Raw genomic sequence first — 55771 nt, 5'->3', positions numbered from 1 at the left:
GGATATCTACGTGCCGTGCGATCAATGTAAAGGCAAACGCTATAACCGCGAAACGCTGGAAATTAAGTACAAAGGCAAGACTATCCACGAAGTGTTGGATATGACGATTGAAGAAGCACGCGAGTTCTTCGATGCCGTTCCGGCGCTGGCGCGTAAGCTGCAAACACTAATGGACGTTGGCCTGACGTACATCCGACTGGGTCAGTCCGCTACCACACTCTCGGGCGGCGAGGCGCAGCGCGTGAAGCTGGCGCGCGAACTGTCAAAACGCGGTACTGGGCAAACGCTGTATATTCTCGATGAGCCGACCACCGGTCTGCATTTTGCGGATATTCAGCAACTGTTGGACGTGCTGCATCAGCTCCGGGATCAGGGCAACACCATCGTGGTGATTGAGCACAATCTGGACGTGATTAAGACCGCTGACTGGATTGTCGATCTCGGTCCGGAAGGTGGCAGCGGAGGCGGCGAAATTCTTGTCTCCGGCACACCAGAAACAGTCGCTGAGTGTGAAGCCTCACACACGGCACGTTTCCTCAAACCACTGTTGTAATTACGCAACACTTATCAGGCCCACAGAACAGGCGTAAAGCTTGTAGGCCTGATAAGGCGCTTGCGCCGCATCAGGCAACTGTTGTACCTGATGGCGCTACGCTTAACAAGACCGTTCAGGGCTGCGTCAGTATCCGCCGTTTATCAGCAGGCAGCGTGTTCACAGCCTGCTGATAAGAGGCGTCAACCAGATAATAAATCTGTGAATCCGGTAGCGAGCCGTCCAGATACACCGTACTCCAGTGCGCCTTATTGAGATGCCTGCTTGGCCGAACATCGCTATGCTGCTGGCGCAACAACTCTGCCAGTTCTGGGCTGGTTTTCAGAGACACCGCCGGGCGTTCTTCCACCTCTTTTACCATGGCAAAAAGCACATCTTCGACTTTGATTTGCGTGGCCTTCCAGTCACTGTGAACGCTCTGCTCCGCGCCCATTTTTGCCATGCAGTATTGCAGCAACTCCGAATTCGTCATCTTTATTCCCCTTACCAGCATATTGCCTAATGAGAACATCATTTATTCAGTGTGCAGCAAGTCCGCAAAAGGTAAAAGCCAGCAATGTAAATTTGTTTAAAAAAACAGCAATCCGCAGCCAGTGTCCTCAATATTCCGAGTTGACGATCACCTCTTCACCAAACGCACCGGCCTGTGGCAGCGGCTTATAAGTGGAGTTAGAGGCGCGCAAAATGCGAATACCACGAATGCCCACGTCGCGAGCGGCAGTGATGTCATTATCGGAGTCACCGTAAAACATGCGGATATTTTTATCCTGTAACCACTGCGTTTTGGTGTTCTGGCCCGGCTTATCGCCGGCAAAAATGACCGGATTCATATTGCCTGCCGGGATGTGAAAGTTATCAGACAACGTTTTCGACACCGTTTCAGTCTTCGTCTGGCTACGCCCGGTCACGAAAAAGATGCTGTCACCACGACGCACATGCATATCAATTAGCTGGCGCGCGACTTCTTTTGGAATACTGAACTCGTCCCAGCCGTTATTCATTTTTTCCCAGAAGGCCGGATTCTTCAGGTAATCCTCACTGTCCGGAGAATACGTTTTTTTACCGCGCCAGAAGCCTGGGCTGGAAAAGAGGACAGTGTCATCGATATCAAACCCGACCGCCATCGGCGGACGTCCGGTCAGGCTGTTTTCAATTTGTGCCACGGAGACCCAGTGAATGGGAGCCTGCTCAGCGAGCGTTGCAACATTGGTGCCTGGATTGAGCTGAGAGGGAGAAGAAACGAGTGCCTGGGCTGGCTGATTTAGCGTGAACAATAAACAAACGGCACTCAGTGCCAACGTAAACTTGCGCATATTTTTCCCTAAGTAGTCAGTTAGTTATCATTTTTTTATTAACAACTGGTCAAAAAACTATCTGACCTTACCCCTTAGGAGGAGGGAAAGGAAGGATTTTCTCTGGTTTTGCCCTGGAAAAGGAGCACGATCACACAGGAAAGCGAGCCTGATGGCACGACGCTTATCAGACCTACAAACGAAAATCCATATACCTTTGTAGGCCGGATAAGGCATTTACGCCACCATCCGGCAACATTCAAAGCCGGTTACATGACGGCGGCAAATGCCTTTGCCACGCGCTGCACGTTACCGTGATTCAACCCAGCTACGCACATGCGACCGCTGGCGATCAGGTACACACCGAACTCATCGCGCAGGCGATCAACCTGGGCTGCGCTAAGCCCGGTATAGCTGAACATACCGCGCTGTTGCAACAGGTAGTCAAAGTTACGGCCCGGGATCTCCGCATTCAATACGTTAACCAGCTCCTGACGCATCGCCAGAATGCGGGTACGCATCTCTTCGACTTCTACCAGCCAACTGGCTTTCAGCGCGTCATCACCCAGTACCGCGGCAACTACCTGCGCACCAAAGTTTGGCGGGCTGGAGTAGTTACGACGCACCGTCGCTTTTAGCTGCCCCAGAACGCGGCTGGCGGTATCACCATCTTCACATACGACAGACAGTCCGCCGACACGCTCGCCGTACAAGGAGAAAATCTTCGAGAATGAGTTACTGACCAGAGCGGGCAAACCGGCGCTGGCAATGGCGCGAATCGCATAGGCGTCGTCTTCTATTCCACCACCGAAGCCCTGGTAAGCAATGTCCAGGAACGGAATCAAATCGCGTGCTTTCAGGATCTCAATAACGCTATCCCACTGCGCAGGCGTTAAATCCGCGCCCGTCGGGTTATGGCAGCACGGATGCAGCAGCACGATGCTGCGCGCCGGTAAGGTATTCAGCGTTGCCAGCAGGTCGTTGAAACGCACGCCGTTAGTCGTGTCGTCATACCATGGGTAAGTGCTTACTTCGAATCCAGCCCCCTCAAAAATCGCGATATGGTTTTCCCAGGTCGGATCGCTGACCCATACGCCAGAATCAGGGAAATAGCGTTTCAGGAAGTCTGCGCCAACCTTTAACGCACCGGAGCCGCCCAGCGTCTGAATAGTTGCGACGCGCTGCTGCTGGAGAACCGGATGATCTGCGCCAAACAGCAGCGGCGCAATAGTATGACGATACGTGTTCAGACCTTCCATCGGCAGATACAGCGAAGCACCATGCGGTTTGGCATTAAGTCGAGCTTCCGCTTCCGCCACCGCTTTAAGCTGAGGAATAATTCCGTCTTCGTTGTAATACAGGCCGATGCTGAGGTTCACTTTGTCGCTACGTGAATCTTCTTTGAAGCGCTCCATGAGCGATAAAATCGGGTCGCCGGCGTAGGCGTCAACTTTTTGAAACACGTGTGGTTCTCCAGGTTTACAGGCAAGGGTTAAGAACACAATAAACCGGAAGCGGGAGAAGATCGAGGGGATGTTGAGGGTAATATTGCCGGAAGGCGGCGTAACCGCCTGTCCAGCACATCATTCTGCTAATCGATATACTTCATCGCCACCCTTGAGGTCAGGCGCGTAATAAGTTCGTAAGCACTTACTTTCGTCATTTCAGCAATGCGTTCAACGGGCAGTCCCTCACCCCACAGAATCACCGAATCGCCGGCTTTATCCTGCGCTTCGGGGCCTAAATCGACGCAGATCATATCCATCGCAACGCGACCGACGATCGGCACTTCACGGCCATTGACCAGTACCGGCGTCCCAGACGGCGCCGCGCGCGGATAACCATCACCATAGCCCATTGCCACCACGCCCAGACGCGTGTCGCGCTCGCTCAACCAGGTACCACCATAACCAACCGGCTCGCCCGCTTTGTGCTCACGCACCGCAATCAGGCTGGAGGTCAGCGACATCACCGGCTGGCAGCCAAAATCAGCACCGATGGAGTGGTTTTCCAGTGGCGACACACCATACAGAATCAGTCCCGGACGCGCCCAGTCGAAGTGAGACTGTGGCCACAGCAGAATACCGCCCGATGCGGCAATCGAACGCTGCCCAGGTTTGCCCTCGCAAAAGCTGTTGAAGATATCGAGCTGTTTTTCGGTCGCGCCGCATTCAGGTTCGTCTGCGCGCGCAAAATGGCTGACGATATTGACCGGCTGGCGCACATTTTCACATTGAGTTAGGCGCTGATAAAACGCCTCGGCCTGCTCAGGGCGTACGCCCAGGCGGTGCATACCGGTGTCGAGCTTCATCCAGACGGTAACGGGTTCAACCAGATTAGCGGCTTCCAGGGCTTCGAGCTGCTCCTGGTTATGGACGGCTGTATGCAGACGCTGCGCGGAAATAGTCGGCAGATCGGAGGCATCAAAAAATCCCTCCAGCAGCAGGATGGGCTGCGTGATCCCTCCCGCTCGCAACCGCAGGGCTTCTTCAAGACGAGCGACACCAAAAGCGTCCGCATCGGGGAGCGTTCGCGCGGTCTCTAACAGACCATGGCCGTAGGCGTTCGCTTTCACGACCGCAACCAGTTTACTGGCAGGAGCCAGTTCACGCAGACGTTGCAGGTTGTGTCGCAGAGCGCGGCGGTTAATGACTACAGTTGCCGCTTGCATTTGTATTCCTTAGAAATTACTCATCATCATATTGAGGACCGGCATAGTTGTCGAAGCGGGACCACTGTCCGTTAAACGTCAGGCGCACCGTACCGATCGGACCGTTACGCTGCTTACCAATAATAATTTCGGCGATGCCTTTTAAGTCACTGTTTTCGTGATAAACCTCATCACGATAGATAAACATGATTAAGTCGGCATCCTGTTCGATGGAGCCGGATTCACGCAGATCCGAGTTAACCGGACGCTTGTCGGCGCGTTGTTCCAGAGAGCGGTTAAGCTGCGACAGCGCCACCACCGGCACATGCAATTCTTTCGCTAACGCTTTCAGCGAGCGGGAGATTTCTGCAATTTCCAGCGTACGGTTGTCGGAGAGCGACGGCACGCGCATCAGCTGCAGGTAGTCGATCATGATAAGTCCGATACCGCCATGTTCACGGGCGATACGACGGGCACGCGAGCGCACTTCCGTTGGCGTCAGGCCGGAGGAGTCATCAATATAGATGTTTCGTTTCTCCAGCAAAATACCCATTGTTCCGGAAATTCGTGCCCAGTCCTCATCATCCAGTTGACCGGTACGGATTTTGGTTTGGTCTACGCGTGAGAGCGAGGCCAGGGAACGCATCATGATCTGTTCCGAGGGCATTTCAAGACTAAAGATAAGAACCGGCTTATCCTGCAACATCGCCGCATTTTCGACGAGGTTCATCGCAAATGTTGTTTTACCCATCGACGGACGCGCGGCGACGATAATTAAGTCTGACGGCTGCAAACCCGCCGTCTTTTTATTGAGGTCGTCATAACCGGTGTTCACCCCGGTGACGCCGTCGTGCGGCTGCTGGAACAGCTGCTCGATACGCGCGACGGTGGCGTCGAGCACATCAGTAATATTTTTCGGCCCTTCGTCTTTATTTGCGCGGCTTTCCGCGATTTTAAAGACACGGGATTCAGCAAGGTCCAACAGATCTTCACTGGAACGGCCTTGCGGATCAAACCCGGCTTCCGCGATTTCGTTCGCAACCGAAATCATGTCACGAACAACGGCACGTTCGCGGACGATATCCGCATAAGCGCTAATATTCGCCGCACTTGGCGTATTTTTAGATAACTCAGCCAGGTAAGCGAAACCGCCGACGCTATCCAGTTGTCCCTGAACCTCCAGCGACTCTGCCAGTGTGATCAGATCGATGGGTTTCCCCATCTCCTGCAGGCGATGCATTTCCGTAAAGATATGCCGGTGCGGCCGGGTATAAAAATCTTCCGCCACCACACGCTCGGCGACATCGTCCCAGCGTTCGTTATCCAGCATTAAACCGCCCAACACCGACTGTTCCGCTTCAATCGAGTGCGGCGGTACTTTCAGCCCGGCGACCTGGGGATCGCGCTCACGAGCATCAGTCTGTTGTTTGTTGAAGGGTTTATTTCCTGCCATAGTGAATGGAGTTACCGAGATAATGATTGGGTCGAAAGATTACCACATTTCTTTTGGAGGAAGCATGGCAACACGTATTGAATTTCACAAGCATGGTGGCCCTGATGTACTCAAGGCGGTGGAGTTTACACCCGTAGACCCGGCGGAAAACGAAATCCAGGTCGAGAACAAAGCTATTGGGATCAACTATATCGACACCTACATCCGCAGTGGTCTTTATCCGCCGCCATCTCTGCCCAGCGGCCTGGGTACCGAAGCTGCCGGCGTAGTCAGCAAAGTCGGCAGCAAAGTGACACACATTAAAGCTGGCGATCGCGTGGTGTACGCCCAGTCTGCCCTTGGTGCCTACAGCTCAGTGCATAACGTTCCGGCCGATAAAGCCGCCATCCTACCCAACGCTATCTCATTTGAACAAGCCGCAGCCTCATTCCTGAAAGGGTTAACCGTTTTTTATCTGCTGCGTAAAACCTATGAAATTCAGCCTGATGAGCCGTTTTTGTTCCATGCGGCTGCGGGCGGCGTCGGGATGATTGCCTGCCAGTGGGCAAAAGCATTGGGCGCGAAGCTGATTGGTACCGTCGGCAGTGCGCAAAAAGCGCAAATTGCGCTGCAGGCCGGCGCATGGCAGGTCATTAACTATCGTGAAGAAAGCATAGTTGAGCGAGTGAAAGAGATAACCGGCGGAAAAAAAGTACGGGTGGTGTATGACTCGGTGGGGAAAGATACCTGGGAAGCCTCGCTGGATTGTTTACAGCGCCGGGGACTAATGGTCAGCTTTGGTAATGCTTCCGGGCCGGTGACTGGCGTGAACTTAGGTATTCTGAACCAGAAAGGTTCGCTGTACGTGACCCGTCCTTCACTCCAGGGGTATATCACCAATCACCGCGAATTAACCGAAGCCAGCAATGAGCTATTCTCGCTAATTGCCAGCGGAGTAATCAAAGTGGATGTCGCGCCTGGTCAGACGTTCGCACTGCACGATGCACAGCGTGCTCATGAAGTACTGGAAAGCCGGGCAACGCAGGGATCGAGTTTGCTAATCCCATAATGCTTCGACTTCCCCTAAATAATTCAAATTGCAGGAAGGCGGCAATTGAATGAATCCCCAGGAGCTTACTGGAGTAAGTGACTGGGGTGAATGAAAGCAGCCAACACACCTGCGGTTTGAATTATGACGGGGAAGTAAAGAATTAGGGCTTCCCGTGGGAAGCCCTTTCTTTTTTTAGTTCGGCTGTATGTAGGGTACAGCTCGATGAATTCGTTAACCCGGCAATAGTGACAGATTTGATAATCAATTCCTATTTGGTTCTAAAGGCAATGTTGCAGGTTGTGACGCACCACTCAATACCTTAGTAAAATCGACGGTTATTGCGCTGATACTGTGGGACTTTTGGCGCTTTTATCGCCTTGATAACCCACACCACGGCAACAGCCAGTAGCAGCCAGGGCAACAGTTTAATCATCAAGGCAAATAGTCCGCCCAGAAACATCACTGCGGTGGCTACGACCAATGCAGCCAGAACGCCCAGTAAAGATACGCCGGTGACCATCAGCATGATAAAAAATCCAATCACAAAAAGTAGTTCCAGCATGGCTCTCTCCCGAAATGAAATTCTCTCCATTGCTTTACAAGAAACATGCCAAAAATAATGTATTGATTTATAAAGAAAACGCCCCGCGACAAAGCGCAGGGCGTGGTGAAATTAACTAACTTTTGGCGAAAACTTAACGCTTGTCAGCGACCAGCTTCAGCGCATGCTCCAGTACGTTAATATCTGCCCCGGCTTTATGCGCATTTTCGCTCAGATAGCGACGCCACTGACGAGCCCCAGGGATCCCCTGAAACAGCCCCAACATATGGCGCGTCACATGTCCCAAATAGGTTCCCTTACTCAGTTCACGCTCAATGTACGGGTACATGGCGCGCACCACGGCAACTGGATCGGCATCTTCGGTGGCAGCAGCAAAAATCTCACGGTCAACGGACGCCAGAATTCCTGGGTTTTGGTAAGCTTCACGCCCCACCATCACGCCATCCATATGTTGCAGATGAATTTTTGCTTCTTCCAGCGATTTAATGCCGCCGTTGATCGACATCGTCAGATGCGGGAAATCACGCTTTAGCTGATAAACACGGTCATAATCCAGCGGTGGGATCTCGCGGTTTTCTTTCGGGCTTAACCCGGATAGCCAGGCCTTGCGGGCGTGAATAATAAACATCTCACATTCGCCGTTGCCAGATACCGTGTTGATGAAATCGCACAGGAATTCGTAGCTGTCCTGGTCATCAATGCCGATACGCGTTTTCACCGTTACCGGAATCGACACCACGTCGCGCATTGCTTTGACGCAATCGGCGACCAGTTGCGCATTCCCCATCAGACAGGCGCCAAACATGCCATTCTGCACGCGGTCGGAAGGACAACCCACGTTGAGATTGATTTCGTCATAACCCCGCTGTTCAGCGAGCTTTGCGCACTGCGCCAGCGCCGCAGGATCGCTCCCGCCCAGTTGCAATGCGACCGGATGCTCTTCTTCGCTATACGCCAGATAATCGCCTTTACCATGAATGATCGCGCCGGTGGTTACCATCTCCGTATAGAGCAACGTCTGGCTGGACAGTAAGCGCAAAAAGTAGCGGCAGTGTCTGTCCGTCCAGTCGAGCATAGGAGCAACACTAAACCGACCATTCCAGTGATTGTCAGTATTTTCAGGCATTGCGCTGGTTTGGCTGGTTTTTATCATCTTAAGATTACCGTGCATTTTTTGACATTTAAGTATATTTTTCTCTTATCAGGTTCCCACTCAGGCCCCCATACGTATGGGAACCTGAAATGACGAGACAGAGTAATGGCATACTATAACATAGAGAAACGACTAAAATCTGATGGCACTCCACGCTACCGCTGTACCGTGCTTATTAAGGAAAAAGGCGTTATCACATTCAGAGAAAGTAAAACCTTCCCAAAACAGGCGCATGCTAAAACATGGGGATCCCAGAGGGTTATGGAACTGGATCTTTATGGTCTCCCATCATCTGATGATGCAACCGGAATAACAGTCCGTGATTTGTTGCAAAAATACATCAATGATCCAAACGCTGGTGGCAAAGCAGGACGAACAAAAAGCTATGTTCTTAATATGCTCGTTGACTGCGACATTGCAGCTATCCCCCTGCTGTCATTAACCGCAAATGACGTAATAGAGCACTGTCGATTGCGAAATAATGCAGGAGCCGGGCCAGCGACCGTAAGCCATGACGTCAGCTATCTTGGGAGCGTGCTTGATTGTGCAAAGCCAGTGTATGGCATTAACTATACTAGCAATCCGGCAAAAGAGGCGCGCCCTCACCTCCTCAAATTGGGGTTAATTGGAAAATCAAATCGACGCAGTCGTCGACCAGCATCTGAAGAACTAAACATGCTGATCGAAGGCCTGAAACAACGTTCTCAAAGGCGGGGATCAAAAATCCCATTCGTCGATATTCTGATGTTTTCTGTTTTATCGTGCATGCGCATTGGCGAGGTTTGCCGTTTGCGATGGGATGATATCGATGAAAAACAAAAATCAGTGCTGGTGAGAGACAGGAAGGATCCACGTAAAAAAGAAGGGAACCACATGAATGTCGCTTTACTCGGAGAAGCCTGGGATATTGTCCAGCGCCAGCCGCGTAAGTCAGAGCTAATATTCCCTTATATAAGCAGTTCCGTAACGGCAGGATTCCAAAGGGTAAGAAGTGCTCTTGGAATTGAGGATCTAAGATATCATGACCTTAGAAGGGAAGGCGCAAGCAGACTTTTTGAAGCTGGATTCAGTATAGAGGAAGTGGCCCAAGTTACTGGCCATAGGTCGCTGAATGTACTGTGGCAAGTTTACACAGAGCTATTCCCTAAATCACTTCATGTAAGGCTTGAACAATTGCAAAAGTCCAGAAAAAATGACTAAACGAAAGCCCGTATAAACGGGCTTTTTTTCATTACATAACTGGGCAATCGTCGAACTCTCCATTCCTGGCATCATTAATGATGTACGTGATCACCCCGAATATAGCGGGTGCAGAACTGTAACCACCATCATCTACTGGCAGCGCCTCCTTTCTCCCGTTCTCCAGATTAACGAGGTGGGGTTGAGGATGTGTCCGATATCGCTTGATCCTAAATTCTCCGTCTATCGCGCAGATCAGCAGCGAGCCATCACAGGGAGAAAGTGACGCATCAACAACCAGTAGCGCCCCCTGGATTATCCCTTCCCTGAAATGTGAACGCGATGCCCGCATAAAATAAGTCGCTGCTGGCTGGCTGATTAGCTGCTGATCGAGGGAGATTCGTGTTTCAACATAATCTGCCGCAGGTGAAGGAAAGCCCATGTTTACGCCCTCTCTTGAATACCGGATAAAAACACAGTATAAATACTGTATATCTATACAGTAAAGGAGCAATGAGCAATGTTCGTGGAACTCGTTTATGACAAAAGGAATTTTGATGGTCTGCCAGGTGCAAAAGATATCATTCTGGGCGAGTTAACCAAGAGGGTTCACCGGATCTTCCCCGATGCTGATGTTCGGGTAAAACCGATGATGACACTGCCGGCGATCAACACTGACGCCAGCAAGCATGAGAAAGAGCAGATAAGCCGTACTGTTCAGGAAATGTTTGAAGAGGCTGATATGTGGCTGATTTCAGATTAAACACATTGATTCGTCATACTGCAGAAGTAAAATCCACCGCGACTGGCAATCATTCAATACTCGCACTATCGAACGTTCGCCAGCCAGCCGTAACCACGCTCTTGCATACGGTGTGGTTGCGGCAACTGCCTTTTTTTAAACCTGAGCATCCTGCTGACACTCAATCTCAGCTTTTTCCATCGCCTCCAGCATATCCTTCTGTTTCTGATTCCAGATGCTGTTTTGCGGCATCTCAACACGCAAATCTATCCAGCGACCAGCCGGGATATCCACTGGGTCGCCATCTTTAACCGTTTCGGTAAATGAACCATCGTCATTTTTAATACCAATCAGGTTTCTGGCAAATTCTGGCGCATTTCTGTGTGTGCGATGAAACGTGCGAATAGTAATGTCACCATCAGGTTCAATTTCGTAGTCAACCCACAACAAAGGAAGTCCATTCCCATTGGTTGGGATAACAATACCACCATCAACACCACCCCAAATAGGATCAGAATTAAAACCAAGGACGCCCGATATTTTATATATCCCTGTATCTAATTTCTCAACCACCACGCCTTCAGATTCGTCATTTAGCTCTGCTGTCCCATTCCCCTTAATTTTAACGACGGGAGAAGCCGGTTTAAGATTGCCATTTGAGTCAACAGTCGTATTTCCTGCTGTATAAAATACATCCCACGGGGTGGCGGTTCCGTTAACATTCGCGGAAAACCATACTTTTCGGTTATGCCCTAACACCAGCATGGTGTACCAGAGGCCAATTCCAGTATTGGTATTATCTTCTGGTCCATTAGAGTAGGTTAACAACGTACCAAAATTTGTGGGATAGGCTGAACTGTTATTCAATGTCCAGACCCCCGGATTTCTTACTAACGAAGCTCCGGACAACGCCTGTGAGCTAATGCTCGTCGTAAAACTATTCTGTCTGTGTGCAGCAAGTATATTTGCGCGCCCCCCGGCCGCATCTGATGCACCAATACCTCCTTGCTTAACAGACAGAGGTGTCGTCAGGCCTGAAAGTTTGGTGATATCACTGTTTTCACCTTTTTTGGCGTAATCTCCGAGCGCGGTTTTATCTGCCTTTTCTGAAAGTACTGTAGTAATGCCTCCCCAGGCCGGTCCGGTAAAGGAACTACCGTCGGGTAACTTAACAGTGACGTTCCCGCTACCGCTAAAAATGCTTTGCCAGTTCTGTTTGTCGTAGTTCAGGCCTCGCAGGGCTTCTGCACTTTGTGCCACCAGCGCCGCGGTAACCATATTCAGCGCCACACGGGGAACAGCTGACCAGGCCGCGCCAGATTGGGTTGGCCCGGTAAAATTGCTGACCAGCGTCAACGCAGTACCGCTTTCCACTGATTTAATCGGGAGCGTATAGGGAACGCCGCCGACAGTGACAACAATAAAATCTCCGGCCGCTACCTCGGTAGTAAACGCGGTCCCGCTGCCAGCGACCGCAGCAGAATTATTCGTCAGGGTTAAGGTTCCTGCTGACATAGTTTTTTCCTCAATACATGTTCGGAAGAATAAGAATAGGCATGGCGATATTTCTGTTTCGGGTCATATCCCATGAACCGGAATTACGGTCCGCAAACACTTTGTTGTAGGCCGACCTGACGCTACCACCTGACATGACCACGCCTTTAGTTCTGATATTTCCCCATCCACCGATCATACGTACCTGAACGCCGGTATAGACTATCTGGCAGAATCCACCGCCAATATCCTGAAAGGCATCGGTAATCTGGATTTGGTGGTCATATACAAAGGGGCGTTTCAGCGTGGAGAACGTCACCTGGCCTGCGGCGTTGGTCAGCGTGATACCGTCGCCGCCGACAGGTGCTGTCTGATTGAATATCACCAGGTCAATCGTCGCCGTTCCGCCCACGTCGTCCCGCCCTGTGTAGGAAATATCGCGAACGATTATGTTGCCGCCATCAAACCCTACCGACACATTCGGGTTATCCCATTTACCAAAAGGAATACCGCTCACCGGAAGCGCAGCACTGCCGTTAACCGTAATGCGCCCGGAATAAGCGCAGGTCATCAGCGCGGCCTGATTAGATATGGCGGTGAAGTCAGTCGAGTTTGAAACCAGTAATCCTTCGTTATATGTCTCCGCAGGCAGCAGCTCCATGACGTAACCTGACCAGTCAGGGACAAGACTTTTTCCGCCGATTGTCTCAGCCCCGATAATGACCCCGGAATCACCGTTTCGGGTGACGCTCGTCATAATGGCCACATCAAATTCAGCAAACGAATAGATGTAAATGGGATTGGTGGGCACCACGATAGCCTGTGAACCGGGAACAAGCGGCGTATTGACCGGGTACTGCATGAACTGGGATGACCAGCCTGAGAACGATGTACAAAAACTCGGGGCTCGCAGCCCCGCTGTAATGGCCATTGCCGGGCGGCCATCGTTGTAATCAATCAGAATACCTTCCGGCATTATGACCACCTCCCTACGACGACTCGTCCACCACCGGGAAGATTAACTGTCAATCCATTGCCGTTGATAACAACAGTGTTATTCGCACCGTTAAATGCAAACTGGCCGCTGTTCGCATAAAACTGCCCATGAAATTCGCAGTTTCCATTCTTGTCGATATTCCACCCTGCCCCTAAAGGACCAGAAACGAAAGATGTGGACCGGATATAGTTGCCAATTTTGGCATTGGTAATGCTGCCATCCTGAATAAACGCATCGCTGATAAACACCTGACCATTCACCACCGCAAAAGGTGAATATTGCGTATCACCGCTTCCACTCATCAGGACGAACTGATTGGCGTTAAACCCGACGCGGGTGACTACCGGCTTACCCGCATCTGCCAGTACCGCGATCGACATGCCGGCGTTATACATCACACCGTTTATCCGAACTCCGGTTTTGAGGGTATAGATGGCAGAGGCTCCGGTGGCATCAACCACGGCGGTGAGCTTATCTTCCAGAGCTGCAGTCACATTATTGAACTGCGCCTGCACCTGCGTGGACATTTCAGCCATGGCCTTATCGACCTGCGCAATGGTCGTTTTAACCACCAGAATATCCGCACGCACCTCGCCGTATTGCGCCCACTGGTGCTCTACGGTTCCGTGGTTGGCCAGCGCATTCTGCAATGCGGCTTCGAGGTTGGTATCTATGTCGCTTGTCAGGCGGTCACCATCGGCAGACGTCAGGAAGTCACCAGCAATATCGCCCAGGTAGTCGTCAGCATTCGCGTTGGATACACCACGAACCCAGTCGGTCCAGCCTGATTCATTACCCGTTCTGTCAACCAGCTGCGCGCGGTACCAGAACTCCTGTCCCGCCTTCAGTCCCAGTTGGGTGTATTCGGCTGACGGATAAGGCACATCCGACAGCAAAAGAGGATTAGAGAAATCACTGTTCGCGGTGTACTGAATTTCCGTTTTCAGCGTATCCCCGGTGTTAGCCGGGAATCCCCAGTTCAGGCGAATCCCCCAGTTGATCGGCGTTGTCGCAAAGCCGACAGGTTTCGGTGGATTTCCCACCTTGCCCGTCAGCGTTTTCTCTTCGGAGTAGCCCCAGCCAGAGGAAATTTCAGCGGCATTAATGGCACGCACACGCACGAGGTAGCGCCCTGCATAAATACCCGATACATCAAATGAGGTGGTGGAGCTGCGCGGCACGTTTACCCAGTTACCATCATTGCGGCGCCACTGTGCCTCGTAGGCGATTGCATTCTGCGCCTGGTCCCAGCTCACACGCATGGTTTCGACGCTGATATTCTGCTGCACCACTGAAAACGAGCTGATCACAATGTTAGCCGGCGGCGACTGGTTACCAGGCGGGATTACACTCACGGGCCGCTGGTCAATGATGACTCCGGTATCGATACGGGCATATTTATCCGGGTCATGCCATGCGCCGGTAATAGAGAAAGTGCCATCATCATTATCGGAGACGCTGACAACTCGATACTGCTGGGCGTAGAGTTCATCTGACTCAACCACCCATACAGCTTCGGCCTGTGGTGTCTCACTGTATGCCGTGGTGACTGTGACTGATTCCCCATTAATCGCCTGAATAGTCCTGCTCTGTGACGCACCGGAGGGAAGATTGATAATAAGGCGATCGCCTGCTGCTGCATCAGCTACGCGGTCAAGTTTTATCACGCGACCGTTAACAGCACTGATGCGGCCACCCATAACTTTGCCGGACAGAAGCTCGTCTGACACGGCGATGATGTATCCCGGCTGCGGAATGTTTCCGTCCAGGCCAACATCAAACGAAACAACACGATCCTTATTGTTGGTGAGAATACCCCAGCGCCCCTTTCGGTTCGCTTCTGATTGACGGGTACAACCGATGGCTGTCATTTCCAGCTGATTAAATCCGTACCGGGCCACCAGAGGCTGCTCAAATACTGGCTCCATCGCATCCGCATAAGCGTTACCCGGATCAGACCAGGAAACCAGCGCGGTGGTATACCGCGTTTTTGTCGTGCTGCTGGAATAGGTAAAGCGTCCGTCGATAACGTTAGCGCGGGTGTAAGCGTAATCCACATCTCTCGGCATATCGGCAAGCGCAACAATCTGATCACCGCCCCAGTACGTCATACCCCGGAATATAGCCGCAAAGTCACGCAGCACAGTGTAAGCGTCATTCCTGTCCTGAACATAGACGTTACAGGTATAGCGTGGCTCTGTCCCGCTTCCACCCTTTCCATCCGGTACCGGCTGATCGCAATACTGCGATACCTGGTACAACGTCCATTTATCGATGTTGGCTGCACTCAGGCGATTACCCAGACCAAAGCGATCGGTAATAACCAGATCGTAAAATATCCACGCCGGGTTATCGGTCCAGGCCCACTTAAACGCGCCCTGCCATGTACCACTATAAGTCCGCGTATCGGGGTCATAGTTATCAGGCACGCGGATCACCCGGCCACGTGGTTCACAGGATATCTGTGGAATCGAACCGTTGAACTATAAGTCCGCGTATCGGGGTCATAGTTATCAGGCACGCGGATCACCCGGCCACGTGGTTCACAGGATATCTGTGGAATCGAACCGTTGAACTGACTTGAATCGAATTCTATGTACAGCAGCGCGGTGTTCGGATAGCGCAGCTTGGCATCAATCACTTCCGTGAAGCTTTGCAGCGTCATCGTGTCGCCGATCTTGGCGCTGTTTGCGTCAGCGGTAATCTTACGCAGTCGGATTGTCCAGGTGCTGCCAGCCTGCGGTAAATCAATACGGTGGCTGCGCTCATAACCAGACGTCGTTTTGCCGGTTGCGCTGGTATTAAGCATGGTTTGCCAGGTCCCACCATCAGTTTGCAGGTCTATTGCATAATTGATGGAATACCCAACCAGATCGCCGTTGTCCTCCTGCTTAAACAGTGAAGGCCATTTCAGTCGCAGGCGAACGGCTGATAGTTGGGTGTTGGTAAATGTACGCGTCCAGGCTGTTGCGCTTGATACTTCAGTTCCAACGTTGATTTCGTTTTCGGTACCGGGAATGCCCTGAATGTAATTTTGTGCCTGAGTTCCCGCGCGAAACTCCCACGTCACGCCGCTAAAGTTTTGGGAGCCATCGGCGTTTTCCAGCGCCGTGCCGTCCAGGTAGATATTTTTTCCGGTTAATTGTCCTTCAAATTCCCCTTCCCCAAGCGCAACGAGGATTTTGGCCTTCGCTACAGATTGCAGATCATCAGGCTGTTCGGTAGGGGTTCGGGAACTGGAACTGCCGCCCTTGCGGCCTTTAATCTGGGTTGTTGTAGCCATATTGCGCCCATAAAAAAAGCCACCATCTGGTAGCCTGAAAGGAAGATTATTTTGGTTATTGCTGGTCTTCGACGTATATACCAGCAGAGATGATCGCCCCACCAATACGCCTGCGTCCGTATAGAAGCGGAACTGGATTACCCTGAGCAGCAGTGTTAGTTACACCACCGAATGCATACGATGCCCGATTTTCGGCATCCTGTTTGCTGGCAAGTCCTGCTGGCTGTGGCGAAAGCATTTGAACAACACCACCAAGCATCATTGCAGCGCCTAGTTTTGCAGCGCCATAGCCTACTGCTGATAAAGTTCCGCCCGATAAATATCCGACTGCAACACCAACGACAACAAGGACAGCCCCTAAAACTGTTTGAAGTAGGCCAGCCTTTTTACTGCCAATTACAACAGGAATAATTCTTATCACCTCTCCTGTAACTGGAAAACATAAATCATCTTTTCCAATATTTCTTTTACCTTTAAATACAGCATACGTTAGACCACGATTTTTACTCGTATTTAAATATTGCTCAAATCCACAAATTGTTTTTGATAATGCATTGATAGCCTCTGCTGTTGTACGTATTAGTCTGTCATGGGCTCTACCAAATGTTTTACCTAACGCGCCACCTAGTTCAATCCTAGTCATTATTTCTTGCATATTTACCCCATAAAAAAGGCCACTCTCAAGTGGCCTTTGGCCTTTTTAATTAATTAAAATCACATACAGGATTTTGCTGCATTTGCCCAGTGGTCATTCCATCCTCTAGCAACAGCGTAAACTTTAACATCACTGCCACTATTTGAAGACTTATCAATATTAACAATAGACAAAGCGCCAAAGATATCATCTGATGCAGTTATTTTATACCCTGATGCAGTCGGTATACTTGTACTAGATGCACGTAATTCAAGCCATTTTGGAGCAATACATCTGTTAACCGTATCAATGTCTTTATCGGTGTGCATTTCAAATATTGGTTTCTGCGCTTCGAGAGACCCCGGTACTACAGGCGGTTAGAAGAGTGCAAAAAATTAAAGAAAGTAGCTTTTTCAAAATTAACCTCATGCATTACAGATTATCACTTTTTTTAGCCTGTTCTGACTCTGGTCTATACGTAACAGTAACAAAATTAGATATACCGTCAATAATAGTATGGCTAAGATTTACATTCATACCAGAAACATTCCAAACTATCTCTTTATATGGCTCTTTATAAATAGGGGTGCCATATTTTTGTGTCAAAAGTGAATCAACAGATTGAAATAACCCTTTATTGATATTTACAAATTTATTATCGATAGACTGCACTATAACCTGTACAAGCTTACTTTCCTTAAATTGATATACAACTTTGAAATTCCCACCACCGATTTCAACCTTATCAACTCCAACAAGTCCTAATGTTTCATAGTATTCCAATGGGGGAGTAATTTTATGAACCTTACCATTTTCAGCACCAATTACCTCTTCTGGGCTCATCCCCCAAGAAGTGTTTCCATACCCTTTGACGCTATCATATGCCATTGATAATGACGAAAAAAATAATAAAGCCAGTGCAAGTAGATGGTTTTTCATGTCTTTCCCTTGTTAACATGCAACGAGGTAATTAAACCATCTTGAATGAATAGAAGACAACATCAAACATTCATAAATCAATGCGCTATACAGCTTTTTAACTTGCGAAATCACGATACCTTAGAATCTTCATTGTTCTTTCTTGCCAGTAGCCGCCGTATGGCACACGTTGGCTGAGGTGCCCATACAGATGATGCAACAGCATGTTACCTTCCAGTAAAATTCCCGCGTGATTCCACTTATTGGACTGGACCTGCATGATCACCATATCACCTGGCTGCGGTACGCCACTGAATTCACGGAATCCGCACTCATACCAGCAATCGTGGTAGAAGTTTTCGGGGTACTTGCTTATAGCCATCACCAAACTGTGCCGTGCGGACGGTATCCTTACTTTTCAGGGTCGGCTGGCTGGATGCTTTAATCCGCCACGCAAAATGCTCGATCGCCATTGCTTACCTCTGTTTTGTTGCATTCCAGATAATGCCTCCGGGTCGGACTTCTCTGGTGATACCTTCCCTGATGGAACTGTTGATCACCTGCTGATAGGCTTTCCCCAGCGCATCGTCGTTTCCTTTCTGCTGACCGGAATCCCCCTGGCCTGTTGTAACCGAAACCGGCGCATACACGCTGACACCAAAAGGAGAAGCAACGCCACCGCCACTCCCCCCGACCAGACCACCAGTCGCATAGCCGCGCATCATGCGATAAAGGTTGCCGACACCGATTCGGTTGGTGGCTTCCTGCGTAAATACAAACTCTCCACGGTGCACCACACCTGCAGGCTCATACTTGCCGCCGGACCCGGTATAACCACCACCAGCAAAACCCAGCGCTGACGTGGCAGAACTGACCAGGCCAGCCATGGCCTGCTTCATCAGGATCTGCGTCAGCATCGACAACGTGGAACGGGTGAAATCTGCCCAGTTTGCTTTCCCTGTCGTCAGCATATCGGCCATATTCTGGCTGATACCATCGAATGTGGCTGAAGCAGCAGACTTCATCGAGCCATAGGCATCAGCTGCTGAATCGGCATAGTCAGCCCACGCTGATTTCGCCCCGGCCTGCCAGTTGCCGCGGAGCTCGTCCTGTGCGGCATAATATTTCTTCAGTGCATCCAGTTCGTTCTGATAACCCTGATCGGTGTCCGTACCGCCGGCATTCATCCAGCCCTGCCGCAGCTGTGCCTCTTCGTTTTGCCGCTGCGCGCCGCGACTGCTCATGCTGCCCCCGGCCACAAGCGCCCGGGTTTTCTCACCAATCTGGGTAACGTACTTCTGCGAGCTGTCCTGCAGGCGGTTTAACCGTTCCTGGGCAACAATCTGATCGCCCAGCCGGGCATTCACTTCGGCCCGCGCCAGTACCTCGTCTTTGTTCGCCAGCACCGATTTTTCATCGGCGGTCAGCGCGCGCTTTTTGGCGGCCTCTTCCAGCACCGAAAAGCGGGATTGTTGTTTCCACAATTCCTGCCGCTGCTGGCTGATGGTATCCGTGATGCTCTTGTGCTCCTGCAGAGTGCGTAACTGCGCCTCCAGCTCCAGCGTCTGCGCGCTGGCAGTATCGACACTTTTTACACCTGCAGGTGTTTTTACCGCTGAAGGGGCTTTGGGTTTCTTCAGCGAGTCGTCGTATTCTTTTTTCGCAGCTTCCAGATTGATGTTGTAGTCATCCTGGAGGATCCGTCCGTCTTTAAGCGCCTTGTTCAGTTCATTCTGACGGGCCGTGTACTTCTCCAGCGCAGTCTGCGTCTTTGCATAATTCGACTGCGCCTGCGCGGCATACTTCTGGCGGTCAGATTCAATCACCGCCTCGCGGGCGGCGTTATCCTCAGTGGCCTTTGCCACGCTGGCCTGCTGCTGCGCCATTTCCAGTGCAAGGCGGGCAGACTCCCGATCGTTCCAGTAGCTGGCACGCGCATCATCATTGACATAACCATCACCTTTACGCAGATTCCAGATTTCATCCGCCCGCTTAAAGGCCGCTTCCGCTTTGGCAACCATCTCCTGCGTGGTGTCAGGCCGCCCGATATCGAGCGCCGCATCCCACATCGATTTAAAGGCACGCTTCAGGCTGTCGGCAGCAGACTCAATCGACCCCATATTGTCGCGCAGGCTCTTTGTCTGCTCACGAAAACCGTTCGTCGCCGCATCATTAGCTGCCTGCAGCGCCCCTGCTTCATCACCGGCGCGTTGCAGTTGCGCCACATAAGCAATCTGTTCCGCGGTAACGTTGTGGAACTGCTGCGCCATGGCAATCAGACCAGAGGTCGGATCGTTCGTCAGTTTGCCGAATGCCGCCGCCACCTTATCGACCGGCACACCCGACGCATCGGTAAATTTCGCTACCGCCTGACTCATCTCATCGAACCGGGCACCGGCACGCACTCCGGCGTTAACCAGCTCCGTCAGCGCGCTGCTGGTCTGGTTAAACGTGAGTCCCGCCTGCTCGCCGGATTTCGCCAGCACCAGCATGCGGTTTGAGGTCAGCCCGGCAGTATTACCGGACAGAACCAGCGTTTTGTTGAAATCAGACAGCGTGGACGAGCCCTGATACCAGGCATAAACCACCGCGCCAGTGGCGGCAGCCAGCGCGCCAACGCCTACCATCACCGGCGATATGGTGCCCAGCAGCGCCCGAAAGGTCGGAATAATACCGCCGAAGGAGTCTTTCACCTGACCGCCCTGCTGCAGCAGGATAAGCCACGGACTCTGCCCTCCGGCCAGCTGAGTGGCGATATCCGTAAACTGCGCAGGCAGCATACGCATCGCCGCGTTGTACTGGCCGACTGAAATACCGGCCTTCTTCGCCGCGCTCTCCTGGCGGGTAAATGACTGCTGCACCTTCAGAGCAGAGTCATTCGCTGCGTCACCCGTCTGCTTAAACTGCCTTTTTACGTACTCCATCTGGTCGTTGAACTTTGACGAATTAACGTCAAGGTTAACGACCAGGTCACCCACTGCCGTCTGGGCCATAGCGAACACCTCCTGAAATGCCCTCGGCCTTTGCCATCAGCACAGCGTCACCAGGTTCATCATCGGCAATATCCTCCGCAGAAGGTGAAAGCAGGCTGAAGCTGGCAGGGGTTGATGTGGTTTTGGGGTCAAGCGCGGTAATGACGATATGCATCAGCGAGGAAAAATGTGCATCCAGTTGCGCATCATTAAAAAAATTGTCCTGGTAGAACGTTCGCCAGTCGGCGTATTCCGTTGACGACATACCAGCAAGCATGGCGCGCCAGTCCGGGCGGCGAAATTCACGCGCCAGTTTCAGGACGAATGTCAGCTCGCTGGCGAGGACTTTTCCAGACTGACCGGCTCAGTCACAGCGATATCCTCTGGATCATTCGCTTCCTGCAGCGGCACCATGCCGGATAACAGCTTCACGCTGTACTCTGCAGCGGAAACAATCTCCAGCGGCCAGGTCATCAGCACTTCATTCTGGATCTGCTCAACGTCTTCTTTCGGTGTTTTGTGCGTCCCTTTCAGGGGATGTCCATGCCATAAAGACATGGCCACCAGCAGTGCGCCGGATTTAATCGTCATATCCATCGCCGCCTGCATGTCGGCATCGGTGATACTTTCCAGCGTCTTCAGGTGTTCAAGATGCTCAATACGCTGCAGCGCCGACAGTTCGTAGAGCGTGACGGTCTTACCGTTGCGTTCGAACGGCTCACTTTTTAAAAACATGGGTTACTCCAGAAAGCGGGGCCACAGCCCCGGAAGTCAGGAAACGGTGACTTTACAGGTCGCGACAAAAAGCCCGTCGTTGGTCATCACGATAATGTCGGCGGTTCCGGCGGCAATGCCGGTTACTGTCAGAACCGTACCGGCGACAGTCACTGTGGCTTTACCTGCATCCGTGGTGGTGGCCCGGAAAGATTGATCGCTTGCGCTGGCTGGCGCCACGGTGACATTCAGCGTGGTGGTGGCAGCAACCGCAACGGTGGTGGTCGATTTATCCAGGCTGACGCCGGTTACGGCAATCGCTGCAGCAGCGCTGTCTTCAGCAAGACCTGGTTTGCCGTTGTTGCTGATTTTGACAGAACGGGTAATGGTGTCTTTTGCCGTCACCGTTTTACCCAGGCTGCTTACCCAGCCACGGAACACATCGATGGCGCCATTCGGGTATTTGATTTTGTACGCCAGCACGGTACCGTCATCAAACCAGCGAACCAGATCCTGCTGCCCGCTCTCAGCAGGTTTCCAGGCCAGCGTAAAACTGGCCTCCCCCGCCGATTTCTGCCCCTGCGCGGTAGCAGTCCAGTCGGCATCATCGTCATCCAGATAGGTATCATCGTTTGATTCGGCAGTCAGTTCACCGGGCTGCAGATCTTTAATCTTTGCCAGGCGCGTCCAGTCAACATCCGATAATGGGTTGGCGAAGGCGTTACCCGATCCGGAATAAATCCAGAGCGTGGTGGTGGCACCCTTTACCGGCGCCAGTGGGTTTGGTGTAGTCATTACGTCCTCACATAATGTAGCTGATGGAATAACTGAGGTCGGCAGATCCCCACGTCATGGCCTCTTCATCGCGCTGATAGTCATACCCCTGAGCCGCCATCAATTCGAGAAGATTTGCCAGTTCGGGAACATCAGCCATTGCCGGATAGATGCGGTCCTCCATCCAGGAATCCAGAGCACTGTCTGTAGCCGTGGCTTTCAGAAACACCTCAACATGCAGCACGGCTGTCCACATATCTTCATCAACACTTTCATCCGAGGCTCGGGCGTCAGAAAGGTAAACCGCAACCGCCGGAAGATCCTGCTCATCCAGAAACCCAGGACGACCATCGAACCATGTCACTGCATCTGAGATATTGCGCTGGAGCGCGGTTAGTACGGCTTTCCGGATATCACTGTTTTTCATCGTTTAAGGATTAGCCTCAGTTGGTTAGACAGGTTCTGTCGCATAATTTGCGGCATACGTTCGTCCATAAGTTTTGGCACTTCATCCCGGAATGTCTCGGTCAGGGGAATTGCTAAGGGAATACTGACCACTTCAATGGGGTACCGGCTCTTCGTGGTACGCCGCAAGACATGCCAGCGACCGTTTGCCAGTTGCTGAATAAAGGCCCCGGGAAAACGAAAGCGCCCCACACGCAGCTCACTGTTCGTGCCTGACTTATCACGTTTACGCCGGGACAGACGCATGCTGGATGGCCCCAGTTTGATAGCGGGAAGATTACCGCGGTTTATGCGAATCAGCGCGCGCGGTTTCGCCACCGTCGCCCGACGTACCCGTGCACGCTGCCTGACAAGTTTTCGGGGGACGCGGGTTGATTTCGCGACAGTGGACACGCTGCGATTGACCGCCTGTGTGGCGATACGGTTCACCGTCTGGGCGGAAGCGCGCGGTACAGCTTTTTTACTTATGCTGTTCAGGTTGGCAATGGCCTGCTCCAGCCCCTTAATCGACATATTCCCTCCTGCTTACTCGATAAAGATGCGCGGTTTGCCGTTAAAGCGTTCGTGACGGGTAAGATGGAATTCCTCCCCTTCAAAAATCACCACGTCATTACGACGCGGACTGTATCCTGAGGTAAACACCACCAGCGATCGCCCTGTTCCGCTCAAAGGCCCCATTTCTTCCAGAAACTCAGCCGGAATAACAATCATGGGCTCCCCGTTGATGATCGCTGGCTTGCCCATTTTGTTTACCGTGACCACATCCATGCGGCTGACAAGTCTGTCAAAGGGATTAAGCATTGATTTTCACGGCTACAATTGCGGAACTGGCAGCAGCATCTTCCCAGGCTACCCCGGCCAGATCGGCTCCTGTCGCATCGTTCTGCACTTTGCCATCTTTGATATGAACCTGCTCACCGATGGTGATCGCATCGGTAGTCAGCTTAGGAAGCAGGAAAACCCCTTCGGCAAAACCGTCCCCCGTCTGGCCTGCCGGAATATCAGTAATGGCAATCGCCACGACTTTCCCCACCATCACCGGCGAACCACTCAGGATCGCACCGCTGCCCGTGTTGGCAATCTCAATAGTTTTGCCATGCTGTACAAAATTCTTCGCCATAAATTCAGTCTCCAACCAGCCCCGTACGGGGCCGAATTCAGATACAAAAAAAGCCCTTATGGGCTGTGATGTGCTGCTTGAGTGGAAGGGATTATTTCCCGGTTGATTTAGCCAGGCCGCGATAATCCAGAGGAGATACACCGGCATCGATGCGCACTTTGGTGGCAATACCGTCGGTCGTGAAGCCTTCCTGCTGATCGATATACGGAGTATCAACGCCGTTCAGGTAAGCCACTTCGATGGTGTCCGTGCCCTTAGCGGCGGCCAGATACCAGGCGCTGGTGTCTTTGGCGTCAAGACGCGGCTCCGCGATAACTTCAGCAAAGTTCTGAATTGGGTTCATGATACCGGCGTTGATATCCGCCCCTTTCACACTGGCAGACTTGATCGTCTGGTTTGCCAGGGTTTCGAGCGCGACAGGCACCAGCATGAATGCCGGGCGAATATTCAGGGGACGCTCACCCTCTTTCTGCAGACGCATCATCTTGCGCGCTTCATCAAGGCTGGCTACAGAAATCGCGCCTGCGGAGATATTGCCGTGATCAGCATGGAACAGCGGCTTGCCATCAGACAATTTCGCGTTTTCGGTCAGAACGGCATACACCAGATCGCCGATCGTCCCTTTTGCCGCGCGGCCCATCTTCATAGGTACATCGGTTAACTGATTCAGATCGTCGTTGATGATCGCCTGACGGGTAATAGAGAAGATTTCCCCGTAGGTGGCCAGCGCAATGCTTTCACCTTTATCTTTGGTGGTCACATACTTATATTCAGCCCCCTCGCGAACCTGGCGCAGGGAAGAAAAACCACCAAGACCGACACGATGTGCCGTTTTAAAGTCTGACAACTGGCCTTTCTTAGTCCACTGCTCGAAAGTTTCTGCCGCTTCCTCCCAGCCCTGCAGCAACGCTTTATTAGCAACATCGAGCAGGATATTACCGAAGTCAGACGTGCTGTGTGTCAGTGCCATACCGACCATCTGCATCGGGTTATAGCTGGAAACGCCGATGCCGCGCTCGGTCAGCGCCATACGGGCATATTCGCGCAGCGTCATGCCGTTATAGACGTTGTCCCGCTCCATGCTCTCGAAGCCCGCGCGCGCCATCAGCGCCTGGCGGACACCATCTCCAACAAAGTTACCGTTCCCGGCGTAAATATGCGCATCCGTGGTTTTATTCGACGGGGTGGCAGTTTTGCCCAGCACCGCCAGCAGTTCATCTTTAGCCTGAGCGACAGAGCATTCAGGATCCGCAATGCATTTATTCTGCAGCTCATGATGCTTGCCGCCGAACATCGCAAAGAGATCGTTGATACCATTTACGCGGCTCTTTTGCTCGGCGAGAACCTGAGCACGGATTGTCGCTTCATCTGATGCTGCCGGCTGATGCGTAGTCACCTGCGGCTGAGGTTGTTGTGGCTCACGCGCAGTGGTATTGCGCGGTGGGGTGATCATGTTGCGAATGCTGTTTGGCATCTTTTCAAAATCCTCGATACGTTTTGATTGAATACAGGCCATTGCCTGCAGAGAGGTAGTGACCTGATCGGCAAAGCCATGCTCTAAGCATTCTTTACCGTCCATCCAGGTTTCATCGTCCAGCATGGCGGCGATTTCTTCGGTCGTTTTTCCAGTTTTCTCCGCGTAGGCAGGGATCAGGACAGACTCGACCTTATCCAGCAGATCGGCATAATCCCGCATGTCGTTGGCATCACCACCCGCAAATCCCCATGGTTTATGGATCATCATCATCGTGTTTTCCGGCATAATTACCGGGTTGCCAACCATCGCAATCACCGAAGCCATTGAAGCTGCCAGACCATCAATGTGAACGGTGATCGCCGCGCCGTGATGCTTCAGGGCATTAAAAATGGCGATGCCATCAAAGACATCGCCACCGGGCGAATTGATGTGAAGGTTGATATGGGTAATGTCGCCCAGCGCCTTAAGGTCATTCACAAACTGGCGCGCCGTCACCCCCCAGTAGCCGATCTCGTCGTAGATATAAATATCCGCTTCGTTGTCGGCGCTGGCCTGCATACGAAACCAGGAATTACTTTTTGCGCTGGCTTTCGGACGGTGGTGCGCCCGGTTCTTTGGCTTCGGCACTTGTGCCTCCTTTGTCATTAGCAGGGTCAGTGTCAAACACCAGCCCCATCTCTTTGTTTTCGTCGATCTCTGCCTTCCGGCGCGCCTTCACATCGTTCGGGTTACGTCCGCTGGCGCGGACCCAGTCGGATTCCGTTGCCGCTCCGCCCCGGATCTGTAACTTCCAGGCATTGGCCTCTTTAACCGGATCGATCCACGGCATAACAGGGCCGGAATACACCGCCGAGTACAGCGACTCCATATCCAGACCGCGGGGTAATTTAATCTCGCCAGCGGCCACCGCCATTTTCAGCCAGGCGCGGTACATTGGCCGGGTCACCGCGCCAATAAACCAGTCCTGTAAAATGAGATAGCCATCTGTTGATTCCACCAGTTCCTGCCGCTGCGCGCTGTAGGTGCCGTTGTAGTTTCTGGCTGTGCTTGAAAAGCTGAGTCGGCTGCCTGCTGCGACAGCGCGAAGTTGCCCATTACGGAAGGTTTCAAGGTTAGGATTGGGCCTGTCAGATTTCACCATGCCGATATCTTCACCAGGCTTAAGATCGTCATAAATGATGCCTGGTTGAATCATCACTTCCCGATCATCATCATCGGAAGAACTGTTACTCTCTTCGAAGCTTTGCCCGTCTCCCTTTTTGATGTACATACCCAGCGCAGCAGCAATACGTGCGGCGGTGAGCTCAGCATCTTCATACTCTTTAAGTGCGCTCAGACGCATCAGTACACCGGATAGCATCGATACGCCCCGGGTCTGGTGCAGACGGCGGACAAATTTAAGATGCAGCATGTTTTCCGCATCCACTTCTTTGGTATCAAGCTGACGGCCTGAAACGGGCAGGCTTTTATAAACCTGATATTTCCTTGGTCTGCCCCAGTTGTCGACGAATACCCCCTGATTAAGCTGGCTGGCAGCATCGCTGTTCATGGGAATAAAATCTGGTTCAAGCGCTTCAAGCCAGAAAGGGATACCGGCTGCTGGCGTAAGACCATTCCCGGTTCCACTGACAAGCTGGGCAAATACTTCGCCATCCCGCAGCCAGGTGCGCAACATCAGGCGCTCAAGCATCGGGCGGGTAAACTGGTTCGTGACATCAGGCCTGACAGACCATTCTGCCCATTTATTACGGATCTGATCTGCCAGCTTTTTGGCGATTTTACCGTTCATCAGTTTGGGATGGGGTTCAACAATAATTCCGGCTTTCCCAACCACCCGCTCTTCCAGCTTATCGAACACCCCAATCACCAGATCGTGATTGTTATCGAGCCACCGGGCCTGCTCCCGCAGTGATACCGCCCCCATTTTGCTGAGCTGATCAGCTGAACGATTTTCACGGCGCCCTTTGTGCGTTCTGGTCGGGGTAACGGCTTCATATGCCCTGATTTTCGCGCGCGCCTGCAGACGGGCTGCTTTCCAGCCAGGCGAAAAGACCCCAATCGCATCATCTAAAAGGCTCATTCAAACCTCGCCAGTCGGTAACCGGGTCGCCCGCGGCGATGAGAAATAAGAGAAGAGAGCCGACGCTCCCACTCCTGACGCCCTTTTCGGATTTCAGACAGGTTCTCCATCGTCATTTCCTGCCCATTGAAACGGATAGTTTTGCCATCCAGCACCGCCATTTCGGCTTCGGTATATCGCTGGATCATGGCTTCAATATCAACACGGTTCACAACCATCCTCCTGATGTACTCCAGGGGTTAGAATCATCGGTTACGGGCTTTTTCCGCTTCCGTTTTTTGGTGGGTACTGGTTCTGGTGTCTGGGATGCCGCTTCGCCAGCTTCCGGCGGCGCGTTCTCCAGCCAGGTTTCCCGCCTCGCCCACTCAGGAGCAGCGGGCCATTTGATTTTCTCGTAGCCGTGGAGGATGGCGAGCGCATCAGCGTAGACCAGCAGGTCAAATGCTTCGTTTGCACCACGTCCCGGCTTACTCCATTTGCCATCAGTCGATCGCTCCTCATAGGTCAGTTCATCGTAAAACCAGCTGCCGAGCCAGTCAGGGAAATGCACATAGCCAGGGCCTGGTGAATCACGCCACAAAGCGTTGTTCACCCGGTCTTTCAGAGCATCGGTCTGGATCAAGTAAAGCGGGACATCACCAGAAGCCTGTGCCCGTCGGCTTGAACGTCCGGTATTATCAGGAAAGGTTCGGGAGATAAGTTTGGATCGGCGGACACTGTCGCCTTTGAACAGGTAAATCTGTTTTCCGAGTCCTTCACGACGACACTTACGCCAGAATTTATAAGCGTTGTCGGTCACACCATCCTCACCGCCGGAGTCAACGGCCATCGCCATCAGCCGCATACACCTAGTCGGATCCGATGCCATTGGCCAGGCTTTGTTAAACACATCGGTCAGCAATAAATCCCAGTCTTCCGGATAGCTTGCCGGGTCAATCTGCTGGCTCTCGCCATTGGCGTCATAGCGCATCGACTGCCTGATATTGTAGCGGTCCACCAGCCAGCGCTCTCCCATGCTGCCGTAGCCAGTAACCTGAACAACAAAACGCCGGTTGCGCCCCGCCTGAACATCGACGGTCGCCATAAGGAAACAAACCCCGTCCGGAACAGAGCGCTTTGGTACAACCTCCGCACGCTGCTCAAGCAGTTCACTTTTGCGCTGTTCCATGCTGGAGCGAGGAAGATACGGACGCCCAAAGTCGGTGTTGATTACCGTCTTCAGTGCTTCCTCGCTGCCAGTGGCCTGATAGTCCTGCTCAGCGGTAAGAAATTTATAGATGAGCTGCGCCCAGGTCTGGTACGCGGCGGCAGGGCCTTCCATCCAGAAGGAGGCAATGCGCGAGCGTCGCCCTTCCCCAGTGATAACACCATCGTTGTCGATGGTTTGCCCATCCCGCAGCCACTTCCCTTTCATATTGAGCGAACGCTTCATATCCGCAGTGATGTGCTCTTTACAGGCAGGGCATTGAAGACAGGCTTTCTCGCTGGCCTGAACAGGGTCCGCGATATCGCGGTAACCTGTCATATTGTCCATTTCAGGCTGGAAATATTCACCGCAATGTGGGCACGGCCAGTAAAGGCGACGGCGATCACCACGGTTGTACAGCGCCAGAATCCCCGTTGAAGGAGGTGCTTCATGCGGTGAGCTACGGCGCCATTTTGTGTCACGTATATCGCGGCCCGGCGAACTCTCAACCAGTGTCATACCTGACGACATGAACGTTGTTGTTCGCTTTGATGCCAGTGAAAAGGCGTCACCTTCCCCGTCAATGTCTTCCGGGAAACGGTCATAGTCGGTCAGTGCCACACATTTATAGTCCGATGAGGACATGATATTGACCGATGGCCAGCCGATTTTCAGGTAGTTCCCGGCGCGAAACGTGCGGTCATATACGTTGTTATCATTACGCCGCGGGCTCAGTCGGGATTTCACTTCAGGGCTGCAACGGAATGTACGATCAAGACGCTTTTTGGAGTGCTCGCGCGCCTTTTCCTCAGTCATCTGAATCAAGAGCATATCAGCTGGATCACAGACAATGTTGTAAACAATCCAGCCATCAATCAGACCAATGGTTTTACCCGTTCGCGCCGGACCAACAAACACTACCGCGTCATATTCACGCGATGCCAGGCAGTTCATCGGTTCAATCACGTAAGGTGCCAGATCCGGATCCCATGGAACGGAGTTACCCGCCCCCATTGGCACGCGCATATAAGTACTGACCGCATCGGCCACCTGCATTCGACGCGGGGCACGTAAGATACCGGAAACATCGCGGCGGATGCCTCTGGCGGATGCCCGCTTTGCCATCAGTCCTCCTCTGGCTCTTCCTCCTCTACTTCAGCGTCCTGCACCCTCTCCGCCATCTGATCGCGCAGGTCATCAATAACGCTCTGCACGCGAGAAACCGCAACAGGCGTTAATGCACAGTCACGCTCAAGTACATCAGGGAGGGTTTCAAGTACCATGACAACGGCTTTCGCCATCAATGAGAATTCGCGCGCCACTTCATCGGCGGGAATGAGCTGCCCCGTGTCCTGCTCGAACTTGAGTCGCTCATTCTCTGCCTTCCAGTGGGAAAGCTTGTCAGATGGCGACATGTCATCGATATTGGCTGACACAGTGGGGAGCATCAGTTCGGTCAGAATGTCGGTGATCAGGTAAAGCTTTAATTTGCTGTTGCTACCTGGGGCCGGTTCAATATTTTTCAGCCTGGCGGCGACCGTCTGACGGTGTACGCCAGTGATCCCCGCCAGCTGGTTGATATTCAGTTTTAAAGTGGCAATTTCCTGGTCCATGATGGTGAACACTTTTTAAACGATTCGACATCTGCACGAAATCACCTCCAATGAGATCAATAACCTGCGCAAATGATGATGATGACCTTAGATCTGAAAAACTAGCCGTTTTCCGCGAGCACGCCGCCCCGTGGCAGGCCGCCCCGCCAGGAGGACCCGCCAAAATGGTAATAGTTATCATTTTCATGATGAGCAGCGATCATAAAACAGCCCCGCTATTGCGAGGCTATGGGGTTGTTGTTTGACTCTCTCACCGAATCGTAAATACGTTCACACGTCATCCCGGCGGTGTAGCGTTCGTCAGCGATTCCAGCATATCGCTTAGCTTCTGCTGCAATATCTCCGAGCATGTCGGCGAGCACTGCGGCGTCGGCTCCGGCTGTTTTGCTTCTGACGGCAGTGGCAAGATCTGAGGTGTGCTTTGCGGCGTCCAGGCGGGCGGCAAGCTTTGTTGCTTCGGTACGCAACTGGCTAACAGTGGCAGACAGGCCAGCAGCAGTGGCAGCAGATTTAGCGGCTTGTGCTTGTGCATCTTTTACAGCCTCATCACGGGCAATTATGCGCCCTTGTTCAATCCAGCGTGCGGCAGTCTGCGCGTTCGCTTCCTGTGAAGATTCCATGCTATTACGGTCAGCCCACTTCTTTTGCCAGCCCCGCTCACTCCAGATGTTCCCGGCAAGAAATGCACCAGCCAACATCAGCAAAACAATGATTGTTTTCCACCGCGCCTTAACGAAAGCAAAGGCCGCTGTCATACCAGCAACGCCGCCCGCGCTTTGTTATAACGACTATTTCTGTCAGCCAGTCCATTCTGGCCACCGTTGATGATCTGCGTGACACGGACAACATCACCTGAATACATCAGGCAACCACGTAATGTGAAAAACCATGCAGCAGAACGGGCTGCATGCTTCTCCTTTGCCAGCAACTCTGGTGTGCTGATCAGATCAATCTTCAGCGCCGCTCCGCATTTGGCGTAGTTCTCGCGGCCGGTGATTTGAAGCAGGCCACGACCACGATATTTCCAGCCGTCACCCTGGCTGTTATTCCCCATGCGGTCACCATAAACCAGATTGGCTATTTGCGGCTGGTGGGCCACCTGCTTACCATCGACACGCCCCAGCATTTCACACTGATACGGTGTCAGGCGTTTACCAAAGGTTTTCTTCAGCCCGTCTACCGAGTAGTTGAAACTCTCGACCAGCGAGGTAAAACCAGCAGATTCATGCCCAACTTGTGCAATGAACATGGCCTGATCGTTAGCTGCTGTGATTCCAAACTCTTTCATTGCCGCATCAATATGCGGAAACCAGCGTGCAGAAAGCCCGGCGCTGATACCAGCCGCCTGCTGAAATTGTGATTGGTTCATTATTGCCTCAGATGATCAACCAGGCGTGCCACGTTGCCTCTGACGGCAACCAGCACAGACAGGAAAATAATGTTGGCCCCGATAGTGGCCCACGATGAATAAGGGTAGATACCGCACAGATATGCCAGCGGAACCGCGCTATAGATGACCGTAAGCAGCCACGCAAGGCGAGATATCCATGGTCGATGTCGCGAATCGCCTCGACGATAAAACATCAGGGTCAGCACTACCCCAGCGCAAAGCAATGCATTTAAAGTTGCCGATGGGTCATTTTGTACCACCTGAACCTCCCCGGCGCGTTATCAGCGCCACCAGCGAGCCGACATCCTGATTATTCAGGAACGTCAGGATTTTGACGGCTAAAGCAGAAACGATTACGGCGCCAATGGCATCCAGTGGTTTATCACTGTAGCCAGTAACCTGAGCCAGCTTTGAACCCACCAGCCCGGAACAAAGGATCCCCGCGATATACGACACCAGAAAATATGCCAGACGGCGCGCTGCACTCAGGTCAGCAGTGGTTGCAATGTAAAATACAGCTCCGGCAAACGCGCCAAACACCACGCCGTAATCGGTTCCGGATAGAAATCCATAGACGCTGGCGCCCGTCAGGACACCACCAGCCAGCCCAGTACCGGAAATCGGATCGGACATTTAGCCCCCTCTTAATTGCTGTGAGTCCTCTCAGAACGAGGGGAATAAAAAAGGCCACCATCTGGTGACCTTCGTTAATTTTGAGTTGTTACAACGATCTAATCTCTTTCGATAAACAGTCCAACATTTTATTAGCCTCCTTATCAAAATTATGACCAGCGTTTAGAATTATATTCTTCGCCAATTTCTTATCGTCAACTTCACCTGACTGTATTTTGAAGAAAACAGAATTGGCTGGTTTCAGCAATTTTCTAGATTCATCAAACATAACGCTAATCTCAGGAAAATAAACACCAGAGATTAAAATAATTCTATCACCAACTCCTTTATACTCAGGGTTTTTACTGAGAATTTCGTCTGATTTATCGCCAATGTCCTCAGATTTAAAACACCCATCAATACAATTTATCCAGCTCATATGATTGGCAAAAAGCAATTTTTTATAAAGTATTAATGCCTCATAAAGCTGTTCACCCTTTTCAATTTTCCTTCTATTTCTTTCTGAGCGCCACTCATGCGACTGCCTACTACTGTTCTGGAGGTAACTTGTAAGAGAAGTTATCAATGTACCCACAAAAATCCCCAAAGCAGCAATTAATGCAACATTTTCTTTAGTCAGTTCCATACTATCACCATAAAAAAACCCCACCGAGGTGAGGTTATCATAGTGATCGATAGTTATACAAAGCCCATCATTGATGTCAAATATACACAAAAACGGCAACATTGCAAACATCATGACGCTAAATTACGCGATATTTATCACATCTTCACTTTTAGTCACCCGATTCAGTTGAGAGCTTGAATAACTCTCCTCCTGGAAACATTTGGTCACCAGGCTTTCATAGAATGGTTTCCAACTATAACGCCACGTTCGGTCTGGCAGACTGGGCAACTCGGAAAAAACACCGCGATAGGCAACCGATGATTTTGGCCTGCTGTATCCCCGACCTTCACAGCGCTTACATTCTTTGTAAACCGGTACGCCCTGCAGTTCTGTCGCTTTACGGTCAATAGTCTTACCTGTGCCGCCGCACTGGCATCGCTTACTTAACTTTCCGGTGCCATGGCAGCGGGAACATAACGTATGATCAGTGTCAGTTACATCGCGCTTAACCTCAAAGTCAGATGGTGACTGTCTCAGGTCTTTTGCCCATTGTGGCAATCGCATTGTGTAATGGCTTTTAGTCACGGTTTTAGTGGTTGTAAGCAACCCTTTACCACTACATTTTGGGCATGCCACGCTATCAGCGGCTGATGAGGAATAATCGTTATAGGCAAACCGGGCAAGGATACGCATGCAGAGGGGAAACTTTTTCCCTGATGCTTTGCGAATCGCCATGGGCGCATGCTCTTTCGCGTACTCTGTTAGCCAAACTATTGACGCCTCCCTGTCCTGGCTGCTGATACCAGCTTTACCCAGAAACATTGCCAGCCCGATGCCCGCATCAGCCTGAGTCATCCCCAGTGCCGCCATTACATCAGTCACAGTAAGTTGCTCACTTGCTGTCGCTCTGCTGGTATCTGAGATGTGCATGCCTTTAGGCGCAAAAAACTTTAAAACATTGTCCAGGTTCATACGGTCTCCATACGTTTAAGCTTTCGCAATTACGCCGATCGCCAGCGCCCGATCCATAAAACGCAGTAGCAGCTCAAGCTGCGTACCATGCTTCTGCTCGAATGCTGGTACATCGGCGTGTAACTCGTCGTGGCACTCTCTGCACAGAGGGATCACGAAGAGGTCATGGGCTTTTGTTGCTGTACCACCCATACCGTGCCCTACGATATGGTGCGGATCATCTGCTGGCCGTCGGCAACACTCACAGGGTTGTGTTTTAACCCAGCGGGTGTACGTCTCATTTATCCAGCGGCGACGTTTTGGCCTGAGCATGAAAGACTCCGGAGACTCCGGATCGACGGTTAACGTCAGTATTGGCTTTTGGGTTTCCACATCCAGGCTGTCTGACCGCCGAGCTGGTAACGTTTCAATCGGCCTGACTTTTTCCTGCATAATGCTGGTGGCCGGCGGCATAGGTACGATGTCACTTTCCCGGTAAACAGATAATAATGGTTCGTCTGGCAGCCGTAGTGCCCGCTGCGCCATTCCTTCGGTGACAGCATCGGCGACACCAGATTGAACCGCCCACCAGCAAAGTTCGGCTAAAGAGAGGGAGCGCTCTTTGTTGTAGCCAAGCCCAGCCAGTACGGTATCAATAATCCATTCGGCAACATTGTTCAGCGCAAGCGCCTGCAATCTTTCCGTTGTCTGCCCGCGCAATTTGTTATCGCAGTGCCAGCACACCACCAACGCGCCAGGCGGATGCCATAGTGTCGTTAGCTCGGCATGATGGTAATCAGAAAAAGGGTACTGACACTTTTTAATGCGCTGACGAAGCCAGAACTCAAGCCCGGACATACCACCAGCAGCAGTAATGACCCGTTCATCGGTAAAGAAAGTGTGAAGGCTGGGATCCTCCAGTAGCGGTTGCTGTGCATCGGGGATCCGACCAGACGGAAGCCGGGCCATGTTTTCTGGCTCCCGTTCAACCAGCACGCGACCTGATGCAAACAGGGGCATTAACTCCCGTCCTGGCTTGAACAGCACCACGCCAAGGCGTGGCACCATTTCAGGGGTAAGTAAGGCTCTCAATGCCCACCCCTTATACCGTCAGATCTTTAAATTTCTGTACGGCCTTCCCCATGTCCGCCATAGCATCCACAAACTCATCAAACTTACGGCTTGCCATTCCATAAGCCTGGAGGATTTCAAGCTTCAGAGGATCGAGTTGCTTTTTTATTTCAGCGCGGTCACCTGCCTTTTTTTCAGCTTCTTCAGCGGCACGAATGAGGGCTTCAGCCTGCTTGCGTAATTCTTCAGGGGTCACGGTTGGCTTATTCATAGTGGCTTCCTTCAATGTCTTCGACGACGCAATAACCGGCGCCACGGATTTATGACCAAACTTAGGGTGATGCAGGGTTGTTGTCCTGCCGTCATCAGTAATGCAGAGCAGGCTGTTTTCGCGGATGATATCGATCAGGTTTTCTTTATCCTTCCGGCTCAACGAGCTATATGCTGATACTTTGTGCGTCAGATGGGTGAGCGTTGCCCCATCAGGTTGTTTTTCAACAAACCGTTTAACCCTGGACAATACAGGCTGAAGGTGCGGAGGGGTCACTCTCACTGGAGACCCCCTGCTAAATCTTTATCGTGGGTAAAACTACCGTTCCAGGTGACCTTCATCGGAAGCTTCCCCTTCAGGTAGTTTTTGTACAGCCAGACAGCGCCTTCACGCAGCAGGACGGGCTGGTAGGTAGTAAAGCTCACCGCAGAGTTTGGCGATACTTTACTGCTTTTCTCGGTGAGGTATTTGTCGCGGGCATACGAACGAACACGCCACTGTGCACTGCGGCCTTCGGGATTGTCGTCGTACAGCCAGTTAGCAGAGACAAGCCAGGCACTGATCTTGGAGGTATTCACACCATTCAAACGCTTACAGAACTGTACAGGGGAAAGCCCGTCAGTGAAGAGGCTCTCGAGATGCTCGATATATTCGGCCTGCTGGTGGGTAAGCGCCTCAGCCTGCTGCTTTGCCTCCATGGCATCTGCCCACGCACGCGCCAGGGTTATTGGATCAGACATATTCGGCAGCATGACACCGTGGACCTCACGAAGATTGAAGTAATGATCTTCAAGCTGCTCAAAGAAGTCCCAGGCTAACTCGGTTTCAAGCATTTTTGCGTGGCGAGATGCACCACGTTCAGTCCATAGGATTAGCGAGGTAGTGTGTTTATTAACCACATCGCTAAATGATAGTCGGAACGATTTCAGCTCTTCACCAGTGATTTTGAAGAAGTGTTTACCCTCGATAAATCGCTGCTCATTTCGAGCGAAGTTTTGCTGAATTCTTACTGGTGTTGTGCCGTAACCGGCAGCAAGGGAATCCGTTGTCACGACACGTTGATTGCGATAAGTGATCACCGGCACCGACGAGTGATTAACGGAAATTACTGATGAAGTGCTATTTTTGGGCGTAGCAGTGCCCATAACATGATGATTGCTCATATTCTCTCCATACTCTGATTGTTGCGAAGGGCCTGCACGCCCTTTTCGCTTGCACTTTCCGACATTACTGCCATAACGACCAATATTCAACCCACAGCTGGACATATAACCACCTCTTTTTTATATGCCGTTATGGTTATCTCAACTTTTCCCTTCGGTACTATCGGCCCCCACTCCACCAGCATGCGCTTAATCTGGCTGTCGTCTTCCCAGACACCCGCATGCGTCAGCGCGTCAAACAGGGCTTTGTTGTAATTATCGATATCCCGGCGGCGCGCATCCGGCGGGTACAGAGTGATTTCTACCGCTGCCAGTTCAGTCGATGGCTTCGGGAGACGTCGTAATTGCTCAATGATCGCCACGCAGGCAGCGCTCTGGTATTTACGGCCATCAGCGCTAATGAGGTGACGACCGGCAAGCGGCCCCTTGTTAGGGGCGCGCCAGTAAGTGTTCACGCTCGGAGGAAAAGGCAGGACCAGTTTCATGCGGCCTCTCCCCGCATATTGCGAACAAGTTCAGAAACTGCAGTAATGATTTCGCTGGTGGCCGTCCGCTCCAGCCAGAGTTGATTGATGTTGGCTTTCAGCTTGTTCTGCTGTGATTCATCCAGCATGTCAGCACCATCCACCTGGTCGAATACAATTCCAACCTCCAGCGGCCAGATACGGGACTCTGGAAGCGGATCCGATACTGGTTTAGCTTTCTCACGGATGTGCATGCGGATCTGGCGAATATTGGACCAACTGGAAACATCCAGGCTTCCCATGGCTGCAATGAAGTCAGTGCTGTTCATGCCATATTCACCGGATGCTTCAAGGGCAACAGTGCGAATACGTTCCGACATATCCAGGCGCACAGCAGCGTCATCGAATTCAATCGACAACAGCCACTCATCCACACCGAACAAAATACTCTCACGAATAAGCAGCTTCGCTTTGTCGATCGTTAAAGGTGATACCTGAGTGAATTCCGGTGCTTCGACAGAATCCGCCGCCCAGGTATGCCCAAACTTCGATTCACTGAATGTGTATTCTTCTTTATCGCCAAACGCAGCTCTAACGCATGCCCACGCCTCGACACCGCTGATAGCAAAAATATCTTTCTGGGTGAGTGGCAACTCTGCTTCTGGCTTATCAGCTGCAGGAGGTGTGGCAGTTACAGGTTGAGACTTGCTGGCAGCAAATTGTGCCAAAGCCATAAACGCCCGCCCTTTTGCCTCCAGTTCTGTGCGGTTGATATAGCTGAACCGCTCGCCACGCCATGACTTATCGAATACAGCTATGGCACCGGCAAAAAACGCGCTGGTGGGTTTCTGTTTTTCGTCAGCAGGTACAAACCACACAGGCAGATCGAACCCAATGCGCCCGCGAATGAATACAATGTTATCGGCATCTTCCGGCCACCACGTTTCACTCGGCGCGGCTTTTATCAGGAATACATAGCGACCGCCCTTCTCGCGCTGGGCTGCTGCGTAGTTCATGATGTGCGTCATGCCGGTGATCGCCTGCTTCTCGTGGTACTGCGAACGGCTATACGGTGGGTTGCCATAGCCAGCGCCACCCAGTTCAGCCAGACGTTCAGACCAGTCCTGCGTCAGCGCGTTATCTTCGGCGGTGTACCATGCCGGGCATTTCGCGTTGTCGTCGTCAGCAAACAAATCCAGAACTAATGGACCAAATAGCGCGTTGATCCCCCAAAAAAGCAGATCCGGTGTCCGCCACTGATCGCCAACCTCTTTCAATTCGTGAGCTGGTTTGCTACGCAGTGCCGCCAGCGCCTGGCAATATTTATTGGTCATCATGAACGGAACCCCGAATTTTCTGGCAGTGAGTAATCAACACTCTGGAAGTTTGCGCGGCTGGCTGAGTTAGTCTCCCATTTGCCGTTAACGCGTTCAGGCCGGCCAGCACTGGACCATTTGGTCGCGCTTTGCAGGTAACCAGGGAAGTTTTTTGGAATGAACAGAGTTGCCGGGCGGAGGTATTGCGCCTGCTCGCTATCACGCCAATCGGCATTTTTGTAATCCACTACCAAGCACAGGTCATCAACAGTGAATTGTTCCCGAAGACGGGCGCGAATATTCTCCAGCGACGTGCTGCATACCTGGTAGCGTGAGCCAGTAGTCTGATTCAGGTAAGACAAAACCTGTCTGGCCTGATCAGTAATCACAACCTCAGGGTCGGGTTGCGCCGCAACCGGACAAGAGGGTTTTGAAGTTACTTGTGGATCTTGTTTTGATTTTACTGACGGATCCCCGCCAGATTCTGACGGGTCAAAACCATCGTTTTTGCCAGATTTCGACGGGTCAGTTTTTGAGGCGTCAAATTTTGATGCGTCAGATTTTGACGTGTCAGATTTTGACGTGTCAGAATCTGACAGTTGAGAAAATGCGGCAGTCTGAAGTTTCGCCACATTCAGCCGATACACGTTCGAAGCATTACGGTTACCATTACGGCGCTGTGTACGTGTGAGCCAGCCATCTTTTTCAAGCTTTGCGATTGCCGTTCTGATAGTGCTCGGGCCTGCGCCAAGCTGGCGAGCAATAGTTTCAATTGACGGCCAGCACACACCTTCATCGCTGCTGAAGTCAGCAAGGCGAGCCATGATCGCAACACTGGACAACTTCATGCCCGACGCTGCGCAACCATCCCATACGTAGCCGGTTAATTTAGTGCTCATGATCGTCCGTTATCTCCCTGAACTTTTGCCTGAACTGCTCAAGCGGCCTGAAACATTCGTGTGGATAGCCATCTCGCAGGTAGATAACGCGCTGTGTTTCTGGCTCCCAGCGGATAACACGGACTGGCACTCCACGGTGGTCTTTGAACCTTCGGTTAAGTTCGCGCACAGGCGTTTTGCCCTCCGGTTGTAGACCCCCACAATTGAAACCGCCCTACTGTGGTTACACGGAACCCAGCGGTTTGATAATCTGCGTTCATACCGAAACAACGGAGTACCCGAAACCGGGATCATCCTGAGTTGCGGTAGACGGCTAAAAGCCGTTAAACTGCTCATGCGGATTATTTCTCCATACTCGAAGAGTTGTTCGCCAAGGCGCCCGGAGCTGCACACTCGCGGGCGTCACTCTTTTCTGGTGCACAGAAAACACGGAAGAGTAGCGTCAAATGCTCCTGCCACTTAGCCATCACCTGATAACTGTTCTCTTCGATCTGCTCACGTTCTGCCGGATCAATAACCCCGTCAGCGGTTGCCTTACGCAGGTACTGCGAGTGTTTACCAATCCATTCGATTGACTCCATCAGGCGCTGGTTGATATCGCCGTTATCAAGATCATCAACTTCCACTAGCGGAACGAAGACGCCACCACTACGGCGGGCTATCGCATCGGTGACATACTTAGTACCGCTTGCATCCTGAAGCACCATCGCCCACTCAAGCGGGAAAATTTGATCACCTTCGTTACGCAGTCTGTTGTAGAGCGCATCCGTTGAGAGTTTTCCAGCGCGATACAGGCCAAGCCATTCAGCGGCTTCGGCATAGCCGCCTGGCATTTCGGCAATAGTTCTTTTGATTGCAGCCACCAGCCATGCCGGTTGCCGCTCTACTTTCCAGTGTTGTTTATCCACGGTTGTCCCCTAATTTCTGTGGTTTCTAATACAGTCAATGACCGTTAATCTCTTGATTTATATTTTCTCCGTAAAGCAACCAATGAGGGTCACAGTTCAGAGCGGAGGACAATTCGACGATGTAACGAGGACGCTTAGTTAGCCCCGCCTCGATGGCTTGTAAGGACTGTTGAGTCATACCCACCAATTCAGCAAGTTGGGTTTGTGAAAGATTCATCTCTTCACGTTTACATTTTAATCTTTGAGAAATTGATTCCATAACACCTCCACAGTTTTATCTGTATTCTTGAACAGACACTACTGTTTGTCAATCACAGTTTAAACTGTGAACATGAGGCCATGGGAATGGAGGAGCTATGAGCCTTGCAGATCGTGTAAAACAAAAGCGAATTGAACTTGGTCTTACTCAAGAACAAGCGGCTGAAAAGGCTGGCATTCGCCAGCAATCATGGGCAAGCATTGAGGATGGTAAAACTAAAAAACCACGCAACATAGTAGGTATCAGTAAAGCACTTAAATGTGATCCTACTTGGCTGATGAATGGTGGACCATTCATGCCTCTCAGTGATGTTAACTCAAGGAAGGTCCCTTTGATTAGTTACGTCCAGGCCGGTGCCTTGGCAGAAAAACACCCAATTGATGCGTTTGACGGAAGTTTCGAATACATCATGACCGACACTGACATGTCAGAGTTTACCTTCGCTCTTAGAATAGAGGGAGACTCAATGGAACCTGACTTCAAAGAGGGGGACATTATCATTGTGGATCCTGAGTTGGAGCCGATCCCAGGTGAGTTTGTTGTCGCAAAAAATGGAAATAACGAAGCAACTTTTAAAAAGTATCGACCTACATTTACTGATTTAACAGGTAGGCAGCATTACGAACTGGTTCCATTAAATGACGATTACCCCACAATCAATAGCACCGATCGCCCATTAAAAATAATCGGCGTGATGATAGAGCATAGAATTTACAGACGTAAAAGATAACCTCCCCATTCAACAAAAACCGGCACTGCCGGTTTTTTTTGTGCCTTGAATCTTCTTCAAAACAACAAATTACAGATTTCAGTGTATACAAAACCAATAAAACAGTTTTTACTGTTGACATTCTAACAGTTTTATCTGTAATCTTATTTCATCAACAGCGAACAGGCAGGACGCCCACGAAGTAGCCGCCGGTGGCGTATGAATAACCGGATGATTCGCACATGGCAGGAGATTGGATATGGATGACAGTTTCGAAAATCAACGAGATGCCTGGCTTGTGGTGATTGAAGCAGCAAAAACTGCATTAAGCCAAGTTGAAAGCAGTAACTACGGAACAGTTAAACAAATGGCATTGGGTTCTATTATCTATGCCTTTGAAATGCTGGGCTTTGATTTTGAAGCCACGTGTATTCCGTCTGAACAACATGAAAAGATGAATAGAGCTGCCGCCGCCGCTTATATCGGCGTGGAGGCGCAAACATTAGCTAATTGGGCTAGCACCGGAAAGGTTCGTATACCTTTTTTAAAAATTGGTAGAAAGGTTACTTACCTAAAAAGTGATTTGGATGTCTATCTTGCCTCATCGAAAGCAAGTGCCACAAGGTAGCTAAGTACCTACCACCGCGCCTGATGTGGTTAAAAGCAGGCCAAAGCAATAACAAGTAACTCCCTGTTCTGGCGGCCCGGTGTTTTCCCACTTGTCCGGTAACCGTCAGCCTTTTTCAGGGCACAACAGAAAAGGGCATCACCGGGCGACGGGCTCATAACCCAATCCACCCGGCAAGAGGATGGCGGTTGCAGTCGCCTACAAATGCAGGTGCCCTTCTCTGTTGTGTATGGAGAAAGTTCGGCGGTTGCAGCCGCCTTAACGAGGGTAAAACCATGAGTAATGACCGCATGACCGTAGTGCCAGATTTTCTTGGCGAACTGGATGCCGGCGTGTTCATGAACAAAATCGCGGCAGCACTTAATACCACCGCGCTTGGCGTTCTGAACAACGGCAACAAAGGCAAAGTAGTCCTCACATTTGATTTTGAGCGCATGGGTAATTCCGTTGAAGAGAAGCGCGTCAAGATCAAGCACAAGCTGAACTACAGCACCCCAACACCGCGTGGTAAAGCCTCAGAAGAGGACACAACCGAAACCCCGATGTGGGTCAACAAAGGCGGGAAGCTAACCATCCTGCAGGAAGATCAGGGTCAACTGTTCGGGATCACTGGCGCGGTGGATGGAAAGCTTAAAGCGGCTCAGTGATCCGCAACAACAAACTCACTGATACCACTTTGATCATCAGTTAATAAGGAATTTTTATGTCTCAGTTAGACAGCGGTACCTTCAAGCAGGTCAAAGACCTGGTTCTTTCCGGTTATCACCTGAATGATATTCATGGCCTGGCTTGCCCGACCGCATTACTGCCAGAGGGTACTGGCGTTGAAAGCCTCGAGCGCTTTTCTCTGGAGCGTTTCCGCTTTCGTGGCGCAATGACCACAACCAGTATTGACGACTTCGCACGTTATTCTAAAGGTTACGCCAGCGACAGTGAGCCAGCTCGTTGCTTCATTGACGCTGACAATATGACCGCCCGTTCAGTGTTCAACATCGGCACCCTGGATAATCCCGGTCACGCCGATAACGTTGCTTCAATCACCCTGAAGAAAACCGCCCCGTTCCGCGCGTTACTGCAAATCGATGGCCAACGCCTGAAGCAAAAGCAAATCGCTGAATGGCTGGAAGACTGGAGCGATTACCTGCTGGCGTTTGATGCTGATGGCAATGCGATGCAGATTTCCCAGGCGGCTCAGGCTGTGCGTCGTATCACTATTCAGCAAGCAACCCAGCAGGACCATGAAACTGGTGATTTCGCTGGTAAAAAATCGCTGATGCAAAGCGTTGAAGCAAGCAGCAAAGACGTAATGCCTGTGGCGTTCGAGTTCAAATGTGTGCCGTATGAAGGTCTGGGCGAACGCCGCTTTAGCTTGCGTAACAGCCTGCTGACTAGCGATGAACCCTGCTTTGTTCTGCGCATCGTCCAACTTGAAGCCCAGGAAGAAGAGATTGCCAACGAATTCCGCGATTTGCTGATCAGCAAGTTCGAAGGTGAATCAGTGGAAACTTTCATCGGTAACTTTAAAGCCTAATTGCTCTGCATTAAATCCCCGGCGCCGCGGGGATTTATTGAAGCGTAATTCCATTAATTATCGCCAACCGGCGAGGGATTCGTGCAACCAAAATCTGCGCGGTGCAGCGCGCCAATATGGAGAAAACCATGAGCTACATTCAGACATTATCCGGCAAAAAATTTAACTACCTGACCGCCACTATCGACGATATCGATGTTGAGGATATCGCGACTGCTCTTTCCAACATCTGTCGATTCGCTGGGCATCTTCCAGAGTTCTACAGCGTAGCCCAGCACTCTGTGCTTGTAAGCCAGATTGTTCCGCCAGAGTTCGCCTTTGAAGCGCTGATGCACGACGCTGCGGAGGCATATTGCCAAGATATTCCGGCCCCGCTCAAAGCCTTGCTGCCTGACTACCAGCGCATGGAAACTTATGTTGATGGTCTTATCCGCTTTAAATTCGGTATCTCTCTTGAACAAGCTGTTGTCGTAAAATATGCCGATCTAACCATGTTAGCCACCGAGCGCCGTGATCTGGAAATCGATGACGGTTCGAAGTGGGAAATTCTCGAAGGTATTCCCTGCTCTGATCTCGTTCAGGTTATCCCGCTCCGCCCTGGTCAAGCCTATGGCCTATTCATGAACCGCTTTAACGAACTGGTGGAGCTGCGCCAATGCGCCGCATGAAGGTAAAAGAACTCGTTGCGGAGGCTTTTGCCTCCGTTGCTGAACTGCCACCAAAGCATGCACCGCTTATGCGCGAAGTCGCCACCAGACTGGACGCTACGTTCGCAGCATTAAAAGAGTCTCTGGTGCAACTGGAACAGGAACGTAAAGGTAAAACACCATGACCGTATTTGAATATCTCCAGACTCATCCGAATACCACCAGCGGTGAAATCGCCAAAGGTATGAACAAAAAGACACCCGCGGTCGCTGGCGCATTATCGCAACTCTATGGCACCGGCCGGATCGTGAAGTCTGGTGTTCGCAAGGGCATTCCGACATACCGTGTTAACGATATGCCGTTTGGGTGTAGTAACAGCCTAACCATGATGTTTAACCAGTTATTGAGCAGAGTCAGAAAAGGAACAGTCCAATGACCGAACTTAACAAACAGGAGCGTGCAGCATGACAGTGCATACAATTAAGCAATGCCGTCCTGACCAGAAAGAAACCGAGTATTTCTGGAAGTTGTTTCATGCTGCACAACGCAATGACGCTCGCTGGCACGGTAGTGAAAGCAGCATTATCGCTGATGAGCTATCCCGAACGGATTTAGATCGTAACCAAAAACTGTTTCTTCTCCGCGCCTGGCAAGTGCTTGTAGACGACAAAGGTGGATTCGGGCGCTTTATGGGAGCCTTTGATACTTACGTCTACAACATGCAGGACCCGAATGATGACTGCGTAGCGTGGAAGCCTGAACTTAGCAAACTGCTGTGTGACGGGCAATTGTTGGACGTGGTTATCGATGCTTATCAGTCTGCTCGGCAGCGCGTAGCAGAACTGGAGGAAAAGTTAGCTAATCCCGTTTTGCTGCCAAAAACAAACGGCTACTGGAATGAGCAAGAAAAAGCATATGAAGAGGCTATTACGCTCGCCAGACGGAAGATTCGCTTGGCAGGATTCCGGTGTGAGGGGGATGAATAGATGGCTGGCGTAACCAAAATGGAGTGTGTTCATTCCACTAATCCTGAGTGGTTCTCACCTGGTGATATTTATGATTCCGAGAAGCGCGGACCAGATACTTGTATTTGTGGTGACAACCTCGTGTCCGACCTTAACCCGGAAGACTGGTATGAGATGAGCCAGCGAGTCGATGGGCTATGGTTTCTTACCGGCTTTCAGCAATCAGTCTTGTTTAGAACCGTGAGGACTAACGCATGACAACTAACAACCACCCGGCGCACGGTCCTGTATCACTCGATCGCCTGCACCAGATAAGCGAAATACTCAGCAAAGCAGCAGCACAAAGCGACGGCGGCAATCTCGGCTACGCAATGGCTGATGCTGTGAAAGTGTTTAATGGGGTTCTGGAGTCGATGGCCCGCGAACAAGTACGCCGTGAACATGCAGCATGGTCACTGGCTACTTTCGGGGATGTCGGCCCAGTTGGTCCGCTGAAGCACCTTTCCAAAGAAGCGCTCGAGGCCGCTGCGGAACCAGGCGACCTTAGCGAATGGGCTGACATGCAGTTCCTGTTATGGGATGCGCAACGTCGTGCCGGTATCAGTGACGAGCAGATTACCCAAGCGATGGTAGAAAAGCTGGTGATTAACAAACAGCGCGAATGGCCTGAGCCGAAAGACGGTAAGCCAAGGCTACATATCAAGGAATCCGACAACTCGCTTGTGACTCCGGAGGGGACAGCCTGCAAATACTGCGGCGGTACAGGTTATTTCCGTTGGAAAAAGTCAGCAAATACTTTCCCGTGTCCATGTATGGGATGCAATTTGCCAGCAGCACCTCAGCAGGAGAATGTATAACGTGAACAATTTAATGATCGACCTTGAGTCCATGGGCAAAAAACCAAATGCCCCTATCGTCTCCATTGGTGCCGTGTTCTTCGATCCGCAAAGCGGTGAACTGGGTCAGGAGTTTTACACCGCCGTTAACCTTGAAAGCGCTATGGAGCAGGGTGCGGTGCCGGATGGTGACACTATTCTGTGGTGGTTAAGACAAAGCTCAGAAGCACGATCAGCAATCTGTGTTGATGATGCGATGCCGATATCGTCTGCCCTATCTGAACTGAGCCATTATCATTAATCGGCATTCTGATAACCCCAAATATTTAAAAGTTTGGGGCAATGGATCTACTTTCGACAACGTTATATTGCGCGGCGCATATGAGCGCGCCGACCAGGTTTGCCCGTGGCAATTTTGGAACGATCACGACGTCAGAACCATCGTCACATTAGGCAGAGTGGTGGGTTTCGATCCAAAGCGAGATATGCCATTCGATGGGGTTGCACATAACGCACTGGCCGATGCGCGACATCAGGCAAAATACGTGTCCGCGATCTGGCAGAAGTTGATTCCGGCCACCAGCAGCAACCTGTAATTTCCCCTGGGTGCAGCCAGGTTGTATGGAGAACGTCTATGAATACTTTGTTTTTACTTATGGCTGAGTTCAACACGCCTAACATCGAGCTGTCAGCGGTATGCCAAAAGTATTTCGGTATGAGCCCTAACACAGCAGAAGCGAAAGCAAATGCCTGTCAGTTGCCGATCCCGACTTACCGTGTAGGAACATCACAGAAAGCGAAGCGCTGTATCAACATTCAGGATCTTGCTGAGTATATAGACCAGCGGCGTGAAGAAGGCAGAATTGAATGGGAAAGGGTCAGAACGAACAAACAGAAAAATAGTTGAGTTCTGCACCGATAAAAAAAGAAAAACCCGCCAGATGGCGGGCTTTCAAAAAGCACCAGCTATGATCATGCTGCCTTGCGACGACGAAGCTTACCCTGCTGCTCTTTACCAGAGACAATAGCGTGAGTGAACGCGTTAGGAGCAGCCTTCATCAGAACTTCAACAGCAGCACCCATACCTGCGAATGCTTTCATTGTGTCGAACTTAACCTGTGGCTTGGTTGCTTTTTGATCTTTCATAGAAAACTCCCGAGACGATAAGGGCGCCTCTAACCTCTTAGTTAAAGCTAGCTTGTCCAGCCAACTTGTGCCAATCGGTTCCTCCGATTGGTGACATCGTTTTTAGTAGTGAGAATACATAACGACTGTCCCAGATGTACCTTTAAGGTAATCCGGATGGATATCCTACAATCTGTAGACACTCGGCGTCTACACCTATTGTGCGAATTTAAGAAATGTCTCTTGTAGATTATCTGTGGCTGTAGACATCACGTAACCACACTTTTCCATGCAAAAACCGAACGACTCATAAAATGGCTGCAGCTCAGGAACTGGTTCAACAATTTGAACAACCTCACACTCGACAGCCTTACAAAAAACAAAGGCACTCATTAGTGTGAGCAAAACCATGCGCCCTTTTAGTGGGTGTGATTCATCTTCCCTTGAGAACCTTTCAACAATATGGATGCGAAAGATTTTATCTTCAACCCCATAAACACAAATTGCCGCCCCTGAAGGAATCCCTTGCACTACTCCTTGCTGAACAAGTTTGATGCAAAATTCATACTTGTCATCAGAATTACCATAGGCACCGAGCATATAGTCCCACTCAAGCTCGCCATAACCACCACAGAGGATCTTGTAATCCTCATCACTGATCGGGCCAACTGCGAGAGGCAACCCCACATGGTCAATAACTAACTGAATGTTGTTACGAACAGATTGACCTATCTCGTCTAAAGTGAGCATTAGAGCCTCTCAAGCGGAACGGCGAAAGACCCCATTATACCTATTCCCGCCATGCAATGCCTGGTAAGAGTTGCGTATTAAATTAAAAACATCGGGTCCCCAATAGGCCCCCATAAAACACACGACACCGCTATTTCTCTGTATAATCCGTCCTATCGAGCATCGGCGCGATAGAAAAACGATGAGCGGGAAAAGCGGTAGACTGAGATTCAGGCAGCATGGCGAATATTCAAGCATCCGGTTAAAAAAGGGGCGCTACTATAGCATAGACCGTTACGATAGTGAGCCACATCCTCGCGGCTCACTCCCCCTGCCCATCAACAAACGCTATTTACGCCCCGGTTTTCCGTCGTGTGATCCGAAAAACTGCGGCGGATGGTCGACCCAGCGATCCTCACGTGTAGCGGCATAGACCGGGTTAAGCGGATAATAAATGCGGTTATATTTTTTGTTCGCCTCACCCACGACTAACAGACGCACCTCTTCACTGGTGTTATTGATAAAGGTATGGCACACGCCTGTACCTGCCGGGAAACCGACGCTGTCGCCCGGCTCTAGCTTCCATAAATACCCGTTAATCCAGGCCTCAGGATAACCTTCCAGCACATAGATAAACTCTTCCTCATCGCTTTCAGCGTGCGGGTACGACGTGCGCCGACCCGGCGGCAGGCGTTCATGATGAATGCCGAGTCGTCCTAACCCCAATTTGCGGGCAAGCGGCGCGCCAATAGCAAATAGCTCATCGCTGTCGGGATAAGTGGAGTCATCAGCCCCCTCAACCTCACGCCAGTGGCGAATACAATCGGGTCTTTTCATGGTTATTTTCCAGTATTGCGATGCGTCAGGTATAGCACACCGCGGTGGATCTCGGCGTTTTAAGCAGAACATGTTAAAGTAAGGGATTAACCTTCCACGCAAATCGAGGCGCCAAATGGACAAAACCACTACGCAAGAGTTATTGGCTCAAGCTGAAAAACTCTGTGCGCAACGCAACGTGCGGCTTACGCCACAGCGTCTCGAAGTGTTGCGCCTGATGAGCCTGCAGGAAGGGGCTATCAGCGCCTATGACCTGCTCGACCTGTTGCGGGAAACTGAGCCGCAGGCCAAGCCGCCAACCGTGTATCGTGCGCTCGATTTTCTGCTGGAACAAGGGTTTGTGCATAAGGTGGAATCCACCAACAGCTATGTCCTTTGCCATCTGTTCGATCAGCCAACGCACAGTTCCGCGATGTTCATTTGTGACCGCTGTGGTGTGGTAAAAGAAGAGTGCGCAGAAGGTGTGGAAGACATCATGCATACGCTGGCGGCCAAAATGGGCTTTGCTCTGCGACATAATGTTATTGAAGCACACGGGCTGTGTCCGGCCTGTGTAGAAGTTGAGTCATGCCGCCATCCTGGCGAGTGCCAGCATGACCATACGATTCAGGTGAAGAAGAAAGTGGGGCGCTAGGTAAGCGGGAGAGCGTACATCCTTGTACTCTCAGGAGGGAGGGGTTAATTACCAGCGGTAATCATTACGTTTTTCCCAATCGTTAACTTCTTTCTCCGCCTGATCTTTCGCGTAACCGTAACGCTCCTGGACTTTACCGACCAGTTGGTCACGTTTACCTTCAATGACCGTCATATCATCATCGGTCAGTTTGCCCCATTGCTCTTTCACTTTACCTTTAAACTGCTTCCAGTTGCCGCCGACTTCGTCTTTATTCATCATCAAGTCCTCATCGTTAGGTTGTGAATAGCGAGAGTGCCATGTCCAGACACATGCTGTTTTTGCTGGACGTGAGAATAAGTGTAGTCAGTGATTCTGGGTTTTATTTACTATTCGGAATTTTTAACCATCCAGATTAGGCAAACCAGGTTCCATTACGCCAGTGACGCCGCCAGATAAAGGCCAGCGACAGCCCACGCAACGCGAGGAAAACGGTTAGCGCCAGCCACAAACCATGATTTCCCAGCCACGGCAACGTCAGGAGCGTTAAGGCGAATCCCACTGCGGCAACGGCCATACTGTTGCGCATTTCTGCAGCCCGCGTCGCGCCAATAAACATTCCGTCGAGCAGATAACACCAGACACCCACCAGCGGTAACACCACCTGCCAGAAGAGATAGCGATCGGCCAGTAGTTGGATTTGCGGCAGCGAGGTCAGTAGCGCAACAATCTGCTCGCCAAACAGGGCATAAACCAGCGAAAACAGAATAGCCACAATACCGGACTGCCGACAGGCCGCCCGCCAGACGTCCAGTAACTGGCTACCATCTCGCGCCCCATAGGCCTGGCCCGAATGCGCTTCCACGGCATAGGCAAATCCATCCAGCGCGTAGGCGGTAAAGGTTAGCAGGGTCATCAGAACGGCATTAACCGCAATAATATCGCCTCCCAGACGTGCACCCAGCACCGTGATAGCGCCAAAACAGAGCTGCAGCAGCAGCGAGCGCAACATGATGTCACGGTTAAGCGCCAGCAAACGACGGAAGTTGCCACGCCACGCCTGCTTCAGAATTGCCAGCGAAATTCCGCGCATATGCAGGACTTTGCGCACCATCATCAGGCCGATCAGTAAGGTGGCATATTCAGCAATCACCGTCGCCAGTGCCGCACCTTGCACGTTCATATGCAGGCCCATCACCAGCCATAAATCGAGCACAATGTTAAGAATATTGCCAACAATCAACAGGATAACCGGCGCACGCGCATACTGAACGCCAAGCAGCCAGCCGAGCAGCACCAGATTAGCCAGCGAGGCGGGTGCGCTGAGCCAGCGGATTTCAAGGAAACGCCGGGCTTGTTCCAGTACCGCTTCACTTCCCCCGACAATATGCAGCGCGACATCGATAATCGGCGTACGAAACAGTGCGATAAGCAACCCCGCGCCCAGCGCCAGCATTAGCGGCTGCAACAGTGCGCGCGCCAGCGCCTGTGGATTTTTCGCACCAAATGCCTGGGCAGTAAGACCCGTGGTGCTCATGCGCAGAAAAAGCAGCAGCATAAAGAGAAAACTGGTTGCCGTAGCACCAACTGCAACACCGCCAAGATAGACCGGACTATCCAGATGACCAATCACCGCGGTGTCCACCAGTCCCAGCAGGGGAACGGTGATATTGGAGAAGATCATCGGTAAGGCGAGGTGCCAGAGTGCTTTATCAGAAGAGGTAAAGAAAGGCATACAGGAGGGCCTGAGAAGAAGTTAGACGTACTGGACAATGTGATGCAGGCCCGGCAAGCGCAGCGCTACCGGGCACATTGCCGGATGGCAACGTAATCGTCTTATCCGGCCTACAGAGATTCAGCAGAAAATCAGAGCCATTCACCGTTACGAATGACACCTACCGCCAGCCCTTCAATGGTGAAGCTTTGCTCACGCAGGTCGACAACGATAGGTTTAAATTCGCTATTTTCTGGCAGAAGTTCAACCTTGTTTCCCTGCTTTTTCAGGCGTTTAACCGTAACTTCGTCATCAATACGGGCAACAACAACCTGACCGTTACGCACGTCCTGAGTTTTATGCACAGCGAGTAAATCACCGTCCATAATACCAATATCTTTCATCGACATACCGCTGACGCGCAGCAGAAAATCGGCGTTCGGTTTGAACAGTGAAGGATCGACCTGATAATGGCCTTCGATGTGCTGCTGCGCCAGAAGTGGCTCGCCTGCCGCCACACGACCGACAAGCGGTAATCCCTCTTCTTCTTCCTGCAGCAGTCTAATACCGCGCGATGCGCCGGAGACAATTTCCAGCACACCTTTACGCGCCAGCGCTTTCAGATGTTCTTCAGCGGCATTTGGGGAACGGAACCCCAAACGCTGCGCGATCTCCGCACGCGTCGGTGGCATACCTGTCTGGCTGATGTGATCTCTAATGAGATCAAACACCTCTTGCTGCCTGGCCGTTAACGCTTTCATTCCGCCCCCTGGGTGTATATACAGTTATGCTGTGAGTATATACAGCTAAAGGTGATTTTGGAACCGCAAACTGCACAAAAAGCAGGAGATTTATGAAGATGTGGAATCCTTATCGCAAATGCGACCACAACAGGATGCCCCAGGTAATCAGAGCGACAAAAATAGACAACAATACCGCCGCCGACCCCATATCTTTCGCCCGGCCGGAAAGTTCGTGATACTCAGAGCCTATACGATCAACTACCGCCTCAATCGCACTGTTGAGGATTTCAACGATCATCACCAGCATCACGGAACCAATCAACAGCACGCGAGTAATCGCATCGACGTCCAGCCAGCAGGCGATAGCTACGCCCAGCAGTACGGCAACGCTTTCCTGGCGGAATGCCGCCTCATTGATCCATGCGGCGCGAAAACCTTTCCAGGAATAGCCTGCAGCTTTGATAATTCGGGTGAATCCAGTGGTATTATTGGCCATCAAAAAGAACCTTTTTACATTATTAGCGTCAATGTCATTGTAACGTTACCCCGTTTGTTTCAGGGTGTGGCAAAGCAGCGCGAAGTATGACGGGATACCACAGAAATTCACTAAACTTTCTGATATCCTTGCAGCGCATTTGCATTATTAACCAGAGGCTTTACATCGTTTATGTCCGGCTGGCCACGAATTTACTACAAATTACTGAATTTACCATTAAGCGTCCTGGTAAAAAGCAAGTCTATTCCGGCAGAACCTGCCCCGGAATTGGGACTCGATACGTCTCGTCCCATTATGTACGTCCTACCGTACAATTCAAAAGCAGACTTGCTGACGCTGCGTGCCCAATGTCTGGTGCACGATCTCCCCGATCCCCTGGAACCGCTGGAGATAGACGGGACTTTACTGCCGCGCTACGTGTTTATTCACGGCGGCCCGCGTGTGTTCACCTATTACACGCCAAAAGAAGAGTCCATCAAGCTGTTCCATAACTATCTCGACTTACATCGCAGCAATCCAGACCTGGATGTGCAGATGGTGCCGGTTTCGGTGATGTTTGGCCGTGCGCCAGGGCGTGAAAAAGGTGAAGTTAATCCGCCGTTACGTATGCTAAACGGCGTACAGAAATTCTTTGCGGTTTCCTGGCTGGGTCGCGACAGTTTTGTCCGCTTCTCCCCGTCGGTCTCTCTGCGTCGTATGGCGGATGAACACGGTACGGATAAGATCATTGCCCAGAAGCTGGCACGCGTGGCGCGTATGCACTTTGCTCGCCAGCGTCTGGCCGCTGTCGGCCCGCGCCTCCCTGCCCGCCAGGATCTGTTTAATAAACTGTTAGCTTCAAAAGCGATCGCTCGCGCGGTAGAAGATGAAGCGCGCAGTAAAAAAATCTCCCACGAAAAAGCGCAGCAAAATGCCATTGCGCTGATGGAAGAGATTGCCGCCAACTTCTCCTACGAAATGATCCGTTTGACGGACCGTATTCTGGGCTTTACCTGGAACCGTCTGTATCAGGGGATTAACGTTCACAATGCTGAACGTGTACGCCAGTTGGCGCACGATGGGCATGAAATCGTGTACGTTCCGTGCCACCGCAGCCATATGGACTATATGCTGCTGTCGTACGTTCTGTACCACCAGGGTCTGGTCCCGCCGCACATCGCAGCCGGTATCAACCTGAATTTCTGGCCAGCGGGTCCGATTTTCCGTCGTCTGGGCGCATTCTTTATTCGTCGTACCTTCAAGGGCAACAAGCTCTACTCAACCGTATTCCGCGAATACCTGGGCGAATTGTTCAGCCGCGGCTACTCGGTTGAGTACTTTGTCGAGGGTGGACGTTCACGTACTGGTCGTTTGCTCGACCCGAAAACCGGCACCCTGTCGATGACTATTCAGGCGATGCTGCGCGGCGGTACGCGTCCTATTACTCTCGTACCGATCTACATCGGCTACGAGCACGTAATGGAAGTGGGCACCTACGCAAAAGAGCTGCGTGGCGCGACGAAAGAGAAAGAAAGTCTGCCACAAATGCTGCGTGGCTTAAGCAAGCTGCGCAACCTGGGTCAGGGCTACGTCAACTTTGGTGAACCAATGCCATTGATGACTTATCTCAATCAGCATGTGCCGGAGTGGCGTGAATCTATCGATCCTATCGAGTCTATCCGTCCGGCCTGGCTGACGCCGACGGTGAATAACATTGCTGCCGATCTGATGGTGCGCATCAACAACGCCGGCGCGGCCAACGCCATGAACCTGTGTTGTACCGCGCTGTTGGCTTCCCGCCAGCGCTCTCTGACCCGTGAACAGTTAACCGAGCAGCTCGACTGCTACCTGAGCCTGCTGCGCAATGTGCCGTACGCGGCGGACTCAACCGTTCCTGCGCAGAGCGCCAGTGAATTGATCGACCATGCCTTGCAGATGAACAAGTTTGAGGTCGAGAAAGACACTATCGGTGACATCATCATTCTGCCGCGCGAGCAGGCCGTATTGATGACGTACTACCGCAACAACATTGCGCACATGCTGGTTCTGCCTTCGTTGATGGCAGCCATTGTGACTCAGCACCGTCGTATTTCACGCGTCGCGCTACAGCAGCATATTGATGCGTTGTACCCGATGCTGAAAGCGGAGTTGTTCCTGCGCTGGGAGCGCGATGAGCTTGCCGGAGTGATTGACGAACTGGCCAGCGAAATGCAGCGCCAGGGATTGATCACTCTGCAGGATGGCGAGCTGCATATTAATCCGGCCCGCTCCCGTACGCTCCAGCTGTTGGCTGCGGGTGCTCGCGAGACGTTGCAACGCTACGCTATCACCTTCTGGCTACTTAGCGCCAACCCGTCGATCAACCGTGGCACGCTGGAGAAAGAGAGCCGCACCGTGGCACAACGCCTCTCAGTGCTGCACGGCATTAACGCGCCGGAATTCTTCGATAAAGCGGTGTTCAGCTCTCTGGTGCTGACGCTGCGTGACGAGGGATTCATCAGCGACACCGGGGATGCCGAGCCGGAAGAGACGATGAAGATCTATCAGATGCTGGCCGAACTGGTGACGTCGGATGTCCGTCTGACCATCGAGAGCGCCACACAGGGCGAGTAAGCATAAAAAAACCGGTCGAAATGACCGGTTTTTATTTTGCAGGCTAAGCCAAACTCAAAAGTGCCAGTAGCTCATCGCCAGTCCTAAGAACAGTACCAGGCCTACATAGTTATTGTTCATAAACGCTTTAAAACAGGCATCACGCTCACGATTAACGATCAGCTTCTGCTGATACACAAACAGCGCACCCGCCACCAGCAGAGACCAGTAATAGCCCGGTCCCAGCCCGTTCAGCCACCCAACCAGCGCCATCAGCACCAGTACACCGACCTGCAGAATACCAATAATGAGTTTGTCGTTCTGACCGAACAGGATTGCGGTCGATTTAATGCCAATCTTCAGGTCATCATCCCTATCAACCATCGCATACTGTGTGTCATAGGCCACCGCCCAGAGAATATTGGCGAGGAACATCAGCCAGCAGCTCAGTGGTACAGACTCGCTCACGGCGGCAAACGCCATCGGTATAGACCAGCCAAACGCCGCGCCCAGCACCACCTGCGGCAGATGCGTGTAGCGTTTCATGAAGGGATAGACCCACGCCAGCGCTAGGGCCGCAACGGACAACAAAATGGTCATCGTGTTGAGCGTCAAAACCAGCAGGAAGGCGAGCAACACCAATACGACGAACAGCGTTCGGGCTTCTTTTTCGGTGACAGCACCGCTCGGCAGCGGTCGATTCGCGGTGCGTTTAACGTGTCCGTCAAACTTCCTGTCGGCATAATCATTTACCACACATCCAGCGGCGCGCATTAACCAAACGCCGGCGACAAATACCGCTAGGATCCACAGTTGCGGCATGCCTGGGGTCGCCACCCACAATGCCCATAGCGTTGGCCAGAGCAGCAGTAAGGCGCCGATCGGCTTATCCGTACGCATCAAGCGGTGAAACGCCAGCAGCTTATTCTGCGTCAGACTCCACTCCATCTTTATCTTCCTCTCAGTACAACGGCGATGCAGGCAGAAAAAGCTCGGTAAGCATCAGCGGCTTACCGCTCAGCCGTAGGCGGGAACGACGCCCCCATAGCGCTGCATCGCGGCCAATCTCAATAAAATCTCGGGTCAATGTCGATGACGTAAACAGGTAGCGTCCGAGCGGGGTTTTCCCCAGGTTCTGTAAGGCCAGTTCAGGGCCGCACAAGGTTGATTCAGGCACCACGGTCCGTCCGGCAAGCCAGGGTTCACCATCCGCACATAACAGGATTTCACGTAACCAATAGCGAGACTCTTTAGGCAGCAGCGTCAGTTCTTCAGCCACCTCATTTTGCCCAACGAATTCTTCGCGAATCAACGTTACGGTGACCTTTTTCCCCTGCTGCTCAAAACGTTTGGT

65 protein-coding genes and 6 pseudogenes (2 of these 71 only partly in view) are annotated in these 55771 nt (G+C 51.6%); 17 read left to right on the top strand and 54 right to left on the bottom strand.

Annotated elements, in window-relative coordinates:
- Window positions 1-553: the end of an excinuclease ABC subunit UvrA gene (gene uvrA, locus E6P06_RS05460; RefSeq protein ID WP_003031720.1), read on the top strand. Its footprint begins 2270 nt before the window's first position; 553 of the gene's 2823 nt are visible here — the last part of the coding sequence; its start codon lies beyond the left edge, outside the window; the stop codon is at window positions 551-553.
- Window positions 554-668: 115 nt separating this feature from the next.
- Here uvrA and E6P06_RS05455 read toward each other — a convergent pair whose 3' ends face one another.
- The 5 genes from E6P06_RS05455 to dnaB form a co-directional block, all read right to left on the bottom strand.
- A complete protein-coding gene (locus tag E6P06_RS05455; RefSeq protein WP_003031719.1) occupies window positions 669-1025 on the bottom strand; it encodes an MmcQ/YjbR family DNA-binding protein in 357 nt (118 codons plus the stop codon).
- A gap of 127 nt (window positions 1026-1152) precedes the next feature.
- A complete protein-coding gene (aphA, locus tag E6P06_RS05450) occupies window positions 1153-1866 on the bottom strand; it encodes an acid phosphatase AphA (protein ID WP_044702294.1) in 714 nt (237 codons plus the stop codon).
- 248 nt (window positions 1867-2114) lie between these two features.
- Window positions 2115-3308 carry an aromatic amino acid transaminase gene (gene tyrB / locus E6P06_RS05445; protein WP_087879458.1) on the bottom strand — a complete coding sequence of 398 codons (1194 nt, stop codon included), beginning with the start codon at window positions 3306-3308 and terminating at the stop codon, window positions 2115-2117.
- A gap of 128 nt (window positions 3309-3436) precedes the next feature.
- Window positions 3437-4516: an alanine racemase gene (gene alr / locus E6P06_RS05440; RefSeq protein ID WP_003844721.1), complete on the bottom strand. Its 1080-nt coding sequence runs from the start codon at window positions 4514-4516 to the stop codon at window positions 3437-3439.
- A gap of 16 nt (window positions 4517-4532) precedes the next feature.
- Window positions 4533-5948 (bottom strand): replicative DNA helicase, encoded by a 1416-nt coding sequence (gene dnaB, locus E6P06_RS05435; protein WP_003826610.1) that lies wholly within the window; start codon window positions 5946-5948, stop codon window positions 4533-4535.
- A gap of 64 nt (window positions 5949-6012) precedes the next feature.
- Between dnaB and E6P06_RS05430 the strand changes: the two genes are divergently transcribed.
- Window positions 6013-6996 carry a quinone oxidoreductase gene (locus tag E6P06_RS05430; RefSeq protein ID WP_003841359.1) on the top strand — a complete coding sequence of 328 codons (984 nt, stop codon included), beginning with the start codon at window positions 6013-6015 and terminating at the stop codon, window positions 6994-6996.
- Window positions 6997-7297: 301 nt separating this feature from the next.
- On the opposite strand, the gene pspG is transcribed toward E6P06_RS05430, so the two are convergent.
- Together pspG and dusA are read right to left on the bottom strand one after the other, a co-directional pair.
- Window positions 7298-7540 carry an envelope stress response protein PspG gene (gene pspG / locus E6P06_RS05425; RefSeq protein WP_003031713.1) on the bottom strand — a complete coding sequence of 81 codons (243 nt, stop codon included), beginning with the start codon at window positions 7538-7540 and terminating at the stop codon, window positions 7298-7300.
- A 133-nt stretch (window positions 7541-7673) separates the two neighbouring features.
- Window positions 7674-8711: a tRNA dihydrouridine(20/20a) synthase DusA gene (gene dusA, locus E6P06_RS05420; RefSeq protein ID WP_103798251.1), complete on the bottom strand. Its 1038-nt coding sequence runs from the start codon at window positions 8709-8711 to the stop codon at window positions 7674-7676.
- Window positions 8712-8798: 87 nt separating this feature from the next.
- Between dusA and E6P06_RS05415 the strand changes: the two genes are divergently transcribed.
- Entirely contained in the window at window positions 8799-9893 is a 1095-nt protein-coding gene (locus E6P06_RS05415) for a site-specific integrase (RefSeq protein WP_047722298.1), read from the top strand.
- Window positions 9894-9924: 31 nt separating this feature from the next.
- On the opposite strand, the gene E6P06_RS05410 is transcribed toward E6P06_RS05415, so the two are convergent.
- Window positions 9925-10314: a S24 family peptidase gene (locus tag E6P06_RS05410; RefSeq protein WP_020838546.1), complete on the bottom strand. Its 390-nt coding sequence runs from the start codon at window positions 10312-10314 to the stop codon at window positions 9925-9927.
- A 78-nt stretch (window positions 10315-10392) separates the two neighbouring features.
- Here E6P06_RS05410 and E6P06_RS05405 point away from each other — a divergent pair, with 78 nt between their 5' ends.
- Window positions 10393-10635: a DinI family protein gene (locus tag E6P06_RS05405; protein WP_139935025.1), complete on the top strand. Its 243-nt coding sequence runs from the start codon at window positions 10393-10395 to the stop codon at window positions 10633-10635.
- Window positions 10636-10770: 135 nt separating this feature from the next.
- Here E6P06_RS05405 and E6P06_RS05400 read toward each other — a convergent pair whose 3' ends face one another.
- From E6P06_RS05400 to E6P06_RS05225, 36 genes and pseudogenes are all read right to left on the bottom strand, one after another.
- Entirely contained in the window at window positions 10771-12129 is a 1359-nt protein-coding gene (locus tag E6P06_RS05400) for a phage tail protein (RefSeq protein WP_139935024.1), read from the bottom strand.
- 10 nt (window positions 12130-12139) lie between these two features.
- The gene (locus E6P06_RS05395) at window positions 12140-13084 is read right to left on the bottom strand and encodes a DUF6453 family protein (RefSeq protein ID WP_139935023.1); all 945 of its coding nucleotides are present in this window, start codon (window positions 13082-13084) and stop codon (window positions 12140-12142) included.
- Window positions 13084-16388 (bottom strand): annotated as a pseudogene (locus E6P06_RS05390) (host specificity protein J). The gene E6P06_RS05395 and the pseudogene E6P06_RS05390 overlap by 1 nt, the downstream one beginning before the upstream one ends.
- A 55-nt stretch (window positions 16389-16443) precedes the next feature.
- Entirely contained in the window at window positions 16444-17043 is a 600-nt protein-coding gene (locus E6P06_RS05385) for a tail assembly protein (protein WP_139935022.1), read from the bottom strand.
- Between the two features lie 59 nt (window positions 17044-17102).
- Window positions 17103-17351, bottom strand: coding sequence for a hypothetical protein (locus tag E6P06_RS05380; protein ID WP_139935021.1), 249 nt, complete (start codon window positions 17349-17351; stop codon window positions 17103-17105).
- A gap of 103 nt (window positions 17352-17454) precedes the next feature.
- A complete protein-coding gene (locus E6P06_RS05375) occupies window positions 17455-17961 on the bottom strand; it encodes a hypothetical protein (RefSeq protein WP_103014282.1) in 507 nt (168 codons plus the stop codon).
- A 97-nt stretch (window positions 17962-18058) separates the two neighbouring features.
- A pseudogene (locus E6P06_RS05370) lies at window positions 18059-18307 on the bottom strand (NlpC/P60 family protein); the annotation flags it as partial.
- Window positions 18306-18413: pseudogene (locus E6P06_RS05365) on the bottom strand (phage tail protein); the annotation flags it as partial. The pseudogenes E6P06_RS05365 and E6P06_RS05370, both read right to left, overlap by 2 nt.
- A 3-nt stretch (window positions 18414-18416) precedes the next feature.
- Entirely contained in the window at window positions 18417-20933 is a 2517-nt protein-coding gene (locus E6P06_RS05360; protein ID WP_139935020.1) for a phage tail tape measure protein, read from the bottom strand.
- On the bottom strand, window positions 20911-21189 hold the full coding sequence (locus tag E6P06_RS05355; protein WP_003034817.1) for a phage tail assembly protein T: 279 nt from the start codon (window positions 21187-21189) through the stop codon (window positions 20911-20913). Before E6P06_RS05355 ends, E6P06_RS05360 begins: the two co-directional genes overlap by 23 nt.
- 50 nt (window positions 21190-21239) lie before the next feature.
- Window positions 21240-21647, bottom strand: a complete 408-nt coding sequence (gpG, locus tag E6P06_RS05350; RefSeq protein WP_003826205.1) for a phage tail assembly chaperone G — start codon at window positions 21645-21647, stop codon at window positions 21240-21242.
- A 36-nt stretch (window positions 21648-21683) separates the two neighbouring features.
- Complete coding sequence (locus E6P06_RS05345; RefSeq protein WP_139935019.1) at window positions 21684-22421, bottom strand: phage tail protein; 738 nt, start codon at window positions 22419-22421, stop codon at window positions 21684-21686.
- Window positions 22422-22428: 7 nt separating this feature from the next.
- On the bottom strand, window positions 22429-22827 hold the full coding sequence (gene gpU / locus E6P06_RS05340; RefSeq protein WP_008784478.1) for a phage tail terminator protein: 399 nt from the start codon (window positions 22825-22827) through the stop codon (window positions 22429-22431).
- The gene (locus E6P06_RS05335; protein ID WP_071667532.1) at window positions 22824-23378 is read right to left on the bottom strand and encodes a phage tail protein; all 555 of its coding nucleotides are present in this window, start codon (window positions 23376-23378) and stop codon (window positions 22824-22826) included. Before E6P06_RS05335 ends, gpU begins: the two co-directional genes overlap by 4 nt.
- Before the next feature lie 12 nt (window positions 23379-23390).
- Entirely contained in the window at window positions 23391-23666 is a 276-nt protein-coding gene (locus tag E6P06_RS05330; protein WP_139935018.1) for an ATP-binding protein, read from the bottom strand.
- The gene (locus tag E6P06_RS05325; protein ID WP_048217461.1) at window positions 23659-23985 is read right to left on the bottom strand and encodes a DUF2190 family protein; all 327 of its coding nucleotides are present in this window, start codon (window positions 23983-23985) and stop codon (window positions 23659-23661) included. The genes E6P06_RS05330 and E6P06_RS05325 overlap by 8 nt, the downstream gene beginning before the upstream one ends.
- A gap of 91 nt (window positions 23986-24076) precedes the next feature.
- Window positions 24077-26107 (bottom strand): ClpP-like prohead protease/major capsid protein fusion protein, encoded by a 2031-nt coding sequence (locus tag E6P06_RS05320; RefSeq protein ID WP_371419194.1) that lies wholly within the window; start codon window positions 26105-26107, stop codon window positions 24077-24079.
- Entirely contained in the window at window positions 26034-27542 is a 1509-nt protein-coding gene (locus E6P06_RS05315) for a phage portal protein (RefSeq protein ID WP_044700357.1), read from the bottom strand. Before E6P06_RS05315 ends, E6P06_RS05320 begins: the two co-directional genes overlap by 74 nt.
- Window positions 27539-27754 (bottom strand): hypothetical protein, encoded by a 216-nt coding sequence (locus tag E6P06_RS05310; RefSeq protein ID WP_001082414.1) that lies wholly within the window; start codon window positions 27752-27754, stop codon window positions 27539-27541. Before E6P06_RS05310 ends, E6P06_RS05315 begins: the two co-directional genes overlap by 4 nt.
- On the bottom strand, window positions 27751-29853 hold the full coding sequence (locus E6P06_RS05305; protein ID WP_139935016.1) for a phage terminase large subunit family protein: 2103 nt from the start codon (window positions 29851-29853) through the stop codon (window positions 27751-27753). The genes E6P06_RS05310 and E6P06_RS05305 overlap by 4 nt, the downstream gene beginning before the upstream one ends.
- On the bottom strand, window positions 29853-30341 hold the full coding sequence (locus tag E6P06_RS05300; RefSeq protein WP_127790516.1) for a DUF1441 family protein: 489 nt from the start codon (window positions 30339-30341) through the stop codon (window positions 29853-29855). The genes E6P06_RS05305 and E6P06_RS05300 overlap by 1 nt, the downstream gene beginning before the upstream one ends.
- 215 nt (window positions 30342-30556) lie before the next feature.
- On the bottom strand, window positions 30557-31096 hold the full coding sequence (locus E6P06_RS05295; RefSeq protein WP_139935015.1) for a DUF2514 domain-containing protein: 540 nt from the start codon (window positions 31094-31096) through the stop codon (window positions 30557-30559).
- Window positions 31093-31710, bottom strand: coding sequence for a glycoside hydrolase family 19 protein (locus E6P06_RS05290; RefSeq protein WP_139935014.1), 618 nt, complete (start codon window positions 31708-31710; stop codon window positions 31093-31095). Before E6P06_RS05290 ends, E6P06_RS05295 begins: the two co-directional genes overlap by 4 nt.
- The gene (locus E6P06_RS05285) at window positions 31710-31991 is read right to left on the bottom strand and encodes a phage holin family protein (protein ID WP_000250463.1); all 282 of its coding nucleotides are present in this window, start codon (window positions 31989-31991) and stop codon (window positions 31710-31712) included. The genes E6P06_RS05290 and E6P06_RS05285 overlap by 1 nt, the downstream gene beginning before the upstream one ends.
- The gene (locus E6P06_RS05280; RefSeq protein WP_008784467.1) at window positions 31978-32364 is read right to left on the bottom strand and encodes a phage holin family protein; all 387 of its coding nucleotides are present in this window, start codon (window positions 32362-32364) and stop codon (window positions 31978-31980) included. Before E6P06_RS05280 ends, E6P06_RS05285 begins: the two co-directional genes overlap by 14 nt.
- Window positions 32365-32452: 88 nt before the next feature.
- Window positions 32453-32989 carry a heme biosynthesis HemY N-terminal domain-containing protein gene (locus tag E6P06_RS05275; protein WP_134393419.1) on the bottom strand — a complete coding sequence of 179 codons (537 nt, stop codon included), beginning with the start codon at window positions 32987-32989 and terminating at the stop codon, window positions 32453-32455.
- A gap of 123 nt (window positions 32990-33112) precedes the next feature.
- Window positions 33113-33943, bottom strand: a complete 831-nt coding sequence (locus tag E6P06_RS05270; RefSeq protein WP_139935013.1) for an antitermination protein — start codon at window positions 33941-33943, stop codon at window positions 33113-33115.
- 15 nt (window positions 33944-33958) lie between these two features.
- The gene (locus E6P06_RS05265) at window positions 33959-35014 is read right to left on the bottom strand and encodes a DUF968 domain-containing protein (protein ID WP_071681477.1); all 1056 of its coding nucleotides are present in this window, start codon (window positions 35012-35014) and stop codon (window positions 33959-33961) included.
- A gap of 10 nt (window positions 35015-35024) precedes the next feature.
- The gene (locus E6P06_RS05260; RefSeq protein WP_069219404.1) at window positions 35025-35546 is read right to left on the bottom strand and encodes a hypothetical protein; all 522 of its coding nucleotides are present in this window, start codon (window positions 35544-35546) and stop codon (window positions 35025-35027) included.
- Complete coding sequence (locus E6P06_RS05255; protein WP_246862891.1) at window positions 35543-36427, bottom strand: ORF6N domain-containing protein; 885 nt, start codon at window positions 36425-36427, stop codon at window positions 35543-35545. Before E6P06_RS05255 ends, E6P06_RS05260 begins: the two co-directional genes overlap by 4 nt.
- A gap of 86 nt (window positions 36428-36513) precedes the next feature.
- Window positions 36514-36912, bottom strand: a complete 399-nt coding sequence (locus E6P06_RS05250) for a RusA family crossover junction endodeoxyribonuclease (protein ID WP_000780154.1) — start codon at window positions 36910-36912, stop codon at window positions 36514-36516.
- A complete protein-coding gene (locus tag E6P06_RS05245; RefSeq protein WP_139935012.1) occupies window positions 36909-38228 on the bottom strand; it encodes a phage N-6-adenine-methyltransferase in 1320 nt (439 codons plus the stop codon). Before E6P06_RS05245 ends, E6P06_RS05250 begins: the two co-directional genes overlap by 4 nt.
- On the bottom strand, window positions 38225-39106 hold the full coding sequence (locus E6P06_RS05240) for a conserved phage C-terminal domain-containing protein (RefSeq protein WP_139935011.1): 882 nt from the start codon (window positions 39104-39106) through the stop codon (window positions 38225-38227). Before E6P06_RS05240 ends, E6P06_RS05245 begins: the two co-directional genes overlap by 4 nt.
- Window positions 39096-39275: a DUF4222 domain-containing protein gene (locus E6P06_RS05235; RefSeq protein WP_103848493.1), complete on the bottom strand. Its 180-nt coding sequence runs from the start codon at window positions 39273-39275 to the stop codon at window positions 39096-39098. The genes E6P06_RS05240 and E6P06_RS05235 overlap by 11 nt, the downstream gene beginning before the upstream one ends.
- Before the next feature lie 172 nt (window positions 39276-39447).
- Window positions 39448-40014, bottom strand: coding sequence for a YmfL family putative regulatory protein (locus E6P06_RS05230; protein WP_139935010.1), 567 nt, complete (start codon window positions 40012-40014; stop codon window positions 39448-39450).
- Window positions 40015-40048: 34 nt separating this feature from the next.
- Window positions 40049-40273 carry a helix-turn-helix domain-containing protein gene (locus tag E6P06_RS05225; protein ID WP_139935009.1) on the bottom strand — a complete coding sequence of 75 codons (225 nt, stop codon included), beginning with the start codon at window positions 40271-40273 and terminating at the stop codon, window positions 40049-40051.
- Between the two features lie 97 nt (window positions 40274-40370).
- On the opposite strand from E6P06_RS05225, the gene E6P06_RS05220 reads away from it, so the two are divergent.
- The 11 genes and pseudogenes from E6P06_RS05220 to E6P06_RS05170 all read left to right on the top strand — a co-directional run bounded on the left by E6P06_RS05220 (window position 40371) and on the right by E6P06_RS05170 (window position 46496).
- Window positions 40371-41003 (top strand): LexA family transcriptional regulator, encoded by a 633-nt coding sequence (locus E6P06_RS05220; RefSeq protein WP_139935008.1) that lies wholly within the window; start codon window positions 40371-40373, stop codon window positions 41001-41003.
- A 433-nt stretch (window positions 41004-41436) separates the two neighbouring features.
- On the top strand, window positions 41437-41610 hold the full coding sequence (locus E6P06_RS27905; protein ID WP_369711854.1) for a helix-turn-helix domain-containing protein: 174 nt from the start codon (window positions 41437-41439) through the stop codon (window positions 41608-41610).
- 275 nt (window positions 41611-41885) lie between these two features.
- Complete coding sequence (locus E6P06_RS05210) at window positions 41886-42257, top strand: hypothetical protein (RefSeq protein WP_001515608.1); 372 nt, start codon at window positions 41886-41888, stop codon at window positions 42255-42257.
- Window positions 42258-42313: 56 nt separating this feature from the next.
- Entirely contained in the window at window positions 42314-43141 is an 828-nt protein-coding gene (locus E6P06_RS05205) for a YfdQ family protein (RefSeq protein WP_139935006.1), read from the top strand.
- 128 nt (window positions 43142-43269) lie between these two features.
- Window positions 43270-43809, top strand: coding sequence for an HD family hydrolase (locus E6P06_RS05200; RefSeq protein ID WP_139935005.1), 540 nt, complete (start codon window positions 43270-43272; stop codon window positions 43807-43809).
- Window positions 43797-43973, top strand: a complete 177-nt coding sequence (locus tag E6P06_RS27620) for a hypothetical protein (protein WP_001253786.1) — start codon at window positions 43797-43799, stop codon at window positions 43971-43973. The genes E6P06_RS05200 and E6P06_RS27620 overlap by 13 nt, the downstream gene beginning before the upstream one ends.
- The gene (locus E6P06_RS05195; RefSeq protein ID WP_139935004.1) at window positions 43970-44224 is read left to right on the top strand and encodes a hypothetical protein; all 255 of its coding nucleotides are present in this window, start codon (window positions 43970-43972) and stop codon (window positions 44222-44224) included. Before E6P06_RS27620 ends, E6P06_RS05195 begins: the two co-directional genes overlap by 4 nt.
- A gap of 28 nt (window positions 44225-44252) precedes the next feature.
- Entirely contained in the window at window positions 44253-44774 is a 522-nt protein-coding gene (locus E6P06_RS05190; RefSeq protein WP_241424411.1) for a hypothetical protein, read from the top strand.
- Between the two features lie 398 nt (window positions 44775-45172).
- A pseudogene (locus tag E6P06_RS27900) lies at window positions 45173-45464 on the top strand (DUF550 domain-containing protein); the annotation flags it as partial.
- A 147-nt stretch (window positions 45465-45611) separates the two neighbouring features.
- Window positions 45612-46185: pseudogene (locus tag E6P06_RS05175) on the top strand (3'-5' exonuclease).
- 38 nt (window positions 46186-46223) lie between these two features.
- Window positions 46224-46496, top strand: coding sequence for a pyocin activator PrtN family protein (locus tag E6P06_RS05170; RefSeq protein ID WP_020838472.1), 273 nt, complete (start codon window positions 46224-46226; stop codon window positions 46494-46496).
- A gap of 65 nt (window positions 46497-46561) precedes the next feature.
- Here E6P06_RS05170 and E6P06_RS27615 read toward each other — a convergent pair whose 3' ends face one another.
- From E6P06_RS27615 to E6P06_RS05160, 4 genes and pseudogenes are all read right to left on the bottom strand, one after another.
- Window positions 46562-46735 carry a hypothetical protein gene (locus tag E6P06_RS27615; RefSeq protein WP_020838469.1) on the bottom strand — a complete coding sequence of 58 codons (174 nt, stop codon included), beginning with the start codon at window positions 46733-46735 and terminating at the stop codon, window positions 46562-46564.
- A 195-nt stretch (window positions 46736-46930) separates the two neighbouring features.
- The gene (locus tag E6P06_RS05165) at window positions 46931-47464 is read right to left on the bottom strand and encodes a hypothetical protein (protein WP_047722340.1); all 534 of its coding nucleotides are present in this window, start codon (window positions 47462-47464) and stop codon (window positions 46931-46933) included.
- A gap of 145 nt (window positions 47465-47609) precedes the next feature.
- A pseudogene (locus tag E6P06_RS27895) lies at window positions 47610-47684 on the bottom strand (hypothetical protein); the annotation flags it as partial.
- A 107-nt stretch (window positions 47685-47791) separates the two neighbouring features.
- Window positions 47792-48280 (bottom strand): cupin domain-containing protein, encoded by a 489-nt coding sequence (locus E6P06_RS05160; protein ID WP_003031710.1) that lies wholly within the window; start codon window positions 48278-48280, stop codon window positions 47792-47794.
- A 115-nt stretch (window positions 48281-48395) separates the two neighbouring features.
- Here E6P06_RS05160 and zur point away from each other — a divergent pair, with 115 nt between their 5' ends.
- Window positions 48396-48914 (top strand): zinc uptake transcriptional repressor Zur, encoded by a 519-nt coding sequence (zur, locus tag E6P06_RS05155; protein WP_003031709.1) that lies wholly within the window; start codon window positions 48396-48398, stop codon window positions 48912-48914.
- 48 nt (window positions 48915-48962) lie between these two features.
- Here the strand turns inward: zur and E6P06_RS05150 are convergent, their stop codons facing one another.
- From E6P06_RS05150 to E6P06_RS05135, 4 genes are all read right to left on the bottom strand, one after another.
- On the bottom strand, window positions 48963-49172 hold the full coding sequence (locus tag E6P06_RS05150; protein WP_003031706.1) for a CsbD family protein: 210 nt from the start codon (window positions 49170-49172) through the stop codon (window positions 48963-48965).
- 136 nt (window positions 49173-49308) lie between these two features.
- The gene (gene dinF, locus E6P06_RS05145) at window positions 49309-50628 is read right to left on the bottom strand and encodes an MATE family efflux transporter DinF (RefSeq protein WP_139935002.1); all 1320 of its coding nucleotides are present in this window, start codon (window positions 50626-50628) and stop codon (window positions 49309-49311) included.
- A gap of 131 nt (window positions 50629-50759) precedes the next feature.
- Window positions 50760-51368, bottom strand: a complete 609-nt coding sequence (gene lexA / locus E6P06_RS05140) for a transcriptional repressor LexA (protein ID WP_003031703.1) — start codon at window positions 51366-51368, stop codon at window positions 50760-50762.
- Between the two features lie 109 nt (window positions 51369-51477).
- Window positions 51478-51846: a diacylglycerol kinase gene (locus E6P06_RS05135; RefSeq protein ID WP_003826594.1), complete on the bottom strand. Its 369-nt coding sequence runs from the start codon at window positions 51844-51846 to the stop codon at window positions 51478-51480.
- A gap of 171 nt (window positions 51847-52017) precedes the next feature.
- On the opposite strand from E6P06_RS05135, the gene plsB reads away from it, so the two are divergent.
- Entirely contained in the window at window positions 52018-54438 is a 2421-nt protein-coding gene (gene plsB, locus E6P06_RS05130) for a glycerol-3-phosphate 1-O-acyltransferase PlsB (protein WP_003841366.1), read from the top strand.
- Window positions 54439-54492: 54 nt separating this feature from the next.
- On the opposite strand, the gene ubiA is transcribed toward plsB, so the two are convergent.
- Both ubiA and ubiC read right to left on the bottom strand, forming a co-directional pair.
- The gene (gene ubiA / locus E6P06_RS05125; RefSeq protein ID WP_016149402.1) at window positions 54493-55365 is read right to left on the bottom strand and encodes a 4-hydroxybenzoate octaprenyltransferase; all 873 of its coding nucleotides are present in this window, start codon (window positions 55363-55365) and stop codon (window positions 54493-54495) included.
- Window positions 55366-55378: 13 nt separating this feature from the next.
- On the bottom strand, window positions 55379-55771 hold the 3' portion of the coding sequence (ubiC, locus tag E6P06_RS05120; RefSeq protein WP_003031688.1) for a chorismate lyase. Its footprint extends 105 nt past the window's final position; the window shows 393 of its 498 coding nt (coding positions 106-498); the start codon falls outside the window, past its right edge; its stop codon occupies window positions 55379-55381.

It is taken from the genome of Citrobacter sp. CF971 (assembly GCF_006385635.1).
Classification (GTDB): domain Bacteria; phylum Pseudomonadota; class Gammaproteobacteria; order Enterobacterales; family Enterobacteriaceae; genus Citrobacter; species Citrobacter freundii.
Note: the sequence above shows the minus strand (reverse complement) of the source record. Positions and strands in the feature narration are given on the sequence as shown.

Coding starts and splice junctions, on each gene's coding strand:
- E6P06_RS05455 (WP_003031719.1), bottom strand. CDS start 1,025: ATGACGAATTCGGAGTTGCTGCAATACTGCATGGCAAAAATGGGCGCG.
- aphA (WP_044702294.1), bottom strand. CDS start 1,866: ATGCGCAAGTTTACGTTGGCACTGAGTGCCGTTTGTTTATTGTTCACG.
- alr (WP_003844721.1), bottom strand. CDS start 4,516: ATGCAAGCGGCAACTGTAGTCATTAACCGCCGCGCTCTGCGACACAAC.
- dnaB (WP_003826610.1), bottom strand. CDS start 5,948: ATGGCAGGAAATAAACCCTTCAACAAACAACAGACTGATGCTCGTGAG.
- E6P06_RS05430 (WP_003841359.1), top strand. CDS start 6,013: ATGGCAACACGTATTGAATTTCACAAGCATGGTGGCCCTGATGTACTC.
- pspG (WP_003031713.1), bottom strand. CDS start 7,540: ATGCTGGAACTACTTTTTGTGATTGGATTTTTTATCATGCTGATGGTC.
- dusA (WP_103798251.1), bottom strand. CDS start 8,711: ATGCACGGTAATCTTAAGATGATAAAAACCAGCCAAACCAGCGCAATG.
- E6P06_RS05415 (WP_047722298.1), top strand. CDS start 8,799: ATGGCATACTATAACATAGAGAAACGACTAAAATCTGATGGCACTCCA.
- E6P06_RS05410 (WP_020838546.1), bottom strand. CDS start 10,314: ATGGGCTTTCCTTCACCTGCGGCAGATTATGTTGAAACACGAATCTCC.
- E6P06_RS05405 (WP_139935025.1), top strand. CDS start 10,393: ATGTTCGTGGAACTCGTTTATGACAAAAGGAATTTTGATGGTCTGCCA.
- E6P06_RS05400 (WP_139935024.1), bottom strand. CDS start 12,129: ATGTCAGCAGGAACCTTAACCCTGACGAATAATTCTGCTGCGGTCGCT.
- E6P06_RS05395 (WP_139935023.1), bottom strand. CDS start 13,084: ATGCCGGAAGGTATTCTGATTGATTACAACGATGGCCGCCCGGCAATG.
- E6P06_RS05385 (WP_139935022.1), bottom strand. CDS start 17,043: ATGCAAGAAATAATGACTAGGATTGAACTAGGTGGCGCGTTAGGTAAA.
- E6P06_RS05380 (WP_139935021.1), bottom strand. CDS start 17,351: ATGCACACCGATAAAGACATTGATACGGTTAACAGATGTATTGCTCCA.
- E6P06_RS05375 (WP_103014282.1), bottom strand. CDS start 17,961: ATGAAAAACCATCTACTTGCACTGGCTTTATTATTTTTTTCGTCATTA.
- E6P06_RS05360 (WP_139935020.1), bottom strand. CDS start 20,933: ATGGCCCAGACGGCAGTGGGTGACCTGGTCGTTAACCTTGACGTTAAT.
- E6P06_RS05355 (WP_003034817.1), bottom strand. CDS start 21,189: ATGCTTGCTGGTATGTCGTCAACGGAATACGCCGACTGGCGAACGTTC.
- gpG (WP_003826205.1), bottom strand. CDS start 21,647: ATGTTTTTAAAAAGTGAGCCGTTCGAACGCAACGGTAAGACCGTCACG.
- E6P06_RS05345 (WP_139935019.1), bottom strand. CDS start 22,421: ATGACTACACCAAACCCACTGGCGCCGGTAAAGGGTGCCACCACCACG.
- gpU (WP_008784478.1), bottom strand. CDS start 22,827: ATGAAAAACAGTGATATCCGGAAAGCCGTACTAACCGCGCTCCAGCGC.
- E6P06_RS05335 (WP_071667532.1), bottom strand. CDS start 23,378: ATGTCGATTAAGGGGCTGGAGCAGGCCATTGCCAACCTGAACAGCATA.
- E6P06_RS05330 (WP_139935018.1), bottom strand. CDS start 23,666: ATGCTTAATCCCTTTGACAGACTTGTCAGCCGCATGGATGTGGTCACG.
- E6P06_RS05325 (WP_048217461.1), bottom strand. CDS start 23,985: ATGGCGAAGAATTTTGTACAGCATGGCAAAACTATTGAGATTGCCAAC.
- E6P06_RS05320 (WP_371419194.1), bottom strand. CDS start 26,107: ATGACAAAGGAGGCACAAGTGCCGAAGCCAAAGAACCGGGCGCACCAC.
- E6P06_RS05315 (WP_044700357.1), bottom strand. CDS start 27,542: ATGAGCCTTTTAGATGATGCGATTGGGGTCTTTTCGCCTGGCTGGAAA.
- E6P06_RS05305 (WP_139935016.1), bottom strand. CDS start 29,853: ATGGCAAAGCGGGCATCCGCCAGAGGCATCCGCCGCGATGTTTCCGGT.
- E6P06_RS05300 (WP_127790516.1), bottom strand. CDS start 30,341: ATGGACCAGGAAATTGCCACTTTAAAACTGAATATCAACCAGCTGGCG.
- E6P06_RS05295 (WP_139935015.1), bottom strand. CDS start 31,096: ATGACAGCGGCCTTTGCTTTCGTTAAGGCGCGGTGGAAAACAATCATT.
- E6P06_RS05290 (WP_139935014.1), bottom strand. CDS start 31,710: ATGAACCAATCACAATTTCAGCAGGCGGCTGGTATCAGCGCCGGGCTT.
- E6P06_RS05280 (WP_008784467.1), bottom strand. CDS start 32,364: ATGTCCGATCCGATTTCCGGTACTGGGCTGGCTGGTGGTGTCCTGACG.
- E6P06_RS05275 (WP_134393419.1), bottom strand. CDS start 32,989: ATGGAACTGACTAAAGAAAATGTTGCATTAATTGCTGCTTTGGGGATT.
- E6P06_RS05270 (WP_139935013.1), bottom strand. CDS start 33,943: ATGAACCTGGACAATGTTTTAAAGTTTTTTGCGCCTAAAGGCATGCAC.
- E6P06_RS05255 (WP_246862891.1), bottom strand. CDS start 36,427: ATGAGCAATCATCATGTTATGGGCACTGCTACGCCCAAAAATAGCACT.
- E6P06_RS05250 (WP_000780154.1), bottom strand. CDS start 36,912: ATGAAACTGGTCCTGCCTTTTCCTCCGAGCGTGAACACTTACTGGCGC.
- E6P06_RS05245 (WP_139935012.1), bottom strand. CDS start 38,228: ATGATGACCAATAAATATTGCCAGGCGCTGGCGGCACTGCGTAGCAAA.
- E6P06_RS05240 (WP_139935011.1), bottom strand. CDS start 39,106: ATGAGCACTAAATTAACCGGCTACGTATGGGATGGTTGCGCAGCGTCG.
- E6P06_RS05225 (WP_139935009.1), bottom strand. CDS start 40,273: ATGGAATCAATTTCTCAAAGATTAAAATGTAAACGTGAAGAGATGAAT.
- E6P06_RS05220 (WP_139935008.1), top strand. CDS start 40,371: ATGAGCCTTGCAGATCGTGTAAAACAAAAGCGAATTGAACTTGGTCTT.
- E6P06_RS27905 (WP_369711854.1), top strand. CDS start 41,437: ATGAATAGAGCTGCCGCCGCCGCTTATATCGGCGTGGAGGCGCAAACA.
- E6P06_RS05210 (WP_001515608.1), top strand. CDS start 41,886: ATGAGTAATGACCGCATGACCGTAGTGCCAGATTTTCTTGGCGAACTG.
- E6P06_RS05205 (WP_139935006.1), top strand. CDS start 42,314: ATGTCTCAGTTAGACAGCGGTACCTTCAAGCAGGTCAAAGACCTGGTT.
- E6P06_RS05200 (WP_139935005.1), top strand. CDS start 43,270: ATGAGCTACATTCAGACATTATCCGGCAAAAAATTTAACTACCTGACC.
- E6P06_RS27620 (WP_001253786.1), top strand. CDS start 43,797: ATGCGCCGCATGAAGGTAAAAGAACTCGTTGCGGAGGCTTTTGCCTCC.
- E6P06_RS05195 (WP_139935004.1), top strand. CDS start 43,970: ATGACCGTATTTGAATATCTCCAGACTCATCCGAATACCACCAGCGGT.
- E6P06_RS05190 (WP_241424411.1), top strand. CDS start 44,253: ATGACAGTGCATACAATTAAGCAATGCCGTCCTGACCAGAAAGAAACC.
- E6P06_RS05170 (WP_020838472.1), top strand. CDS start 46,224: ATGAATACTTTGTTTTTACTTATGGCTGAGTTCAACACGCCTAACATC.
- E6P06_RS27615 (WP_020838469.1), bottom strand. CDS start 46,735: ATGAAAGATCAAAAAGCAACCAAGCCACAGGTTAAGTTCGACACAATG.
- E6P06_RS05165 (WP_047722340.1), bottom strand. CDS start 47,464: ATGCTCACTTTAGACGAGATAGGTCAATCTGTTCGTAACAACATTCAG.
- E6P06_RS05160 (WP_003031710.1), bottom strand. CDS start 48,280: ATGAAAAGACCCGATTGTATTCGCCACTGGCGTGAGGTTGAGGGGGCT.
- zur (WP_003031709.1), top strand. CDS start 48,396: ATGGACAAAACCACTACGCAAGAGTTATTGGCTCAAGCTGAAAAACTC.
- E6P06_RS05150 (WP_003031706.1), bottom strand. CDS start 49,172: ATGAATAAAGACGAAGTCGGCGGCAACTGGAAGCAGTTTAAAGGTAAA.
- dinF (WP_139935002.1), bottom strand. CDS start 50,628: ATGCCTTTCTTTACCTCTTCTGATAAAGCACTCTGGCACCTCGCCTTA.
- lexA (WP_003031703.1), bottom strand. CDS start 51,368: ATGAAAGCGTTAACGGCCAGGCAGCAAGAGGTGTTTGATCTCATTAGA.
- E6P06_RS05135 (WP_003826594.1), bottom strand. CDS start 51,846: ATGGCCAATAATACCACTGGATTCACCCGAATTATCAAAGCTGCAGGC.
- plsB (WP_003841366.1), top strand. CDS start 52,018: ATGTCCGGCTGGCCACGAATTTACTACAAATTACTGAATTTACCATTA.
- ubiA (WP_016149402.1), bottom strand. CDS start 55,365: ATGGAGTGGAGTCTGACGCAGAATAAGCTGCTGGCGTTTCACCGCTTG.